This is a genomic window from Rathayibacter sp. AY1D5, from assembly GCF_002932515.1.
Taxonomy (GTDB): domain Bacteria; phylum Actinomycetota; class Actinomycetes; order Actinomycetales; family Microbacteriaceae; genus Rathayibacter.
The window spans coordinates 1-51,950 of the sequence record NZ_PSVU01000025.1 but is presented as its reverse complement, the minus strand read 5'-3'; the positions used below and the strand labels follow the sequence as shown (position 1 = coordinate 51,950).

Genomic DNA, 51,950 nt, shown 5'->3' with positions numbered 1-51,950 from the left:
CCCCGAGAAGGACGAATGACCACCGAGAGACCGACCCCGCGCGACGTCGACCAGGACGCGCCCGCCGTGCAGCTGCGGCAGTCGCTCCGGCTGCTCGAGAACGCGCAGCGGCACCTCCGCGCGAGCATCGCCGCGGGCGTGGGCGTGGGCATCTCGGAGCTCACCGCGCTCGAGGTGCTCGGCGAGTCGCCCGACCTCACGCCGAAGTGGCTGGGTCTCGAGCTCTCCCTCTCGACGGGCGCCGTGACCGCGCTCCTCGACCGGCTGGCGACCGCCGGCCACGTCGACCGGCTCGCCAACCCGCAGGACCGCCGCAGCGTCCTGCTGCGCCTCACCGCCTCCGGGGAGCAGCTGCTCGCGCAGGTGGACGAGCGCTACGACGAGGTCAGCGCGGAGGTGCTGAAGGCCTCCCCCGGGCTGAACGGCATGGCGGACGACCTGGCGCGTGCCGCCGCGGTCATCACCGCGCACACGATCCGCTGATCCGCGCCAGTCGCTAGGAGTCCAGCGCCCGGGTCAGGGTCCAGACGTTGCGCCCCTCGGAGCGCTCGTGCTCGAACGTGGTCGTCAGTGCCTGGATGAGGGCGAGCCCGCGGCCCGACTCGGCGAAGACGTCCGGCATCTCCCGCGGCCCCGTGCCGATGTCCGGCGGATCGGCCGTGTCGACCAGCTCCGCGTGGATCGCGTCTCCCTCGACGCGCACGACGAGGCGGCAGACGATCGTCGTCGTCGACGTCGCGTGCTGGATGACGTTGTCGACCAGCTCGACCAGCGCCGTCTCGACGGCCATGCGGTCGCGGGCCGGCAGGTCCGGGCGCTCGCCCCAGAGCCCGGCGAGCATCTCGTGGACGACCTCGGTGTCGTCCGGGGGCGTGCGGAACCCGACGTTGCGCTCAGTCACGGTACGCGTCGCCGGCCGTGTCGAAGAGGGTGAGCACCCGGTCCAGATTGGACAGCTGCAGCACCATCACGACCTGCTCGCTGGGCGCCGCGATCCGCAGGTCGCCGCCCGCCTGCCGCGCGGTCTTGAGAGCGCCGACCAGGGCGCCGAGGCCGGAGGAGTCCATGAACGTCACCGCGCTGAGCTCGACGACGATGCGGGGGCTGCCCTCGTCGATCGCCCGGCGGACGGCCGAGCGCAGCTCCGGAGCCGAGGCCGCGTTGAGCCGCCCCTCCCCCCGCAGCACGGCGATGTCGGGGGCGGTCGTCTCGGTCGTGAACGTCATGCGGGGTCCTTCTCGGCGGAGCGGTCGGCGCCCGTGCGGGTCAGCACGAGGGCGGTGATGTCGTCGGACGCGGAGCCGGAGGCGGCGAGCGCCCTCAGCGCCTGCAGGAACGCGGCGGTGTCGGCGGAGTCGCGGGCGAGGTCGACCGCGCGCGCCAGGGACTGCAGCGTCCCGTCGTAGAGGTCGAGGACGCCGTCGGTGAAGGCCAGGAGCGAGTCGCCGACCGCGAGCTCCACGGTCTGGGTGATCCAGCCGCCGTCCTCCGCGATGCCCAGCGGGAGGCCCAGTGCCGCGAGCCGCTGGAACGAGCCATCGGCGCGGAGGAGGACGGTGAGCCCGTGGCCCGCGTCGACGAAGTCGATCCGGCCGGACGCGGTGTCGAGGCGCCCGTGGAAGAGGGTCGCGAAGGTCTCCGTGGCCGTGAAGTCGTCGTGCAGCTGGGCGCTCACCGCGCTGACGACCGCGTCGGGGTCGCCGCCCAGGCGCGCCCGGAACGCGGAGCGGATCGAGGCGGCCACGATCGCCGCTGCCGTCCCCTTGCCCATCACGTCCACGAGGGTCAGGTCGACCGTCTCGTCGTCGCCGCGCCAGCTGTAGAAGTCGCCGGTGATCGTCCACCGCGGCAGCGAGAGCCCCGAGAGCTCGTAGCCGGCGGGGTGGTGGAGGGAGGAGGGAGCCATCTGCGTCTGCATGTCGGCGGCGCGGTCGCGCTCCGCCGTGTCGCGCAGCTCCCGCTCGACCCACTCGCCGAACTCCTCGAGCAGCTGCCGCTCGTCCGGGGTGAGGCTCCGGGGCACGAAGTCGATGAGGCAGAGGGTGCCCAGCTGCAGGTCGCCCTCGACCGACAGCGGCCGCCCGGCGTAGAAGCGGACGTGCGGGTACCCCGCGACGTGCTCGTGCCCGGCCCACGCCTCGTCGGCACCGAGGTCCGGCACGACGAAGGTGGTGCGCTTCTCGAGCGTCGCGTCGCAGAAAGTGCCGGCGCGCGGGTAGGCGAGCACGGCGTCCGGACGCTGCGGGGACTTCGTGAACAGCGTGGTGTCGTCGAGGAAGTGGATCTCGGCCACGGGCACGCGGAACAGCTCCTCGGCCATCCGTGTGATCCGGTCGAAGCGCTCCTCCGGAGCCGACCCCATCATCTCGAGCGCCTCGAGCGCCACCAGCCGCGGATCCTGCTCGGCCTCGATCATCCGTGCCCCCTTCCCCCTGCGCGCCGCGCCGGGACTCCCCGGAGCGCACACGCACCTCCGACCGTATCGCCCCGCCTGACGGGTGGGGGACCTTCGGCGCCTCTGTACCCCTCACGGGGTACGGCTGTCGCAGATCGCGCGGTCGGGAGCGTCGGCGGTGGCCGATCCCGGCCGTCCTCGCCTCCGTCTCTTGCCGCCGGACGGAGCGGACCCCTACTCTTCACCCGACGCTCCCCCGGCGACCCGCGAGCACCCGAAGCCCGCAGGCTCGTGGGCGTCGCCTCAGGAGCGCCCGTGCCCACCCAGCCGCGTCCCCTCCGCCGAACGCGCGCGGAGACGAACCGACCCTCTCGATCCGACGCGCCCCGGCGCGGGAGCCCGCTCGCTGCGGCGCTCCTGCTGGTGACCGCCCTGATCCTCCCGCTCGCCGCCGCGCCGACCGCGTCCGCCGTCGACTCGGCGGGCGACGAGTACGACGCGATGCGCCTCGGCCTCGTCGCCGACCTGACGGGCACGATCCCGGGCAGCGCGAGCGTCGGCGGCCTCGCCGCGGCGAAGGGCCGCCTCGTCGCCGAGGCCGAGGGCTACTGGTCGACGCTCGAGACCGACGGCGGCGAGCCCTGGCCCGACCTGGTCACGGGCACCTCGGCGGTGGAGGTGTGGGCCGCCTACAAGCGGGTCACCGTCCTCGCGACCGCGCTGAAGACCCCCGGGACCGCCCTCACCGGCGACCCGGCGCTCCTCCGCGACGTCGTCACGACCGCCGACTGGCTCTCGGCGAACCGCTACAACCGCTCCACCACCGGCACCTCCCGCTGGTGGGAGCAGCAGATCGGCATCCCGCTCGAGCTGAACAGCATCACCGCCCTCCTCTACCCCGACCTCTCGGCGGCGCAGGTGCAGGCCTACCTGTCGGCCTCGACGCGCTTCGCCGACACCGTCACCCGGACCGGCGCCAACCGCGTCTGGACGGCGGCGGTCATCGCCGGGCGGGCAGTGCTTCTGAAGCAGCCGGCGAAGATCGCGGAGGCGGCCGCCGGCATCGACCCGGCGCTGCGGACGGTGGCGTCCGGCGACGGCTTCCACGCCGACGGCTCCTTCGTGCAGCACAGCGTCTTCGCCTACAGCGGCGGGTACGGGCTCTCGATGCTCGACACCCTCGACGACCTGTACGCGCTGCTCGACGGCTCCCGCTGGGAGATCACGAGCCCGGAGGGGCTCGGCGTGTACGACCGGCTCGCCTCCTCCTTCGCCCCCGTCACCTGGTGCGGCGCCGTGATGTCGACGGTCCGCGGCCGCGAGACCGCGCGGGCGGAGTCGGAGGACGGCGACGTCGGCGTCCAGCTGCAGGCGGCGGTGCTGCGCCTCGCCGACAGCGCCCCGCCCGCGGCCCGGACCCGGACGAACGCGCTGGCGAAGAGCTGGCTGGCCTGCAACGCCGGCAGCCCCGTGAGCATCGAGACGGCCGGATCCGTCAGCGACGTCGTGCGCGCGCGGCTCGTCCTCGCCGACACGGGCCTGACCGCGACCCCGATCGGCTCGGGCGTCCGGGCCTTCGCCGGCATGGACCGCTTCACGCGGACCACGGCGACCTCGGGCTTCGCCGTCGGCCTGTCGAGCACGCGGATCGCGCGCTACGAGTCGCTCAACGGCGAGAACCGCAGCGGCTGGTACACCGGCGACGGCGCGACCTCGCTCCACCTGGGCAGCGGGCGCCAGTACGACGACGGCTACTGGGCCACGGCGAACCCGTACCGGATGCCCGGCACCACCGAGGACACGATCGTCCGGAGCGCGGGCGAGGGCGCGTCGTCCCGCCCGACGACGACCTTCACCGGGAGCCTCGAGAGCCCGTCGCGGCGGACGGGGATCGCGGCGCTCGACTTCGACGCGGCGTCGGTGAGCCTGGTCGCGAAGAAGGCCTGGTTCACCTTCGACGACGAGATCCTCGCGCTCGGCTCCGGGATCACGGCGACCGACATGTCCGGGACCGGCTGGGACGGGGCGCGCCGGCGCGCGGAGACGGTGATCGACGACCGCCGCGACGTCGCTCCCGATGCGAGGCTCCGCGTCGACGGCGTCCTCCGCGGTGCGGAGGCGACCGCCACGAGCACCGCCCGCTGGGCCTCGATCACCGGCTCCGCGGAGTCGGTGGGCTACGTCTTCCCGTCGCCGGTCGCCCTGACCGCGCAGGGACGGACCCGCACCGGAGCCTGGAGCGCCGTGAGCACCGCCGGTCCGACGGCGCCGGTGACCGGCCACTACTACTCCCTCACGACGAGCCACGGCACGAACCCGACCGGCGCCTCGTACGCGTACACGGTCCTCCCCGGCGCCTCCGAGGCGGCGACCGCCGCGTACGCGGCGGACCCGGACGTGACCGTGCTCAGCAACACACCCCAGCTGAGCGCCGCCCGCGACCGCTCGACCGGCACCGTGAGCGCCGTGTCGTGGAAGGCCGGGACCACGAGCCCCGTCCTCGTCGGAGGCACCCGGGTCGCGAGCATCACCGGCGCCGGACTGGTCTCGATCCGGGAGGACGCGGACACGGTGACCGTCTCGACCGTCGACCCGACGCAGGTCTCGACGAGCGCGCTCACCGTGACGCTCGCGCGGCCGACCGCGGGCACGGTGTCCTCGAGCGCCGCCCTGAGCGTGACGAGCAGGACGAGCACCGCGACGACGATCACGTTCCGGCCGAGCGGGCTGAAGGGAGCGACGGCGTCCATCGTGCTCGCGAAGAGGGCCGCCACTCCGGCGCCGACGGCCACGCCCACGCCGACCGCGACCCCCGCGCCGACCTCGACGCCGACCGCCACCGCGACTCCGCTCGCCGCCGTCGGGGCCGGCACCCACCAGAACGGCTCGCCGGCCGTCGCCGTCACGGGCACCTGGTCCACGACCTCCTCCTCCGCGGACAGCGGCGGCGGCGTCTCCTTCTCGTCGACGGGGGGCGCCTCCGCCACCCTCCGCTTCACCGGCACCGGAGTCTCGTGGGTGAGCCGCCGGTCCAGCACGTCCGGGATCGACGAGGTCCGCCTCGATGGCGTCCTCGTGGCCTCGGTCGACCGCTACAGCGCCACCACCCGCTCCGCCCAGACCGTCTGGACCAGCGGGACCCTGCCCGCCGGCATCCACACCGTCACGATCACCCGCGGCAGCACGCGGAATCCGGCGGCGACCGGGGGCAACCTGATCCACGACGCCTTCGTCGTGAGGGGCTGACGGCCCGGCTATCACCGGCCGCGGTGCCTGGCCAGGCCCTCGCCCGGTGGCGGGCGGGCCCGTAGCGTCGCCCGGACCGATCGACCCGCCGGGGTCACGACGAGAGGACGCGCCATGAGCAGCACGAGCGACATGATCCGGAGCCACCCCGAGGAGCTGCGAGGCGTCGATCCGGAGGTCCTGGCCGAGTGCATCGACGCGTGCGGCGCCTGCGCGCTCACCTGCACCGCCTGCGCCGACGCGTGCCTCGGCGAGGAGTCGGTCGCCGAGCTGGTTCACTGCATCCGCACCGACCTCGCCTGCGCCGACGTGTGCGCCGCGACCGGCGCCGTGCTCTCGCGCCGCGGCGTCGTCGGATCCGCGGCCGTCCGCGCCCTCGTCGAGGCCTGCCTCCTGGCCTGCCGCGCCTGCGCCGACGACTGCGAGCAGCACGCCGGGATGCACGAGCACTGCCGGATCTGCGCCGAGGCCTGCCGCCGCTGCGAGCAGGCGTGCGAGAGGCTGCTCGCGCAGCTCTGAGCGCGGGCGCCACCGCGGGACACCACCCCCACCGGACTCGACGGGCGGCTGTCAACCGTCCTGCCCTGAGCGTCCGGCGCTCCGCGGAGGTCATCGCCCACATCGAGCTCGAGACGCGCCGCATGCAGCCGGCCCGTCCCTCGGGGAGCGAGGAGATGACGGACATCCCTCCGCTGGACTTCCTCGAGTACACGGACATCGCCGACCTCGAGGACGCCCGGCGCGACCCGATGGACTAGGCCGCCGCCGGCTCCTCGGTGGAGCGGGAGTCGCTGAGGGACAGCGAGCCGATCGTCGCGATCACGCCGACGAGGACCGCCACGACCAGGAAAGCGACCCGCTCACCCGCGAAGAAGCTCCGGACGAGGTCCGCGCTCCACGCGCCCGCCGGGAGGGTGGTCGCCACCAGTGCGGCGATCAGCGTGCCGACGACGGCCGTGCCGATGCTGGTGCCGATCTCCTGGGCCGTGTCGTTGAGCGCCGCACCGATCGAGGTGCGGTTCGCGGGCATCGCCTCGACGAGGGCGACGGCGCAGATGGTCATGATCGTCCGCAGGCCCACCGTCATCACGACCATCATCACGGCGATCGCGAGGTAGCCCCGGTCCACCGCCCAGGACATCCCGAGCAGCGCGCCGACCAGGAGCCCGGTGCCGATCAGGCAGGCCGCGCGGTGCCCCAGCTTCGCGGCGAGGCGCTCGGTGACCGGAGTGGCGGCGAGCATCGTGACGATGACGGGCAGGTTCGCGAGGCCGGCGCGCACCGGGCTCCAGCCGTAGGCGTACTGGAAGTGCAGGATCAGGCCGAACAGGACGCTCGCGAAGGCGACCGAGGCGCCGAGCTGCGTGAGCGCCGCTCCCCGCGCGGGGCCGGCGCGGAAGATCGCGAGGTCGATCATGGGCGAGACGGCGCGGCGCTCGCGGACGACGAATCCCGCGACGGCGGCGACGGTGCCCGCGGCGCAGGCGATCGTGAGGAGCGACAGCCAGCCGTTCTCGACTCCGCTGGTGAGTGTGTAGCAGCCGAGCCCCACCGCGGCGACGGTGAGGGCGGTCCCCGGCAGGTCGAGCCGACCGGAGGTGAGGTCGGCGCGCTGGTCCGCGGGGACTCCGAGGCGCACGCCGATCCAGACCAGCAGCGCGATCGGGGCGTTGACGACGAGCAGCCACTGCCAGCTGACGGTGCTGAGGATCGAGCCGCCGAGGAGGGGGCCGAGGACCATGCCGGACATCCCGACGATCATCACGATCGCGATCGACCGCATGCGGAGCCTCTCGTCGTCGAAGAGCCGGAACACCAGCGACATCGTGACGGGCGCCATGGCGGCCGCGGCGCAGCCGAGCGCCGCGCGGAGGGCGATCAGCTGGCCGATGTCGGTGACGAGGACGACGGCGAGGCTGATCAGCCCGAACGCGGCGAGGCCGGTGAGGAGCACGCGGCGGCGGCCGAACCGGTCGGCGGCGGACCCGGCTGTCAGCAGCAGCCCGCCGAAGGTCAGGGAGTAGGCACCGGTCACCCACTGCAGTCCGGCGGTCGACCCGTCGAGTGAGCGTCCGATCGTCGGGAGGGCGATCGAGAGCAGCGTGTTGTCGACCATCTCGACGAAGAACGCGAGGCAGAGAGCGGCGAGCGGGAGTGCCGCGGAGCGGAGGGAGGTGTGAGCGCGGGACTCGGCGGAGGTGGTCGTCGGAGCGGACATCGAGGCGCCTTCCTATCGAACGCCGTTCGACTATCGTACGGCGTTCGATAGTATGGAACGCCGTTCGGTAAGATGCAAGCCATGCCTGCAGATCGCCCGACGGAGACCGCTGCCGCGCCCTCCCCCGCCCGGGGCCGCCGCCGAGCGTCGCACTCGCTCGACACCGTGCTGGCCGAGGCGATCGCGATCCTCGACGAGTCCGGGGAGTCGGCCCTCACGTTCCGCGCGCTCGCGGCCCGACTCGGCGGCGGTGTGGCGAGCATCTACTGGTACGTCGGCAGCCGCGACGAGCTGCTGGAGCGGGCGACCGACGAGGTCATGGGTCGGGTCCTCGCAGACAGCGAGCCGCTCACCCACGGGCCGGACCCGATCGACAACGTCCGCGCCGTCGCACTGGCCCTCTTCGACGAGTGCGTCCGCCGACCCTGGTTCGGCCTCTACATGCTCCGCACGACCGGGGTGCAGCCCAACTCGATGGCGATGTACGAGCGCCTCGGGCAGCAGCTCATGGCTCTCGACCTGACGCCCCGGCAGCGGTTCCACGCCGTGTCGTCCATCGTCAGCTACGTCGTCGGAGTCGCGGCCGACCTGGCGCAGCCGCCGCCCCGCGAGTTCCTCGAGAGCGGGATGGAGAGGGGCGAGTTCCTCGAGCACCTGGCCGACCGCTGGCGCGCCCTCGATCCGGAGGAGTTCCCCTTCGGCCACCACGCGGCCGACGTCATGGCGACGCACGACGACCTCGACGTGTTCCGCTCCGGCCTCGACCTGCTGCTGGCCGGGCTCCGGCTGCAGGCGGGGCGGGGCTGAGGCCGGGTCAGCTCCCCGAGGTCCGCCGGATCGCCACCACGGTCACGTCGTCCGCCAGCAGCCCCTCGGCCGCCAGGCCGGTGACGCCGGCGACCGCGGCGGCGGCGGTCGCCGGGGCGGCGACGGCCGCGTCGGCCACCCGGTCGAGGGCGGCGAGGGAGCCGTCGAAGAGGTCCAGCACGCCGTCGCTGCAGATCAGCAGCAGGTCGCCGGGGTGGAGCCGGAGGCCGGTCGGCTCCCACTCCTGCGTGCCGAGGAGGCCGAGCGGCAGATGGGCGGAGGGGATGCGCTCGCGCGAGCCGTCGGCGCGGCAGACGATCCCGAGTCCGTGCCCGGCGTCGACGAGCACGATGTCGCCGGTCGAGGCGCTGAGCCGCAGGTGGAGGAGCGTGACGAACGCGTCGTTCGCCGACAGATCCGGCTCGACGACCCGGTCGATGAGCGCCATCGTCGCCGCGGGGCCGAGGGCGGGAGGAGTGACGCGCAGGGCGGCGCGGACCGTGGCGGCGATCATCGCGGCGCCGACCCCCTTGCCCATCACGTCGGCGACGGTGACGGCGAGCCCGTCGGGCGTGCAGCGCCAGTCGAAGAAGTCGCCGCTCACCGTCCCGCTGGGCACGCAGGCGCCGGCGACGTCGTAGCCCGGGAGGTCCGGGACCGAGCGGGGCTCGAGCCGCCGCTGCACCCTCTCGCCGTCGGCGAGCTCCTGCCGCGAGCGGGCGGCGCCGGCGGTGAGCATCTGCGCGACCTGCTCGCCGCTGAGCGACGCCATGCTGAACGACACCACGACCAGCAGCACCAGCGTGATCAGCGTGGTGGTCGGGGTCCCGAACCAGGTCGCGAACAGCTCGCTGCGCAGCCCCGCGGCCAGGAACACGGCGAACCGGAGCGCGTAGTAGAGGGAGAGGGCGCCGGAGCTCAGCAGCAGCGGCCAGCGCGTGCGCGAGCGCCCGGCGCCGAGCAGCGCGATCTCACGGGTCGACAGGCCGATGAGGAGCGCCATCGAGGCGAGGTAGAGCGGCCCTCCCGACCAGTCGTTGACGGCGGGCGAGTCGAGGCTGGACACGCCCGTCACCACCACGGTCGGAGCGACCACCAGCCACCACGGCGTCGGCCTGCCGCGGAGGGAGCGGCTCGCCGCCCAGACCGCGGCGGCGCCGGCCACGATGAGCCCGTTGCCGAGCGGATTCGCCCACACCTGGTCGGCCGTGCCGTCGCGGAGGTAGGCGAGCGAGCCGCCCATGAACAGCGCGAGCGCCGTGCACCACCAGAAGCTGAAGGACGAGCGCGTCGACCGGTAGGTGACCAGCGCGAACAGCAGGAAGAGGGTGAGGGCGGTGACCCCGAAGGCGACGCGGAGGGTCGTGGCATCGAGCAAGGCGGGTCCGTGGCCCTTCCAGGAGACCGAGCGGCGGAGCGGCGGACGGGCGCCGTGATCAAGGGGATCCTGGCACGGCGCGCGGGCCGCTCGGGGCGCGCCGTGGAGGCCGGCCCCGGGGATCCGCGGCAGTGCGGCCCGTCCGCCCACCCGACGGGGGGAGCAGGAGGGGAGCTCACCCGTTCGAGGAGAGACGACCGCCCTCGCGCTCGATACAGCATCGCGTGTACCGTCGCTCCCGTGCCCGCCACCGCGACCCTCACCCACTCCGCTGCTCTCGCGCGCCTCGGATCCGCCCTGGCGGACGAGACCCGGTCCCGGATCCTGCTCGCCCTGCGCGAGGCTCCGGTCGTCCCCTCCGACCTCGCGGACGCGCTCGGGGTCTCGCGGCAGGTGATGTCGAACCAGCTCGCGTGCCTCCGCGGATGCGGGCTGGTGGAGGCCGTGAAGGACGGCCGGTACACCTGGTACCGGCTGGCCGAGACCCGGATCGCCGGGGCGCTCGACCATCTGCTCCGCCTGGCCCTCGTCGTCGATCCGGACTGCTGCTCCGGCGACGACTGCCGTTGCGCATGACCGCCCTGCGCGCTCCGCTCCTCCCCGCCCGCCGCCGCGTGCTGCAGAGGCGGATCCGCTGGATCGTCGGCGCGACCATCGCCTACAACGTGGTGGAGGCGATCGTGGCACTCGCCGCCGGGACGGTCGCCTCGTCCACCGCACTCGTCGCCTTCGGCCTCGACTCCGTGGTGGAGGTGCTCTCCGCCGCGGCCGTCGCCTGGCAGTTCTCGGGCCGCGATCCGGAGGCGCGCGAGCGCACCGCGCTGCGGGTGATCGCCGTCTCGTTCCTCGGCCTGGCCGCGTTCGTCGCCGTCGACTCGGTCCGGGCGCTGCTCGGATTCTCGGAGGCCCAGCACTCCCCCGTCGGCATCGTGCTGGCCGCCGTCAGCCTGCTGGTGATGCCCGCGTTCTCCCTGCTCGAGCGCCGGACCGGCCGCGAGCTCGGCTCGGCCTCAGCCGTCGCGGACTCGAAGCAGACGCTCCTCTGCTCGTACCTCTCCGCCGCCGTCCTGGTGGGCCTGCTGCTGAACAGCACGCTCGGATGGACGTGGGCCGACCCCGTCGCCGGCCTCGTGATCGCCGCGGTCGCCGTCCGCGAGGGCCTGGAGGCCTGGCGCGGCGAGTCCTGCACGACGCCGATCTCCGCGCTCACGAGCGAGGACTCCGAGGCCTGTAGCTGCTGCTGACGGGGGCGGGACGGCGCGGCGCACATCGGCGGTGACCGACCTCCGTCAGGACTTCGACGCGAGGCCGGCGGCCGATGGGACCCGCTCCGGAGCTACCGACGGCCTGCCCGCGCCTCGACGACGTGCCGGCACCCGACCCCGCCGCGCTCCAGCTCCTCGCGCTCGCGGCGGAGCCCGACGCGGACCCGCCGCGCCTCGGCCAGCGGCAGCACCGCATCCGGATCGACGGTCGCCAGCAGGAGCGCCGCCCGCGACCTCGCCGCCACCCGCACGTCCAGGCACGGCGTCTCCTCGGCGAGCCCGAGCAGCGCGTCCACCAGCAGCTCCAGCTCGACCGCGGTCGCGTGAAGCACCAGCACCCGCGAGGCCGTGCTCGACGGGCGGCGGACGAGGAGCGTCGCTCCGGTCATCATCGCCGCCCTCCGCTGCTCGGGACCGGTCCGGGACGTCCGCCCCGCCTCGACCCTCGGCGACCGACCGCGCGACGTCGGCGTGCACGCATGGGGTTCCTTCTCTCGTCCTGCTGCGGCGCGATCTGCACCGCACCTCCATCCGACGACTCGGGCACCCGGCCGGGGAGAGGGTCGCCACGCGCGCGTCGGCGGGTCAGGAGGCGCCGGGGCCGCCGGGGATGAGAGGGTTGCGCGATGTCCACTGCGAGCGTGCCGTCGCCGCGCGCCGGAGTCCGGACCCGGCGCTTCCGGCGCCTCGCCCGCACGGGCTTCGCCGTCAACGGACTGATCCACCTCCTGATCGGCGGCCTCGCCCTGCGCGTCGCGGTCAGCGACGAGACCTCGCGGGAGGCGGACGCGTCCGGAGCGATCGGGCGCATGGCCGACTCCCCCGTCGGGCTCGTGGTGGTCTGGGCCGCGCTGATCGGGCTGGTCGCGCTCGGCCTCTGGCAGCTCTCCCTCGGCGGGCGCTCCTCCGCGCCGGGGCTCCCCGCCCGCCTGGGCCGCCGGATCGTCGAGTCGGGCAAGGGCTTCGCCTCCCTCACGCTCGCGGGCACCACGCTCGTCTTCGCCCTCGGCGGCTCGACGAGCTCCTCGGCCACGATCCGCCGCATCAACACCGAGCTGCTGACGAGCACGGTCGGCGTCGTGATCCTCGTGATCGTCGGCGGGATCGTGCTGGGCAGCGGGATCGGCTTCGTCGCGATCGGGATCCGGCGCGGCTTCCGCAAGCTCGTCCGCATCCCTGAGGGCCCGACGGGGACCGCCGTGCTGATCCTCGGCGCGACCGGCTACATCACGAAGGGGCTCGCTCTGGGCCTCGCCGGCGGGATCTTCGTGGTCGCGGCGCTGACCGGCGACGCCCGCCAGGCGACCGGGCTCGACGGGGCGATCCGCTTCCTCGACGTCCCTCCGTACGGCACGATCGCCCTGACCCTCGTCAGCGCAGGACTGGTCATGTACGGGCTGTTCCTCGTCGCCCGGGCGAAGCTCGCGAAGCTCTGAGCCGACGCGGCAGTCGTTCACAGTCGCCACCCATATCGCTGAGTATCGTTCGGAGAAACAGGAGGTCATCATGAACGGATCGTCATCGACCGGCGCGTTCGGCACCGGCACGCCCATCGAGAGCATCTGGCGCGCGATGGAGCAGGCCCGCTCCCGCATGGAGAAGCGCGTCGGCTCCCGGGTCGGCCGCGGGGACGTGCGCACCGCGGTGCTCGCGCTCCTCGCCGAGCAGCCCATGCACGGCTATCAGATCATCCGCGAGATCGAGGAGCGCAGCGGAGGCGACTGGAAGCCGAGCCCCGGCTCCGTCTACCCGACCCTCCAGCTCCTCGCGGACGAGGGCCTCATCACGGCCGACGAGCAGAACGGCCGCAAGACCTACACGCTGACCGACGCCGGCCGCGCGACGGTCGCCGAGCACGGCACCTCGACCCCGTGGAACGACTCCGACCACGTCGACTTCGGCGCCCTGCCCAAGGCGGGCCTCGAGCTCGCCCAGGCCGCGGCCCAGGTCGGACGCTCGGGCACCCCCGAGCAGATCCGCAAGGCCGTCGCCGAACTCGAGGACGTGCGCCGCCGCCTGTACGCGATCCTCGCGCAGGACTGACCCGGGTGGCCTCGGTCAGCCCGGGTCCTGCCGCCCCGGGCCACCGAGAGCGGGAGGACCGGCGGCGCTACCGCCGGATCCTCCGCTTCGCCGCGTGGCATCTCGCGGTCACCTGGTTCTTCGACCTGCTCCTGCCGCGGGTGGGGCTCACGCGCGTCGCGCTCCGCACCCGACCCGGCCGGATGCGCCGCTTCGCCCGCAGCTTCCACGTGCTCGCGGTCGACCTCGGCGGCCTGATGATCAAGGTCGGCCAGTTCATGTCGTCGCGCCTGGACGTGCTGCCGCCCGAGATCACCCGCGAGCTGGAGGGGCTGCAGGACGAGGTCCCGCCCGTCCCGTTCCCGCGGATCCGGGCGCTGGCCGAGTCCGAGCTCGGGCTGCCGCTCGAGCGCGCGTACGCCGGAGTCGACGAGTCGCCCGTCGCCGCCGCCTCCCTCGGGCAGGCCCACCGCGCCCGGCTCTCCCCCGTCGACGCCGAGGACACCGGCTACTCCGCCGCCATCATGAAGGTGCAGCGGCCGGGGATCGACCAGATCGTCGAGGTCGACCTCGCGGCTCTGCGCCGCGTCGGCGGCTGGCTCAGCCACGTGCGCCTCGTCTCGGACCGCGTCGACGCCCCGGCCCTCGTCGAGGAGTTCGCGGTCACCAGCCTCGAGGAGATCGACTACCTGCAGGAGGCGGCCAACTCCGTCCGCTTCGCCGCCGACTTCGCGGGCGACGCCCGGGTGGCCGTCCCGGACGTGGTCTGGGAGCGCTCGACCCGCAAGGTCCTCACGCTCGAGGACGTCACCGCGATCAAGATCACCGACCACGCCGCGCTGCTGGCCGCCGGGATCGACCCGCGGGAGGTCGCTCCGGTCTTCGCGGCCGTGATGTTCGAGCAGCTCTTCACCAACGGCTACTTCCACGCGGATCCGCACCCCGGCAACGTCTTCGTCACGCCGACCCCCGGGGGCGAGCTGCCCTGGCGCCTCACCTTCATCGACTTCGGGATGATGGGCGAGGTGCCGCCGAGCACCCGCGCGGGCCTGCGCCGGATGCTGATCGCCGCCGCCTCCCGCGACGGCAAGGGGCTCGTCGACGCGGCCCGAGCGGTCGGCGTCCTCCTCCCCTCGGCCGACTCCCGCGAGCTGGAGCGGGCGCTCACGCAGCTCTTCGCCCGCTTCGGCGGCATGGGCTTCGCCGAGCTGCGGGAGGTGGATCCGCGCGAGTTCCGCGACTTCGCCGTGCAGTTCGGCGACGTCGTGCGCGCGCTGCCGTTCCAGCTCCCCGAGAACTTCCTGCTCGTCATCCGCGCGATGTCGCTGACCTCGGGCGTCTGCAGCGCGCTCGACCCGGCCTTCAACCTGTGGGACTCGGTCGAGCCCTACGCGCAGCAGCTGATCCGCGAGGAGCGCGGCTCCGTCGTGCAGGACGTCGGCAAGCAGGCCGTCGACACGCTCGGCCTGATCTGGCGCCTGCCGCGCCGACTCGACGAGCTCGTCACGACCCTCGACGACGGTGAGCTCGCGGTCACCGTCCCCACGATCGAGCGCCGGCTGAACCGGCTCGAGGGCACCGTCCGCCGCGTGATCTCGGCCGTGCTGTTCGCGGGCCTGCTGATCGCGGGCGCCGTCGTGCGCCCGGACGACAGCGGCTTCGGGACCGTGCTGATGATCGCGTCGGCGCTGCCGCTGCTGCACGCCCTGCTGGCCCGCGGCCCGCGCGGCTGACGGCCGCCGTCGGGCCGCGGCCGCCGCGTCGCATCCGTCACCTCCTCCGCCCACCTCACCGGCGGCGCGGTCGACATCGGCTACACGGACGCGGACAGCTGGCTCGCGCAGCACGGCACCGACTACGGGCTCTGCCAGATCTACGCGAACGAGATCTGGCACTTCGAGCTCGCTACCGAGCCGGGCGGCGACTGCCCGGAGCAGCTGCCCGACGCGAGCGCGACCTGAGCGGCTCTCCCGCGCTCCCGGGATCCGATGCGTCGCGAAGGGTCGTCATCGGAGGCGAAGGGGAGCCGTTCGCGACGCATCGATCGCGCAGGCGGCCGGGCGGCGGGGCTCGGCGGCCGGGCTCAGCGGCTGGTGAGCAGCTCGACGAACTCGTCCGCCATCGCGAGCTGGGCGCTCAGCGCCTCGCGGCGCTCGCGGGCCTGCGCGACGAAGGCGTCGAGCTGCGCGCGGACCTCGGCCGGCGCGTCGTCGCCCTCGGCCTCGAGCGTGTCGATCACGCGGAGCAGCGCGGCCATCTCCTCCAGCGAGAAGCCGAGCGGCTTCATGCGGCGGATGAGGATCAGGCGGTCGTAGTCGGTGGACGTGTAGAGGCGGAAGCCGCCCTCTGTGCGGCCGGACGCCTTCACGAGGCCGATCTCGTCGTAGTGGCGCAGGGTCCGGAGCGAGAGGCCGGTCCGCTCGGCGAGCTCGCCGATGTGCATGGTGCCGATCCTGCTCACCCCTTCAGATCTACCCTTACGTGAGGGTAGGGTTGCCCGTGCTGCTGACACGCCTCTGCAAGCTTGGCATCCCCGCCCGCTTCCGCCGACCCGATGCCGCAGCCCTCCGCGCTCCTCGTCGAGCACCCCTCCCACTCCCTGGAGCCGCCGCGATGGCCCTCGCCTCGAAGACCCCTGCCCGCCCGCACGCCGAGCCCACCGTGATGACGGCGCTGCGCACCCCCCGCATCCTGACCCGCGAGGTCCTCGCCGGCCTCGTGGTCGCGCTCGCGCTCATCCCCGAGGCGATCTCGTTCTCGATCATCGCGGGCGTGGATCCGCGGGTCGGCCTCTTCTCGTCGTTCGTGATGGCCGTGTCGATCGCGTTCCTCGGCGGACGTCCCGCGATGATCACCGCCGCCACGGGCGCCGTCGCCCTGGTGATCGCCCCCGTCGCCCGCGACTACGGGATGGACTACTTCATCGCGACGGTGATCCTCGCGGGCGTGTTCCAGATCGTGCTCGGGCTGCTCGGAGTGGCGAAGCTCATGCGCTTCATCCCCCGCAGCGTGATGGTCGGATTCGTGAACGCGCTGGCGATCCTGATCTTCTCGGCGCAGATCCCCAACCTGATCGGCGTGCCCTGGCTGGTCTACCCGCTGGTCGCCGTCGGCATCGTGATCATGGTCGTGATGCCGCGCCTGACGAAGGCCGTTCCGGCGCCTCTCGTCGCCATCGTCCTCATCACCGCGGCGGTCGTCGTGACGGCGGTCGCCGTCCCCACCGTGGGCGATCAGGGCGAGCTGCCCCGCAGCCTCCCCGAGCTGTTCCTGCCGAACGTACCGCTGACCTGGGAGACCTTCACGACCATCGCGCCGTACGCCGTCGCGATGGCGCTCGTCGGACTCCTCGAGTCGCTGATGACCGCGAAGCTCGTCGACGACATCACCGACACCCCCTCCCGCAAGACCCGCGAGTCGCTCGGGCAGGGCGCCGCGAACGTGCTCTCCGGCCTGTTCGGCGGCATGGGCGGCTGCGCGATGATCGGCCAGACGATGATCAACGTGAAGGCGTCCGGCGCCCGCACCCGCATCTCGACCTTCCTCGCCGGCGTGTTCCTCCTGATCCTCGTCGTCGCGCTCGGCGACCTCGTCGCGATCATCCCGATGGCCGCGCTGGTCGCGGTGATGGTGATGGTCTCGGTGGCGACGTTCGACTGGCACAGCATCCGCCCGTCGACTCTGAAGCGGATGCCCGTGGGCGAGACGGTCGTCATGATCGCCACGGTCGTCGTGGTCGTCCTCACCCACAACCTGGCGATCGGAGTCGTCGTCGGCGTCCTCGCCGCCATGGTCGTCTTCGCCCGCCGGGTCGCCCACTTCGCCACCGTCGAGCGCACCCTCTCGGCCGACGGATCGACGGCCCACTACACGGTCACCGGCGAGCTGTTCTTCGCCTCCAGCAACGACCTCACCACGCAGTTCTCCTACGCGGAGGACCCTGCGCACGTCGTGATCGACCTCTCCGGCTCCCACATCTGGGACGCCTCGACCGTCGCCGCGCTGGACGCCGTCACGACCAAGTACGAGCGCCACGGCACCCGCGCCGTGATCGCGGGCATGAACGACGCCTCCACCCGGATGCACGGCCGCCTCGCCGGGAACCTCGGCGCGGGGCACTGAGGGTCGGGGCTGCGGGACCGCGGCGCACGCCGGGGTCGATGCGTCACGAACGGTCGTCACGGGCGCGGGAGAGGGGCCGTTCGTGACGCATCGATCCCGAGGGGGCGGGGCGGGAGGGCGAGCGGGCGGCGCTAGACGCGCACGGGTGCGACGGAGGCGCGGCGGATCAGCCGCGTCTCCAGCTCCATGCGGGTGGCCGAGGCTCCCGAGGCGAGCGGGGTCGCCGACCGGTGCGCCTGGTGCAGCATCCGGAAGGCGATGGCGCCCATCTCGCCGATGGGCTGCTGGATCGTGGTCATCGGCGGGGTCGCCCAGGCCGACTCCTCGACGTCGTCGAAGCCGATGACGCTGAGGTCTCGCGGGATGCGGAGGCCGGCGTCGTCGGCGGCCTCGTAGACGCCGAGCGCCATCACGTCGGAGCAGGCGAAGAAGGCGGTCGGCGCGTCCGGCTCGGCGAGCATCAGCCCGGCGGCCTCGCGGGCCAGCTCGCGGTCCCAGTCGCAGTAGGCGACGCGCGGATCCTCGACTCCGGCGGCGCGGAGCGCGGTGGTGAAGCCGTCGATCCGGGCGCTGCTGTAGAGCTGGGTGCGGGTGCCGCCGAGGACGCCGAAGCGGGTGTGGCCGGCGTCGAGCAGGTGCTCGGCGGCCATGCGGCCCCCGTCCCAGTTGGTCGCGCCGACGCTCGCGACGTCGGCCGGCGGCCGCGTGCTGGGGTCGACGACGACGACGGGCAGCTCGGCGGTGGTCAGCAGGTGCAGCTGCGCGGCCGAGACGTTGACCAGCACCACGATGGCGCCGAGTGAGGGGCGGCGGAGGAGGCGGCTGATCCAGGCCCCGTCGTCGCGGGCGCGGGTGAGCACCAGGTCGGCCCCGGCGGCGGAGGCCTCGGCCTCGATCCCCTCGAGGACCGGTCCGATCCAGGTGCCGCCGATGTGGCCGACGACGACGTCGACGATCTGGGCGGAGTGCGGATCCTCGACCGGCGGGCGCAGGCGCGGTCGGCGGCGGTAGCCGAGCGCGTGCGCCGCCTCCATCACGCGCAGACGGGTCGCCTCCGAGACGTCGGTGCCGCCGTTGAGCACCTTCGAGACGGTGGGGACGCTCGTCCCGGCGCGCTCGGCGATGAGCGCCATGGTCGGGCGGGTGGTCGCTCCGGAGACGTCGTCGTGGTCGGGCATGTGCTCACCGTAGCGGATGCCGACTTTCGCAACTAGCTCTGCGGCAGGACGGCTTGCTCCCGCCGGGAACCGCGGTGCATGATGGTCGGACGCCGGGGCTCCCGCGCAGAAGTTGCGCAAGTCCTGTTCGATGACGAACCGCGGAGCGATCCGCCCGCACGTGAGGACGACGATGACCGACCACTCCCCGACCACTCCCGGCAAGACGGCCCTCGTCGTCCGAGGGGGCTGGGACGGCCACCAACCGGTCGAGGCGACCGAGCTGTTCCTGCCGTTCCTCCGCGACAACGGCTACGACGTGCGCGTCGAGGAGTCGACCGCCGTGTACGCCGACGAGGCCTACATGCGGACGGTCGACCTGATCGTGCAGTCGAACACGATGACCTCCATCCAGTGGGAGGAGTTCCTGGGCCTCCGCGCGGCGGTCGAGCGCGGCACGGGCCTCGCCGGCTGGCACGGCGGGATCGCCGACTCCTACCGCGACAACTCCGACTACCTGCAGCTGATCGGCGGCCAGTTCGCCTCGCACCCCGGCAAGCACCCGGACGAGCGCACCGGCGAGCAGTCGGACAACTACATGCCGCACACGATCGAGATGACGGCCCTCGCCGCCGACCACCCGATCACGCAGGGCATCTCCGACTTCGAGCTGGTCACGGAGCAGTACTGGGTGCTGCACGACGACTACAACGACGTGCTCGCCACGACCACGCAGGCCGTCCGCCCGTGGGACCCGTGGAAGCGCCCCATCACCTCCCCCGCGATCTGGACCCGCCTCTGGGGCGAGGGCCGCATCTTCGTCTCGACGCCGGGCCACCGCGTCGAGATCCTCCAGGACGACAACGTCCGCACGATCATCGAGAGGGGAATGCTGTGGGCGTCCCGCTGAGAGTCGGCATCATCGGCGTCGGGAAGATCAGCGAGCAGTACCTCGCGAACCTCCCGACCTTCCCCGGCCTCCGCCTCGTCGCGGTCGCCGACCTGAACCAGGAGCGGGCGCAGCAGGTCGCCGACGAACAGGGCGTCCGCGCCCTCACCGTCGACGCGCTGATCGACGACCCGGAGATCGACGCGGTGCTGAACCTCACGATCCCGGCGGCGCACGTCGAGATCGGCACCCGCGCCCTGAAGGCGGGCAAGCACGTCTTCGCCGAGAAGCCGCTCGGGCTGACCCCGGCCGAGGCCGCGCCGATGCTCGACCTCGCGGACGAGCTGGGCCTGCGCTTCGCGAGCGCTCCGGACACGGTGCTCGGGACCGGCGTGCAGACCGCGCGCCTCACCCTCGACTCCGGCGCGATCGGCACCCCGATCGCCGCGCAGGTGCACTGGGCCGCTCCCGGCCACGAGCGCTGGCACCCGGCGCCCGAGTTCTACTACCAGCCCGGCGGCGGCCCGCTGCTGGACATGGGCCCGTACTACCTGACGGCGCTCGTGCACTTCTTCGGGCCGGTCGTCCGCGTCACGGGCCTGGCCACCCGCTCCGACCGCCCGCGCACGATCGAGACCGGGCCGAAGGCGGGCACGCCGATCGAGGTGACGATCGACACGCACATCACCGCGCTGCTCGAGCACGCGAGCGGAGTCGCCACCACCGTCACCGTGAGCTTCGAGGTCTGGCGCAGCCGGGCCCCGAAGTTCGAGGTCTACGGCACCGAGGGCACCATCTCGGTCCCGGATCCGAACATGTTCTCGGACCCGGTCGAGGTCGCCGTCCGCGACGAGGACTGGCGGGTCGTCCCCGACTCCGCCGGCGTGATCGACACCGGTCGCGGAGTGGGACTGGCCGACCTCGCGGAGGCGATCGCGGAGGACCGCCCGCACCGCGCCTCCGGCCGCGTGGCCCTGCACGTGCTCGAGATCATGGACGCCGTGCTCCGCTCGAACGAGGAGAAGGCGGTCGTGACGATCGCGAGCACCGCCGAGAAGCCCGACGTGATGCCGCTGCGCACGGCGGGCTCGATCGGCGCCTGACAGCGCCGGGGGGCGACGACGGGAGGCGGGGGATCGCCGCCAGCGCGTCGCTCCCCGTTCGGGGGTGACGGCGGGGGGCGAAGCCGTAGACTCGGCGGATCGACGGTCCTCAGCCGCCGTCGCACGCGGAGGGGGATCGGCCGTGGCAGTCGGCTTCCGGCGGAGCGGAGAGCTCCGTGCCCTCACACGCCCCCGGCTCCGGGCGGCCGGGGACCCGCTCTCCCCCGAGGACCACCGCTCCCGGCTGTCCGGTTGGCTCAGCATGCCCGGCGGGCCGGGTCTCGTGCGCCCCTCCGCCCTCGCTCCGGCGTGGGAGGCGCCCCTGCTCCGGCTCGTGCGCGCCGGGGCGCCGGCGGAGGACCTGCACGAGGCGACCACCGGCTCCCCCGAGGGCTCGCGCCTCGCGGCCGTCGTCGAGCTCGTCCGCGACGCCCTGCACTCCGCGGACGACGATCGCGCTCTGCGGCTCACCGGCTGGCTGGTGCGCATCCGCTACGACCCGTCGGCCGACTCCTTCCTCCGCCGCTACGGGATCGCGCTGACCGTCCGCCTGCCGCTGAGCGGCGGCCTCGACGTGGAGGTGCCGCTCGACGCCCCGGCGCTGCGCCTGCTCTACGCCGAGCTGACGGCACCCACGGATCCGGCCGCGGCTGCCGTGGCGGTCGAGACCCTGGAGCCGTCGACCCTCGCGGCGTCGACGCTCGCCTCCCTCTACTCCGCCCGCCGACGCTGGAGCGACGTGGCCGAGTTCTCGGCGCCCGTCGAGAACGTGGACGCCGCCTCCGCCGCGGTGCTCATCCGCCGCGGCGTCGCTCTTCGCGAGCTCGGCGTGATCGAGGGCGCCCTCGAGGCGTTCGACCGGGTGGTGCGCCCGACCGTCACCAGTGCGCGGCCCGTGGAGCTGCGGGCGGAGGCGCTGCTCGAGCGCGCGAGCACGCTCCTCTCGGACGGGCGCACGGCTCCGGCTCGGCGCGATCTGGAGCGCGTGCTCTCCCGCTACCCGGACAGCGCCGCGGCGCACGAGCTGCTGGCGGTCACCGGGCGCTGACGCGACGGAGGGGCGCACCCTCTGCAGGATGCGCCCCTCCGGGGAGTGCGTCGGCTCAGTGCGTCGGCTCAGTGCGTCGGCTCAGTGCGTCGGCTCAGCCCTCGGCCTTCGAGGGCTTGCCCTCGGCGGGCAGGACCTCGTGCGGGGTGTCGCGCTCGTCCTCGCCCTCGGCCTGCGACGGCTTGTCGGACTGGTCGTCCGGGTCCTCGACGGGGCTCGGGGTCTGGTCGCTCATCGGAGTCCCTCCGGCTCGTCGGACGTGGCGGACGGCTCGGGGTGCGCCTCGAACTCCATCCAGGCGCGGTCCAGATCGGCCTGCGCCGACTCGGGCTCGCTGGCGAAGTAGCCGTCGTAGATCGCGCGGCCGCCGTGCTCGGGCAGGTCGTCGCGACCGCCGAAGGCCTGCGCGAAGCGGCCGACCTCGTCGTCCCTCTTCTGCTGATCCCGCAACCAGGCGGGGAAGGTCTGCGTCATGGTGACACCTCTCTCTCCTGCCCTCCAGCCAATCGCCCGCCGCGGATCCGGGCAAGCCCTTCCGCCGCGGGCCCCGAGGGGCCAGGCTCCGCCCTGGAGGGGACGAGCTCCGCCCTGGAGAAGCGGCGCTCCGCCCTCTAGAGGACATGTCCGCTACAGGGCGCCCCCGCCCCCGCCGCGGAGGAGAGCCGGCCCCTAGCGTGAGCCCGTGACCGACCCCGCTCCTCCGCGCCCCGCCCGCACCGCCGCGGGCCTGCGCCGCACTCTGCTCGCTCTGACCGCGACCGTCGCGCTGCTCGCCGGCACCGCGGCTCCCCTCGCCTCCGCCGAGCCGGACCCGGTGCCGGTCGGGAACGACCACCTCGCCAACGGCGTCGCCGCCTGGGGGCGCTACCTCAACGGGGAGTGGGACGTGCCGGCGGGCATGTCCGACCTCACGGACGTCGCGAGCAGCTACAGCCACACCCTCGCGCTCCACACCGACGGCACCGTCGAGGCCTGGGGAGCGGATCTGGAGGGCGAGCGGGACGTGCCGGCCGGGCTCCGCGAGGTGACCGCGATCTCGACCGGGTACCTCCACAGCATCGCCCTCACGATGGAGGGGACGGTCGTCGCGTGGGGCGACGACCGTCAGGGCCAGACCGACGTCCCGGCCGGACTCGGCGGCGTGACCGCCGTCGCCGCGGGCAGCTACCACACCCTCGCTCTGCGGGGCGACGGGACCGTGGCGGCCTGGGGCTCCGATCAGTTCGGAGCGACCGAGGTGCCGGCGGGTCTCTCCGGAGTGGTCGCGATCGCCGCGGGCGGCTGGAACAGCCTCGCGCTGCGCGCCGACGGGACGGTCGTGGCGTGGGGCGGCGACGACAGGGGCGCGTACACCGCCCCGGCAGGCCTCCGCGACGTCGTCGCCGTCTCGGTCAGCTACTCCCACAGCCTCGCCCTGAAGCGGGACGGCACCGTCGTCACCTGGGGCGACCCCGCCGACTCCGGCTTGCCGCGGGTCCCCGCCGATCTCGGCGGCATCACCGCGATCGCCGCCGGCATCGGCTTCAGCGTCCTGCTGACGTCCGACGGCACCGTCGTCTCCCTGCACCCCGACGGCGACACGGAGCTGGACGTCCCGGCCGGGATCACCGGCGCCACCGGCATCGCGGTCGGCTTCAACCACGCCTTCGCGATCGGCCCGCTGCCGACCCTCACCGCCGACACCGCCGGGACGCTCGTCACGACCGGGACCCGCTACTCCGCGACCTTCACGGCGTCCGGCCCGGCCGCGACCTTCGAGGTCTCGTCCGGCGCCCTTCCCGCGGGGGTGGCCCTCTCGCCGGAGGGCGTCGTCTCGGGCAGGCCGACCACCGCAGGCGACTCCACCTTCACGGTGAGCGCGCGGAACGCGTACGGCACCACGGCCGGCGTGCCGCACACGGTCACCGTGGTCCCCGCGAACACCCCGCCCGTCGTGACGGTCGCCTCCGCCACCGACGGCGCCTCCTACGAGAAGGGCTCAGAGCCGAGGGCCGCCTGCGCGATCACGGATGCGGAGAGCGGAACGTTCAGCGAGGAGGCCGTCGTCACCGGCACGCTCGTGAACGGCCTCGGCACCCGCACGGCGACCTGCACCTGGACCGACCCCGGAGGACTGACCACGACCGCCACCGCGACCTACCGGATCATCGACACCGGCGTCCCCACCATCGCCGCGACGACCACGCCGACGGCTCCGAACGCCGCGGGCTGGTTCCGCTCCCCCGTCTCCGTCGGCTTCTCCTGCGCCGACGGCAGCGGCTCCGGGATCCGCAGCTGCACCCCCGCGCGGATCCTGCGCGAGGGCCCCGGCCAGAGCGTCACCGGCACCGCCGTCGACAACGCGGGCAACCGCGCCACGACGACCCGCAGCGGCATCGCCATCGACACCACGAAGCCGCAGCTCTCGTTCACGTCGAGGCCCGAGGGGTCCTACCCCTTCGGCACCGTGCTCCCGGAGGCGCGCTGCCTCGCGGACGACGCGCTCTCGGGCCTCACCGGCGACTGCGTGATCACGGGCGGCGGCCGCTCCGTCGGACCGCACGTGTACCGGGCGACCGGGACCGACCGGGCGGGCAACGTCTCGACCCTCACCGCGTCCTACACCGTGACCCCGTGGGCGATCGGCGGGCTCAGCACCTCGGTGAAGAGCGTGACCGCCGGAGCCGCGACCGGCATGACGTTCCAGGTGACGTCCACGTCGTCCGCGGGCACGTTCCGCCACTCCGCCCTCGCCGACGTGCGCAGCGTCACGCAGAGGCAGACCTCCTGCACCGCCGGCGCCGTCCTCACCGGAGCGCCGACGACCATCCTGACCGGACGCCTCCGCTACGACACCGCGACGAACCGCTATGTGAAGGCGTGGACGGTGCCCGCGAAGCGGGGCACCTGCTGGACGCTGACGGTCACGACGGCGGACGGCAGCACGGGGAGCGCCCGGTACTCGGTGAAGTAGCGGCGCCGGACGGCCGACGCGGTCCGATCAGGCTCCCGCCGCGGCGTACCGCTCCGCGAGCACGCGGAACGCGGCGGCCAGCTCGGGCGGCTCGGCCCCGGCCATCGGAGCGTCGAACCGGCCGAACGACGCGGCGAGCGCCTCCCACGACCAGGCGCCGAGGGCGAGTCGGCAGCCCGCGTCGCCGAGGTCCTCCACCTCCCCGTCGCTCGCGTAGGGCAAGACCTCGGCGGCGGGCGCCTCGAGCACCACCGAGCCGCGGCACGGCCACCCCTCCCCGGGCGCTCCGCCGCGGAACCGCGCCTCCAGGAACTCGGCGGGACTCCCGCCCGGCAGCACCCGGCGGCGGAAGCGAGCCCCGCGGGGCGAGCGCGGCTCGAGCCGGTCGACGCGGAACACCCGCCAGTCGTCGCGGTCGAGGTCGAAGCCGATGAGGTACCAGCGGCCCTGACGCGCGACCAGGTGGTGGGGCTCGACGCGGCGCACCGCCTCCGCGTACGCGAAGCGGAGCACCTCCGAGGCCCGGACGGCCGCCGCGACCGCGACCAGCCGCTCCGGAGGGACTGCAGGGGCAGGCGCCGCCGCGACCGTGAAGCGCAGCGCATCCGCTCGGGGCCGGAGCCGGGCGGGCAGGACCTGCCGCACCGTCGCCAGCGCACGGGCCGACGCCTCCTCGAGCCCCGCGATCGGCGCGCGCAGGGCGGCGGTGAGGGCGAGCACCTGCTCGTCGTCGAAGAGCAGCGGCGGGAGCTCGGCGCCGGCCTCGAGCCGGTACCCGCCGTCGGGGCCCTTCGCCGCGTCGATCCGGTAGCCCATCGTGCGGAGCCGGTCGACGTCGCGACGCACCGTGCGCGGCGCGATCCCCAGGCGCTCGGCGAGCACTCCGCCCGGCCAGTCGCGGCGGGTCTGCAGGAGGGAGAGGAGCAGGAGGAGCCGCTCGGTCGTCGTGGGCACGTCCCGAGGGTATTCCGAGAAGAGGACCGTTACCGTCCTCTTCTCCTGGGAGCGTCGGGGCGCCGGGTGATCGACCCGGCACGACTGCGAGGAGCGCACCATGAGCATCACCACGACGACCCACCTCAACTTCCGCGGACAGGCCCGCGAGGCACTGGAGTTCTACGCCTCGGTCACGGGAGGCCGGGTCGACGCGATGTCCTACGCGGACGCGAACGCTGTCACCGCGCCGGACGAGGCCGACCAGCTGATGTGGGGCCAGGTCGTCTCCGAGGCCGGCTTCCGCGTCATGGCGTACGACGTCCCCGCGCACACGGCTTACGACCCGGGCACGATCCCGGTGTTCGTGTCGCTGCGCGGCTCCGACGCCGACGAGCTGCACCGCCTCTGGGACGGCCTCTCGGAGGGGGCGGCGGTCGTCGTGCCCCTGGCCCCGGCGGCCTGGTCGCCCCTCTACGGGATGCTGCGCGACCGCTTCGGAGTGACGTTCGTCGTCGACCTCGAGGTCGCCTGGGGCTGAGGCCCGCGGGCTCGGCGGCGGGGCGCGTCCCGCTGCGGACGCGCCGGCCGCCGACTCGGTACGCTCAGCACCGGATCCGGTCGGAGGGACGCTGCATGCTGGAGACGATCTCCGAGGCCCTCTCGCTGGTCACCCTTCCCCTCGGCGTGCTGTTCCTGCTCGCCGCGTTCGTCGCGGCGCTGATCGACGGACGCTGGCTGACGACGACCGCCTACCTCGAGGAGGGTCCGCCCCTCGCGCTGCACTGGGTGACCCGGGCCGGCGAGGTGCGATCGCGTCCGCTGTCCGCCGGGGACCCGCTGACGCCGACACGGTCGGACCAGCGGGAGGTGCACTACCGCGAGGAGGATCCGCACCGCATCCGCCTGCACCGGTGGAGCGACGCGGTGCGGGCGCTGCGCCTGACCGGCCTGATCCTGCTCGGGGCGGGCGTCGTCCTCGGGATCCTGTCGACGGCACTGGCGGTCCTCGCCTAGGCGACGCTCCGTGCGCGAGGATCGGACCCGTGGATGCGGAACGGGTTCTCGGAGACGGTCGGGCCGACGGGGTGTGGTGCCGGCTCGGGGAGCCGCTGACCGTCGCGCAGATCGCGCGCGGCGGGCCGGCGTGGCTGTGCCTGGACGCGCAGCACGGCGCGTTCGACGACGCCGCGGTCCTCGCCTCCCTGCGCGCGCTCGGCGCCGTGAGCGGGAGGCCGCCCGTCGGCGTCCGGGTCGCCGGGCTCTCCGACGCGCTGATCGGCAGGGCGCTCGACGCCGGAGCGGACGTCGTGGTCGTCCCGATGATCGAGACGGTCGAGGAGGCGCTCGCGGCCGTCCGCGCCGCGCACTACCCGCCGCTCGGCCGCCGCAGCTGGGGGCCGATGTCCGATCTCTGGGGCGCCGCTCCCCCGTCGGCCGCCGAGGCGCGCACCGCGCTCTGGGTCATGATCGAGACGCAGGCCGGTCTCGACGCCGTCGATCGGATTCTCGCGGTGCCGGGCGTGAGCGGAGTCTTCGTCGGCCCGTTCGACCTCGCGATCGGCCTCGGACGGGACCTGTCCGACCTGCTCGCCGCCGACGGACCGGACGACCCGCTGCCGAGGATCGCCGCGGCGGCCCGGCGCGCGGGCAAGGGTGCCGGGGCCTACGCCGGCGACCGCGAGCGCGCCGGGCTGCTGCGAGCGCTCGGCTTCCCGAGGGTCGCGGTCGCGACGGATCAGTCGCTGATCGCGCTCGGCACCGCGGCGACGCTCGACGCGGACGCCGCCGACTCCGGCTGCTGAGCCCGAGGCCGGGAACGGGGCCGGACGCCGGTCACCGGCGAGCGCTCCCGCCGGGGGGACGCACGGGCTCCGGCGGCTCGGGGACGAAGCGGAGGCCGCCGGCGGAGTTCGCGAGATCGGTGAGCGCCGAGATCCAGGCGGGGTTGATGCGGGGCATGCGGCCGCCGACGTAGGTGTAGCGGAGCGTGTGCGAGGGGTGCAGCCAGATCGCGCTGCGGCCGTCGCTCATCCCGTTCTCGTCGCGCCAGGTGAGCAGGCACGACTCCCCCCGGCGCAGCTTCGCGGTGAGGACGATCTGCAGGTGGGCGAGCACCCGGTCCTCGACGTCGATCTCGACCGATCCGTCGTAGTGCAGCTTCCCCATCGGCGTCTCCCGGCCTCGTCCTCGGAGGACGGGCGCGCCTCCTGCCCACCACCCTCGGGTGTCGTCCAGTGACCAGTTCGGGGCGGCGACAACCGGCGGAACAGCTGGTATCGGCGGATCCGCTGGTCTCGACGGGGCGGGGCTCAGGCCGGCGGGTTCGCCGCCATGAAGTCGCGCATCGGCAGCAGGTTCTGGAGAGGCGCGAAGTACCCGAAGCGGGGCAGGTCGAAGACCACTCCCGCGACTCCGGAGGACCCCATCGTCGCGATCCACTCGAGCGCGGCCGGCATCGGCACCTTCAGCACGCGCGACGCGTCCTCGTCGGAGAGGCCGGCGTGCAGCGCCCCGGCGCGGGCGCGCTCCCCCGTGGTGAAGGCGAAGACCATCGGCCCCGACTCCAGGCCGCCGACGAAGGGGGTGGGCGCGTCGTCCGGCCCCCGCGCGATGAAGCACCACATCGGCAGGGCGTAGACGCTGCGCCAGAGCGCGTCCATCGCCGCGAAGCTCTCGGGGTCGGCGCGCAGGGCCTCCGCCCGGGCGTCGATCTCGACGGTCTGATCCATGGGGCTCCCCTCGGCGCCGGCGATCGGCGCGGACCTCCACGCTAACGATGCTCCCGCTGGGCCGCACCCGCGATCGATCCGTCAGCAGCGGCCCGTCCCGGCGGAGGGCACGGGCCGCGGACGACGGATGGGTGCGGTGGTGGCTGTGCGAGCCGTCCGCTGATCCGCTCGGCCACTGGCCCCGTCCAGGCGGTTAGGTTAGGTTAACCTTCGCAACCCCACCACCCCCTTCGAAGGATCGCCGTGCCCGCCACTCGCACCCCCCTCCGCCTGACCGCCGTCGCCTCGCTCGGCCTCGCCGCCCTGCTGCTCACCGCCTGCTCGGGAGGAGCCGACGCCGGCTCCGAGGGCACGTCCGAGAGCAGCGCCGCCGAGAGCAGCGAGGGCTTCCCCGTCACCGTCGACCACGCCTTCGGCAGCACCACCGTCGAGTCGGCCGACCGCGTCGTCGCGACGAGCTGGACCAACCAGGACGTGGCGCTCGCGCTGGGTGTGACCCCGGTCGGCTTCACCCGCGCCTCCTACGGCGACGAGGACGGCGACGGCCTGCTGGTGTGGACGAAGGAGGCGCTCGACGCCTCCGGCGCCGAGACCCCGACCCTGTTCGACGAGACCGACGGCGTGCCCTTCGAGGCGATCTCGGACCTCAGCCCGACCGTGATCCTCTCGGCCTACTCCGGCATCACCCGGCAGGACTACGACACCCTCAGCCAGATCGCCCCCACCGTCGCCTACCCGGGCCTGCCCTGGGGCACGACCTGGCAGGACTCCGCGAAGCTCGACGGCGCCGCGCTGGGCCTCGAGGACGAGGCCGTCGCGAAGGTCGGCGAGATCGAGAGCGACATCACGCAGACCACCGCGTCCTACCCGCAGCTCGCGGGCACCACGTTCATGTACGGCTGGTACGACCCGACCGACGCGAGCACCTTCACCTACTACACGCCGAACGACGCGCGCGTGAAGTTCGTCGAGGACCTCGGACTCGACGTCGCCCCGAGCGTCGCCGAGCTCTCCGGCGACTCGGAGGCGTTCAGCGGCACGATCAGCTCCGAGAACGCCGACCAGCTCGACGCCGACGTGCTCGTCGTCTACGGCGACGACACGACCCTCGCCGCACTGCAGGCCGACCCGCTGCTCTCCAAGATCCCGGCCGTCGAGCGCGGCTCCGTCTACGTGCTGGAGGACGGCTCCTCCGCCGCCATGGCCACCTCGTCGCCGAACCTGCTCAGCATCCCGTGGGTGCTCGACGAGTACACCGCCGGCCTCGCCGCGGCCGCCGACAAGGTGTCGTGACCCGCACCGCACCCACCCGGAAGACGAGGGCGACCGCGCTGGCGGTCGCCCTCGTCGCGCTGGCCGTCGCGTCGGTCCTCTCGCTCGTGTACGGCTCCCGCGAGATCCCGCTCGGCGAGGTCTGGCCGGCGCTGACCTCGCCCGATCCGGCGTCCATCGTCGACGCAGCGGTGCAGGGGCGGGTGCCGCGGACGGTCCTCGCGATCCTGGTCGGCGCCGCGCTCGGGCTCGCCGGAGCCGTGATGCAGGGCCTGACCCGCAACCCGCTCGCCGATCCGGGCATCCTCGGCCTCAACTCCGGCGCCTCGCTCGCGGTCGTGCTCGGGATCGCCGGGGTCGGCGCGACGAGCCTGCCGCAGTTCATCTGGCTCGCGTTCCTCGGAGCCGCCGCCGCCGGGGCGTTCGTCTACGCGGTCGCGTCGCTCGGCCGCGAGGGCGCCACTCCGCTGAAGCTCGCCCTCGCCGGAGCCGCCACCGCCGCCGCGCTCACCTCCCTCATCAGCGCGGTCCTGCTCACGCAGGAGACCACGCTGAACCGCTTCCGCTTCTGGCAGGTCGGCGGAGTCGGCGGCGCCGAGACCGCGAGCATCCTGCAGGTCCTCCCGTTCCTCGCGGTCGGCGCGGTGCTGGCCCTCTCCAGCGCGCGGGGGCTCGACGCACTGGCGCTCGGCGACGACCTGGCGACCGGCCTCGGCCGGCGCGTGGGGCGGATCCGCCTGGTCGCGGGGCTCGCGGCCGTGCTGCTCTGCGGCGCCGCGACCGCGATCGCCGGACCGATCGGATTCATCGGCCTGGTCGTCCCGCACCTCGCCCGCCGCGTCACCGGCCCCGCGCACGCCTGGCTGCTGCCCTCCTCCGCTCTGCTCGGCGCCCTGCTGCTGCTCGTCGCCGACGTGGTCGGCCGCGTGGTCGCCCGGCCGAGCGACGTCGAGGTGGGCATCGTGACCGCGCTGATCGGCGCCCCGGTGCTCATCGCGATCGTGCGCCGCTCGAAGGTGCGGGCGCTGTGAGGACCGCGGAGGCGCCCGCCGCGGTCGGCATCGCGGCCGGCCGCACGCTGCGCCGTCGGCGCACGGTCATCGGCTGCGCGGTCCTCGCGGTGCTCGTGCTGGCGCTCGTCGTCGTCTCGCTCACGGTCGGCAGCACGGTCTACTCGGTGCCGGAGGTCGTCCGCGTGATCCTCGGCGAGACCGTGCCGGGCGCCTCCTTCACCGTGGGCACGCTGCGGCTGCCGCGCACGATCACCGCCGTCCTGGTGGGCGTGGGCTTCGGGATGGGCGGCGTGATCTTCCAGACGATGCTGCGCAACGCCCTCGCCAGCCCCGACATCATCGGCATCACCTCGGGGGCGAGCGCGGCGGCCGTCGTCGCGATCGCGTTCTTCGGGCTCTCGGGCGGCGCGGTCTCGGTGATCGCGGTCGCGGCCGGGCTCGCGACGGCCCTGATCATCGCCGGGCTGGCCGAGGGCGGCGGAGTGATCGGGGCGCGGCTGATCCTCATCGGCATCGGCGTCGCGGCGATGTTCCAGAGCGTGATCGCCTACGTGCAGACCCGCGCCGACTTCGAGGACGTCCAGGAGTCGCTGCGCTGGCTGACCGGCAGCCTCAACTCGGCCGCCTGGCCCTCCGTCCCGCCGCTCGCGCTGACGATGCTCGTGCTGGTGCCGCTGGCCCTGCTGCTCTCGGGCCGGCTCGGCGTGCTGCAGCTCGGCGACGAGTCGGCGACCGCGCTCGGGCTCGACGTGCGGCGCAGCCGGCTGGCCCTGCTCGCGGTCGGAGTCGGCCTCGTGGCCGTCGCGACCGCCGCCACCGGCCCGATCGCGTTCGTCGCCTTCGTCTCGGGGCCGATCGCGCGGCGGATCCTGCCGAGCGCGCGCACGCTGCTGATCCCCTCCGCCCTGGTCGGCGCGGTCGTGGTGCTCGCCGCCGACCTGCTCGCCCAGTACGTCGTCGGCGCGCTGTTCTCGGGCGCGCGCTTCCCGGTCGGCGTCGTCACCGGCGCCCTCGGCGCGCCCTTCCTGCTCTGGCTCCTCGCCCGCCGCAACCGCTCCGGAGGCTCCCTGTGACCGACGCCCCGCCCACCCTCGCCGCCGACGCGGTCACCCTCGCCTACGACGAGCGCGTCGTGGTCGACGGGCTCTCGCTCGCCGTGCCGCCCGGCCGGATCACGGTGATCGTCGGCGCGAACGCCTGCGGCAAGTCGACGCTCCTGCGCGCGATGGCGCGGCTGATCACCCCGCGCTCGGGGAGCGTCCTGCTCGACGGGCGCGCGATCCACCGGCTCCCGACGCGCCAGGTCGCGCAGCAGGTGGGGCTGCTGCCGCAGACCCCGATCGCGCCGGAGGGGATCGCCGTCTCGGACCTGGTCGCCCGGGGCCGCTACCCGCACCGGGGCCTCTTCGGCCGCGGCTCCGGATCGGACGACGACGCGATCGTCGAGGAGGCGCTGCGCGACACCGGCACGCTCGAGCTCGCCGACCGCCCCGTGGACGAGCTCTCGGGCGGGCAGCGCCAGCGGGTGTGGATCGCGATGGCCCTCGCCCAGCGGACCGACGTGCTCCTCCTGGACGAGCCGACGACCTACCTCGACGTGTCGCACCAGGTCGAGGTGCTCGACCTGCTCACCGACCTCAACCGCTCGCGCGGGACGACCATCGTGATCGTGCTGCACGACCTCAACCTCGCCGCCCGCTACGCCGACCACCTCGTCGCCGTGCGCGACGGCGCCCTGTACGCCTCGGGCACGCCCGCCGAGGTGGTGACGCCGGAGACGGTGCGCGCGGTGTTCGGGATGGAGTCGCGCGTGATCGAGGACCCGGTCTCGCGTACGCCGCTGGTGCTGCCGATCGGGCGCCACCACTCGGGCTGAGCCCGGCCGTTCAGACTGAGCGGTCAGGCCGGAGCCGCGGCCAGGGAGGCGCCGTCGACGAGCGTGCAGCGGAGGAGCTGCTGCTCCCGTCGCGCGGGGTCGCCCTCGATGAGGATCTGCACCGCGCGGCGGCCCATGTCGCGCCGGGGCAGCTCGAAGCCGGCCTGCCAGCCGGTGCGGTCGGCCGATCCGGATAGCGACACCAGCGACAGGTCGCCCGGCACCGCCACCCCCTCGGCCTCGGCGGCCTCCTGCAGGAGGACGAACTGCTCCTCCTGCTCGGCGAGGACGACCGTGACGCCCTCGGCGGCGATCCGGCGGATCCACTCCCGCGGCGACGCCTCCGGCCCCGGGACGAGGTGGAGGAAGCCGTCGCCGAGCTCGGCCCGCGCGCCGGCCATGCGGTCGGTGTACGACTCGACGCCCTCGCCGTGGCCGGCGTAGGCGAAGCGGGTGTGGCCGAGGGCGCGCGCGCAGGAGATCAGCTCGCGGACGATCGACGCGTAGTCGGCGGCCACGTAGGGCACGGGCCCGCCGGCGTCGTCGCGGCGGCCGATGCTGACGAAGGAGAAGCCGCTCGCGTTGAGGAACTCGAGCTCCTCGCGGGGCATGCGCTGCCCGAGGAGGATGCAGGAGTCGGCCAGGCGCAGCCGGGTGGTGCCGCCGCTGAGGCCGCCGCGACGGCCGCCGACGCGACCGCTGGTCAGCAGGAGGAGGTCGATGTCGCGGTTCTGCGCCTCCTCCTCGATGCCGGCGAGGAACGGATGGAAGAAGTCCTCGCGATCGAGCGGGAACAGGCTCTCGTAGGTGTAGACGCCGATCATGCCGGTGCCGACCTGCTTGAGGCGGCGCGCGATGGGGTCGGCGACGTACCCCGTCTCCTGGATCGCCTTGAGGATCCGCGCCCGCGTCGCCTCCGGGACCCGGGCGAGCTGCTCGCCCTTGTCGTTGAGCACGAACGACACCGTCGTCTGGCTGACTCCCGCGAGACGCGCGATGTCCTTCTGCGTGATCCGCGGCACCCGGACACCCCCGCTTCATCCTGGTAATAGGTATTACTTCTTGACCTCAGGCTACCGATGACGAAGGATCGCCGTACGCCCATCCGGGGCGAGAGAGGGCGGAACGTCGACGATGATGAATCCCGCAGACCCAGACAACCAGACCACGGCCTCCCCGAGGCCCGATCGGCAGCACAAGCCCGATCAGCAGCCCGAGCACGATCCGCAGCGCAGGCCCGACAACTCGCGCCGCCTCTTCCTCGCCGGGGGCGCCGCCGCCCTCGCCGGCGCGGCAGGAGCCGTCGGCGCCGCCACTCCGGCCGCCGCCGCGCCCCCGGCCGACGCTCCCGGGCAGAAGAAGCGCCTGAGCGTCACCGAGGGGCCGATCTCGCCGCTCGACAAGGAGTTCCGCTGGGACGACCGCGCCGGCGCCGACAACACCCGCGCGGTGCAGGCGGCCATCGACAAGGCGATGACCGCTCCGGGCGGCGAGGTGTCGCTGCCCGCCGGCGAGATCCGGGTGACGGGCCTCGCGGTCGACTACCGCGGCTACCCGGTGCAGCCCGAGAACGGGCCGCCCTACGGCTACGCCGGGCCGAAGATCGTCGGCGCCGGCATGCGCCAGACGAGGATCGTCCAGATCGAGGGCTCGACCCGCGACATCTTCACCGTCTCCGGCCAGACGGGCGACGCGGCCGGTCCCGCCAACAACAACAAGGCCACCGGCGTCGTCCTCGCCGACTTCGAGATGACGGGCACGCCCTCCGGCGGCCACGGGATGTCGCTGCGCTCGCTGGTCAACTGCGAGTTCCGCAACCTGTGGATCCAGAAGACCGGCAAGTCGGGCATCTTCCGCGAGCGCGCCACCTTCGTGTCGGGCGTCGACGACGAGTACTCGTACGCCAACTCCTGGAACAAGATCAAGATCGTCGCCCCCGCCGGCTGGGGCGTGGAGGACTCGGGCAAGGCCTCCATCGGCGGCTCGATGACCAACGTCGAGGCGATCAGCCCCGGCCTCGGCGGCTTCCTCCTCGCGCCGACGAACATGACGCTGCTCGACTGCCAGGCCATCGGCGGCACGGTCGGCCTCCGGTCGATCCGCAACGAGAACCGGCGCTCGGTCAACTCCGGCCTGACCCTGATCAACTTCCGCTCGGAGGGCTCCCGCGACGGCTGGGAGGTGCTGATCGAGGCCGGCACGAGCCACATGATCGTGAACCCGAACTTCTTCCCGACCTCGGGCGCGAACTGCCTCGGCGTCGGCCTGACGAACGGCGGAGCGGACTTCGAGGTGCGCAACCTCACCGTCCTCGGCGGCTTCTACGGGCTCAGCCTCGGCCGCTTCCCGCAGCAGAAGGCGATCGTGCTGGGCAGCGACTCCTCGCAGACGCGCCTCGTGAACCCGTTCATCGAGCGCGGCGCCGCGGGAGTGGACGAGGGCTCGCTGATCGTCGACGACGGACGCCTGACCTCGTTCGAGCTCGGCCGCGGCCGGGTGGAGCGCGCGGCCGGCTACACCACGGTCGCCCGCGCCCCCGAGACCATCCCGACCCCTCCGGCCGGACAGGTCAACGAGGGCTGGGAGCGCTCCGGCGACACCTGGCGGAAGGTGGCCGTCTTCCCCGACGGGCACCGCGTCGTCATCGCCTCCTGACCCCGGGCGGCGGCGCCCTCCGCGCCGCCGCCCTCCCCCACTGCACACGGAACGAGCACCAGAACGCATGCATGACGACAGCACCCGCATCGAAGCCCGCATCGCCCGCTTCCGCGCCGAGAGCCTCCGGCCGGCGATCCACCGGGCGGTCGAGCCGCTCGGGATCGAGTCGTGGACCGCTCCGGGCGAGCCGGTCCCCTTCGACCAGGCGCGGGCCGCGTCCTACGCGCCCGCCCGCATCGGGGAGCCGTGGGGCGCCCCCTGGGGCACCGTGTGGTTCCACGTGCGCGGCGAGATCCCCGCCTCCTGGGTCGGCGTCGACGGCTGCGAGCCCGAGCTCGTCGTCGACCTCGGCTACACCGGCGCCCAGTCCGGCTTCGAGGCGGAGGGGCTCGTCTTCACCGCGACCGGCACGGTCGTGAAGGCCGTCGAGCCGTTCAACCAGTCGGTCCCGCTCGACCGGCTGCCCGGCCGCGAGGCGGGCGACCGCACGGTCGAGCTCTACATCGAGGCCGCCGCCAACCCGAACATCACCGGCGACTGGTCCTTCACCCCCACGGCGCTCGGCGGCCGCCCCGCCGACGGCGCCCTGCCGTCCGACCCGCTCTACCGCCTCCGCCGTCTCGAGCTCGGACTGCTCGACCGGGAGGTCTGGGAGCTGGAGCAGGACATGGCCGTGCTCGTCGGGCTGATCGGGCAGCTGCCCGAGTCCTCCCAGCGCCGCGCCGAGATCGTGCGCGCCCTCGACCGCGCCGTCGACGTCCTCGATCCGGACGACGTGTCCGGCACCGCCGCCGCCGGCCGGGAGGCGCTGCGGACCGTCCTCGAGCGCCCCGCCTCGGCCAGCGCGCACCACCTGCACGCCGTCGGCCACGCCCACATCGACTCCGCCTGGCTCTGGCCCGCCCGCGAGACCGCCCGTAAGGTGGCCCGCACCTTCTCCAACGTCTGCGACCTGATCGAGCGCGAGGAGGGCTTCTTCTTCGCCGCCTCCTCCGCGCAGCAGTACGCGTGGCTGAAGCGCGACCACCCGGAGCTGTTCGAGCGCGTCCGCGGCCACGTGCTCGCGGGCCGCTTCGTGCCGGTCGGCGGCATGTGGGTCGAGTCGGACACGAACATGCCCGGCGGCGAGGCGCTCGTGCGCCAGCTGCTCGAGGGCAAGCGCTTCTTCCTCGACGAGTTCGGGATCGACACCGAGGAGGTCTGGCTCCCGGACTCCTTCGGCTACTCCGCCGCGCTGCCGCAGATCATCGCCGGAGCGGGCGGGCGCTGGTTCCTCACGCAGAAGATCTCGTGGAACGAGACCAACACGATGCCCCACCACACCTTCTGGTGGGAGGGCATCGACGGCACCCGCGTGTTCACGCACTTCCCGCCCGTCGACCTCTACAACTCCGACCTCTCCGGCGAGGACCTCGCCCGCGCCGAGCGCCAGTACGCCGAGAAGGGCAGCGGCACCATGTCGCTCGTGCCCTTCGGCTACGGCGACGGCGGAGGAGGCCCCAACCGCGAGATGATCGCGGCCGCCCGCCGCACGCGCAGCCTCGAGGGCTCGCCGACCGTCGAGCTGTCCACACCCCGCCGCTTCTTCGAGGAGGCGCAGGCCGAGTACCCGGACGCGCCCACCTGGTCGGGCGAGCTCTACCTCGAGTTCCACCGCGGCACTTACACGTCGCAGGCGCGCACCAAGCAGGGCAACCGCCGCAGCGAGCACCTGCTCCGCGAGATCGAGCTGTGGGCGACCACGGCCCTCGTCCGCGCCGGGGTCCCGTACCCGGCCGACGAGCTGCGTGAGATGTGGCGGACGGTCCTCCTGCAGCAGTTCCACGACATCCTGCCCGGCACCTCCATCGCCTGGGTGCACCGCGAGGCGGAGGAGAACTACGCCCGCATCGCGCAGCGGATCGAGGAGATGATCGCCGAGACCGTCCGGGCCCTCGCCGGCGAGGGCTCCGCGGAGCTGCTGGTGAACTCCTCCCCCTTCGCCGTCGGGGGCGTGCCGGCGCTCGGCGCGGCCGCGGCCGACCCCGCCGCGGAGCACTCGGCCCCGACGCTCCGCTCCGACGGCGACGCCCACGTCCTCGACAACGGGCTCGTCCGGGTGCGGATCGGCGCCTCCGGGCTCCTCGAGTCGGTCGTGGACCTCGCGAGCGGCCGGGAGGTCGTGCCCGCCGGCGCCGCCGCGGGGCTCCTCCAGCTCCACCGCGACACCCCGAACAAGTGGGACGCCTGGGACCTCGACGACAACTACCGCCGCACGGTGGAGGACCTCGTCGGCGTCGACTCGGTCCGCGCCGGCACCGTGAGCGACCCGCTCGGCCGCGAGGTGCCGGCGGTCGTGATCACCCGCTCGTTCGGCGGCTCCACGGTCGTGCAGACCGTCTCGCTGCAGATCGGCCGGGCGGCCGTCGACCTCGACCTCGACATCGACTGGCACGAGCGCCGCAAGCTGCTCAAGCTCGCCTTCCCGCTCGACCTGCTCTCGGACCGGGCGACGTCAGAGATCCAGTTCGGCCACGTGCACCGCCCGACCCACGTGAACACGACGTGGGACGCCGCCCGCTTCGAGACCGTCGCGCACCGCTGGGTGCACGTCGGCGAGCCGGGCTTCGGCGTCGCGGTCGTCAACGACTCCACCTACGGGCACGACATCACCCGCGACCGCGCCGCGGCCGGCACCCCGACGACCACGGTCCGGCTCTCGCTCCTGCGCGCGCCGCTGTTCCCCGACCCGGACGCCGACCAGGGCCGCCACCGCCTCGCCGTCTCGCTCGTGGTCGGCGCCGAGCTGCCCGACGCCGTCGAGGCCGGCTACGCGCTGAACACCCCGGTCCGCAGGCTCACCGGCGCCGCGCCCGTCGCTCCCCTGGTGTCGATCGACGACCCCTCGGTGATCGTCGAGGCCGTGAAGGCGGCGGACGACGGGAGCGGCGACGTGATCGTGCGGCTCTACGAGTCGCTCGGCCGCCGCGCCACAGCGACCCTCCGCGCCGCTTTCGCCGTCCGGGCGGTCACCCGCACCGACCTGATGGAGCGCCCGACCGAGCAGGTCCGCATCGAGAGCTCCGTCGAGGCGGATTCGGCCGACGTGCGCCTCGAGCTGCGTCCGTTCGAGATCGCGACGGTGCGCCTGGCGCGCTGAGCGCGAGGGGACGAGGGGCGGGAGCAGGCCGGGTCGGCTTGCTCCTGCCCCTGCGTCATGTGGTCTGCTCGATGCACACCGTCCCGATCGGAGAGGCCCCCCATGCAGTCGTTCCCCGCCCCGCCCCGCCAGGTGCAGATCGGCGACGCCGCCGCGTTCGCCGGCGTCACTCCGCGGGCGATCCGCCACTACCACCGGCTCGGCCTGCTCCCCGAGCGCGAGCGGGGCGGAGACGGCCGCAGGCGCTACGGCTACGACGACATCATCCGGCTGCTCTGGATCCGCCGCCTGGCCGACGCCGGGGTCGCGCTCGAGGACATCCGGGACGCCTTCGCCGTCGCAGCCCCGGCCGGCGCCGAGGACAGCGCCGACCGCGAGGACGAGGTCGCGGGCGTCCTCGCGCGACTGGACGCCGCGCTCGCCGCGCAGGAGGAGGAGCTGCAGCGGAAGCGGGCCTCGGTCCGGCGCATGCGGACCCTCGGCGGCCGGCTGGGGCTGCTCGACGACATCGTCTCGCGCCGCCTCGAGGGCGCACCCGAGGGCTCGCTGCGCCAGGCCGACCTCGACACCCTGCTGGTCACCGAGCGGATGTTCGGCCCGCTGGGCGCCGTCTCCCAGGCCGGCCGCTTCGTCGTCCTCGCCGCCGATCCGGCGCTGCGGGCGGAGGCCGACCGCGTCGACGCCGCCGAGGAGGCCCTCGACGACACGGTCGCCGAGGACGACCCCCGGGTGGAGCAGGTGGCGCAGGAGCGGCACGCCTTCGAGGCCCGGCTGATGCGCGTCGTCGAGGAGTCCGGTCAGCTCGAGGAGGACGAGGCGATCTTCGACGCGTGGGACGAGGCGCACCCGCCCGAGGACCCCGCGCCGGCCCCCGATCCCGCACAGGGCTCCCGCGCCCGGAGCGCCGGCGAGATCATCCGGAGCCTGCCCTACGACGTCTCGCCGGCCCGCCTGCGCGCCATGGACCTGGCGATGCGGCTCGGGATGGAGGAGGCGCCGACGTCCTGAGACGCGGGGTCACGCCCGTCCGGTCACAGGACCTCTCGCAGCACCTCCAGCGCCCGCTCGCGGTCGCCGACCCCGCCGCCCTCGTGCCCGCTGTACGGCCACACGTCGATCGACGTCTCGCCGCCGGAGACGTTGTGGGAGGCGAAGACCGTCGAGGGCGGGCAGATCGGGTCCATCAGGCCGACCGAGCGGTGCACCCGGCAGCCCAGGCGCCGGGAGAAGTGGACGCCGTCGACGTAGGAGAGGGTCCGCTCGACGGCGTCGAGGTCCTCGGGGCGGGTCGCCAGGTAGCGGGCGATCTCCACGTAGGGCGCCTCGTTCGTGATGGTCGTCGCGCGCAGGACGTCGGAGAGGAAGGGCACCAGGGCGATCGCCGCGCGCACCCGGGGGCGCAGCGCCGCCGCGGCGGTCGCGAGCGCTCCGCCCTGGCTGCCGCCGAAGACCGACACGCGGTCCGGGTCCAGCCCGGGGAGCACCTCCACGGCGTCGACGGCGAGCGCCGCGTCCGCGATCATGCGCCGGTAGTAGTACGTCTCGGGCGACTCGATGCCGCGGGTCGTGACCCCGGGGTACGCGGGTCCGCTGCCGTGGGGGTCGGGGGTGGCTCCGGAGCGGGCGAGGCGTCCGGCTCCCTGGCCTCGCGCGTCGACGACCAGGTGCGCGTACCCGGCGGCGGCGATCCAGAGGTGCTCGATCGGACGGCCCCGTCCGCTGCCGTACCCGGGGTACTCGATCACCACGGGGAGCGGGGCGCCCGGGTCCGCTGCGGGGGTCACCAGCCAGGCGGCGATCGGCTCGCCCGCGAAGCCGGGGAACCGCACGTCCCGCACCCGCACCAGCGGGAGGCCCGCGTCGACCGGCACGGCGCTGACGCCGGGGCCGCCCTCCCGCCCGAGCGCGAGGGTGGCCCGCCAGAAGGCGTCGAAGTCGTCGGGCTCCGCGACCTCCGCACGGAACTCGCCGAGGGCGGCGAGGGGGCGATCCGTGAACACCGGGTCAGCCTTTCAGACCGGAGTGCGCGAGCCCTTCCACGAACTGCCGCTGAGCGAGGAGGAACACGGCCAGCACGGGCACGACCGTCATCGTCGCCGCGGCGAGCTGCACGTCCCACATCTCCCCGCCGTAGGCGTCGGTGAAGCGGGTGAGCGCCTGGGGCAGGGTGAAGAGCTCGGGTGAGGTCAGGTAGACCGTCGGCTCGAGGTACATGTTCCAGGACCCGAGGAAGGTCAGGATCGCGACGGCCGACAGCGCGGGCTTGGACAGCGGCAGGAAGATGCGCCGCCAGATCCCGAAGCGGCCGAGGCCGTCCAGGCGCGCGGCCTCCTCGAGCTCGCCGGGCATCGCGATGAAGTACTGCCGCATGATGAACGTGCCCAGCACCGCCGGCGCTCCGACCATCGGCACCAGCAGCAGCGGCACGTGGGTGTCGATGAAGCCGAGCTGCCGGAAGATCTGGAACAGCGGGATGATCGTCACCTCCGTCGGCACCAGCAGGCCGGTCAGGACGACGAGGAACACCGCGTTGCGTCCCGGGAACGGGATCCGGGCGAAGGCGTAGCCGGCCAGGCTCGAGACCAGCAGCGTCACCACGGTGACCGTGACCGCGATGTAGAGGCTGTTCCAGTACTGGAGCGCGAACGGCTGGAACCGGAACGCCTCGGCGTAGCCCGCCAGGCTCGGCGAGTCCGGCAGCAGGGTCGGCGGGTTCGAGAAGATCTCGTTCACCGGCTTGAACGACGAGGCGATCATCCAGAACGTCGGCACCGCGAACGGCAGCACGAGCAGGATCAGCGTCACGACGAGCAGGGCGGTCATGAGCGGGCTGCGGCCGCGGCGGCGCTTGACGGGCGGCTCCGGGACGGCTTCGAGGCGTGGCGTGAGCGGGGTCCCCTGCTCGACGACGGCGTCAGTTCTCATAGAAGACCCATTTCCTGCGCAGCTGCCACTGCACGACCGTGAGGATCAGGACGAAGAGGAGCAGCATCAGCGAGAGCGTCGCGCCGTAGCCGATGTCGCTGAACTCGAAGGCCTGTTGGAACACGTAGTAGACGAGCACTGTCGTCGACAGCTCCGGCCCGCCCTCGGTCAGGACGGCGACCTGCGCGAACGCCTGCAGCGAGCCGACGATCGTGAGGATGGCGGTGAGGAGCAGGGTGGGCGAGATGAGCGGGAGCGTGATCCGGAAGAAGATCGCGCGGGGGCTCGCGCCGTCCAGGCGGGCCGCCTCGTAGAGGTCGCCCGGCACTCCCTGCAGCGCGGCGAGGAAGAGCACCATGTTGACGCCGACGCTGCGGATGACCTGCGTGACGATGACGCTCGCCATCGCGGTGGGTCCCTCCTGGAGCCAGTTCGGCCCGTCGAGGCCGACCAGCGAGAGCAGGCCGTTGATCGCGCCGTTGTCCTGGAGGAGGAAGCCCCAGACGAGGGTCCAGGCGACCACCGAGATGACGACGGGCGAGAAGAAGAGCGTGCGGAACAGGGCGCCGCCCGGGATCCTCCGGTTGAGCAGCACGGCCAGGCCCAGCCCGAGGGCGAGGTTCAGGACGACCACTCCCCCGGAGAAGACCGCGGTCGTGCCGAGCACCGCGCCGATGCTCGGGTCGTTGATCGCCCGCTCGTAGTTCTCGCCGCCCACGAAGGTCATGGAGCCGGTGAAGACGTTCCACTCGTTGAGGCTGAACCAGACCGCGAGCCCGACGGGCAGCAGCACGAACACGATCACACCGAGCAGCTGGGGCGCGATGAAGAGCCAGCCGGCGAGCGCGTCGCGGCGCCGGAGGTTCCAGTAGGCGCCGGCGGGAGCGGATCGGCGGCTGTCCGTCGAGGTCGCGGTCACGGGATCACTTCCCCTGGAGGACGGGCGCGATGGCGTCGCAGACGCCTCCGAGCACCTCGGCGACGTCGGCGTCGGCCGACCACATGCGGTCCAGCGCCGTCTTGCCGACCGAGGTGATCTCGGCGGGGCTCGTCACCGGAGGGGTGGCGGACACGTCGGCGAGCTCGTCGACCACGACGCGGTCGAGCTGCTCGGCGCTGAGGCGGGTGTTGACCTTCGCCAGCTCCTCACCGGACAGCAGCGACTCGCGGGGCGGCGGGAAGAACTGCGCGAGCTTGGCGGAGTTCTCCGGGTTGGTCATGAACGAGAGGAAGCCGGTCGCCTCCTCCACGTGGTCGCCGCCTGCGAGCGCGGCCATGCCGGCCTGGCCGATGTTGCCGTACTCGCCGGCGGGGCCGACGGGCAGCGGGTAGATCTCGAACGGGAACGAGCCGTCGAGCAGGCTCGCGCGCGAGACCTGCGCGGTCGTGAACGCGGCGTCGCCGGCGAAGAAGTCCGCCGTCACGCCGGGTCCGGGGGTCGCGCCGCTGACGTAGACCGAGTCGTGGAAGAACTGGAACGCCTCCACCATCTCGGGCGAGTCCATCGTGCACTGGGTCCCGTCGTCGCTCCACGGCTGGGCTCCCCAGCCCGCCCACAGGTTCGCGAGGCTCAGCCAGCCCGAGAAGTCGAAGTCGCGGATGATGTATCCGGCCTTGCCGGTCGACTCGTTGACGGCCGCGCCGATGCGGTCGACGTCCTCCCAGCTGAGCGTCGCGGGGTCGACGGTCTGCCCGGCCTGCGCGATGAGGTCCTGGTTCACGTACAGCGCGAACGGCGAGTTGGAGAACGGGTACGCGTAGAGCTCGCCGTCCTGGCTGAACGACTGCGCCACGCTGGGCAGGATGTCGTCGTACTCGTAGCCCTCGGTCCCCTCGAAGGTCTCGGTCAGTGGAGCGAGCGCTCCGGCGTCGATCAGGTCCTTCGCGATGTCGCCCACCCAGGCGAGGTCGGGGGCGTTGCCGCCCGCGGCCTGCGTGGTCAGGGTCGAGTTGTAGTCCGCGAACGGGAGGGACTCGAAGGTCACGGACTCGATCTCGGGGTGGTCGGCGATGTACTCGTCGGCCATCGAGTCGAACAGGGCGAGCTGCTTCTCGTCGGAGGTCCAGACGGACATCCTCAGAGCGACGGGTGCTGAGTCGTCCCCGCCGCCGGCGGCGCCGCAGCCCGAGAGGGCGGCGATCACTCCGACTGCGGCGAGCGAGGCCATCAGCTTCTTCGCTGGTCTCATCGTCTCTCTTTCTCCAATGGTCTTCTCGGTGTTCCCGGTCAGTACCCGACGACGTCGGGCCAGTGGGTCTCTACGCCGCGCGACTCGAGCCTCGCCTGCAGGCGGGCGACGAGGGCGGGGTCGGCGGCGATCTCGTGGGGCGACAGGTCCTCGGCGAGGGCGAGGGCCGCCAGCTCGCCGACGGCCTCGCCGATGTTCCACTCCACGGGGTGGAGGCGGTACGCGCCGTTGGTGATGTGCGTCGTCCCGATGTTCTTGCCCCCGGGCAGCAGGTTCGTCGGGGTGCGCGGCACGAGGGCGCCGAGCGGGATCTCGAACGGCGAGCACTCCACGTCGAGGTAGTTGTCGCCTCCGGTGGTCGGGTGCAGGTCGATCCGGTACATGCCCACGCCGACGGAGTCGTCGAAGCGCGCGGGGCTCCCCGTCCCGCGGGCGGCGACGGAGACGTCCTGCTCGCGCACCGTGGTGAGCGCGCGGATCCGGCGGGACTCGCGGATGTAGGGGGCCTGCGCGAGGCCGTCGGCGGTGCCCATCACGTCGCCGCGGAGCCGGAGCCCGGGCCAGCCGCGGCCGCCGTCGGGCCGGGGCGCCTCGGTCTGGAGCCAGTAGAAGTACGACAGCGAGAGCGCGCGGGCGCCGGCGAGGTGCTTCTCCGGCTCCGGCACGTCGAGGATCGAGCTGTCGAGGTAGTCGAGCATCGGCCAGTTCGCGAGCACGATGTCGCTGTCGAGCGCGCCCGGTCGGAGGGTCTCGGTCGCGAGGATCCGGCGGAACATCCAGAGGTCGGTGTCCCCGCCCTGCGCGCGCTGGTCCGCGGTGCGGGTGTCGCCCACGGCGTTCACGTGCATCGTGCGGGTCTCGGGGCGCAGCGTCCTCGGGTTCGGCGCGGTGAAGGAGAGGAGCTTCCCGCCCCAGAACGGCACCTCGTACTCGTGCCAGTAGTCGTAGTCGGCCGGGCGCTCGATGGTGTGGTCGCCGTCCGCGCTGTCGAAGCCGAAGCACCAGGTGACGGCCTGCACGTTCATCGGGTCGGCGACGGCGGGAGCGCTGGGCTCGCCGTGCTCGTCGCGCGACTCGGAGCCCGTGACGTAGTCGACCTCCGCGAGGGGGAGCAGCTCCCCCGTCTCGGTCGCGTCGACCACGTAGCGTCCGGAGACGGCGAGCTCCTCGCCCGAGACCGCGTCGCGCAGCAGGACGCGCTCGATCCGGCCCGGGCCGCCGTCGACGGCGAAGGGGACGACGCCGGTGACGACGCGGATCGCTCCGCTCGAGCGGTAGGGGGCGAGCATCTCGTCGAGCACGGCGACGGCGACGCGGGGCTCGGCGCAGAGCCTGCTCACGAGTCCGCGACCGGGGTTCAGGCGGTCGTCGCGCATCGCCTCGGCGGTGAGGGGGTAGTTGCGGCGGTAGTAGCCGCGGATGCCGTCCCGGAGGCGCCGGTAGTCGGCGGTGACGCCGAACTGCTCGACCCAGGTGTGCTCGTCCGGCGGGACGCCCTGCGAGGTGAGCTGGCCGCCCAGCCACGGGTACTGCTCGGTCAGCACGACCGTGAGGCCGTTGCGGGCGAGGGCGATCGCCGCCGCTACTCCTCCGAGGCCGCCGCCGATCACGGCGACATCTGCTTGCATCGGGGTCACGCGTCCGCCTCGTCCTCGTCGACAGTCTGGGTTATCGGCCTACTACCCGTGGGTAATACGTATTGCCGATTGATTAGACCGTAACGCACGAGTGTCCGGTTGGCAACGGTCTCCGCCGTTCCGAGCGACGCCGCGGCGACCCGCGGGCGTCCTCAGCCGGGAGTGGGCCGGATGTCAGGGCTCGGTGGCATGCTCGACCCCGAGCGCGGCCGGCGGGCGGCGGCGCGGAGCGGAGCAGCATGATCGGGTTGGATCTCACCGGGCGCACGGCCCTCGTCACGGGGTCGGGGCAGGGCATCGGGCTGGCCATCGCGACGACGCTCGCGGAGGCGGGCGCCGAGGTGATCGTGAACGCCCGCTCCGAGCGGTCGATCCGCCGGGCGATCGAGGCGGTCGGCGCGGCGGTGCCGGAGGCGCGGGTGCGCGGAGTCGCGGCCGACGTGTCGACGGAGAAGGGCACGGCCTCCCTCCTGCGCGCGGCCGCCGACGTGGACGTGCTCGTCAACAACCTCGGGATCTTCGGCTCCGCCGATGCGCTCTCCATCGACGACGACGAGTGGCGCCGCTACTTCGAGGTCAACGTGCTCACCGGCGTGCGCCTCACCCGTGCCTACCTCCCCGGGATGATGGAGCGCGAGTGGGGTCGCGTCCTCTACATCGGCAGCGACTCCGCCGTCGTCACGCCCGCCGAGATGATCCACTACGGAGTGTCGAAGACCGCGCTGCTGGGCGTCTCGCGAGGCTTCGCCAAGGCCGCCGCCGGCACCGGGGTGACGGTGAACAGCGTGCTCGCCGGGCCGACCCACACGGGCGGCGTCGAGGACTTCGTCTACGAGCTGGTCGACCGCGAGCTCCCGTGGGAGGAGGCGCAGCGCGAGTTCATGCGCCTGCACCGGCCGCAGTCGCTGCTGAAGCGCCTCATCGAGCCGGAGGAGATCGCCCACATGGTGGCGTACCTCGCCTCCCCGCTCGCCTCGGCCACCACGGGCGCCGCCGTGCGCGTCGACGGCGGCTACATCGACTCGATCGTGCCGTAGCGCGCGCTCCCGGGGCTTCCCGGGGCGCCGGCCGTCAGCGCGGAGGGGCGACCGAGCCGCCGGGGCGCCACGGGCCGCCGATGCGCTCCTGGAGGAGCGGTGCCGCGGGGTCGGCGAGGCGGGCGAGCAGCGCTTCCACTCCGCGGCGGCCGAGCTCGCGGCCGGGCGCGACGAGCAGGTCGAGCGCCGGGTCGGCCAGGTCGGCGACGTCGGGGTCGGAGGCGAGCAGGACGATCGAGAGGTCCTCGGGCACGCGCAGCCCGCGGTGCCGCACCTCGTGCGCGAACCCGACGGCGGCGCCCCCGTTGACGATCACCACGGCGGTCGCGGAGGCGGGGTCGAACGAGCGGGCGAGGGTGCGGCCGCCGGCGGGCGACTCCTCGCAGCGCAGCAGCACGCCCTCGACGCCGCGGGCCGCGCAGGCGAGTGCGAACGCCTCCTGGGTGCGCGCGTAGGGGCCGAAGTCGGCCGCGGCGTCGCGGTCCGGGCCGAGCACGAGCGCCACCCGCGCGTGCCCCAGGCCGGCGAGCCGGCCGAGCGCCTCCTCGACCATCCCCTCGAAGTCGATGTCGACCCAGTCGAGGGCGGACGGGTCGCGGGTGCGCCCGATGAGGGCGAAGGGCGTGCCGGAGTCCCGAAGGACCGGCACGCGCTCGTCCTCGCTGGTGACCTGCATCAGCACGACGCCGTCGATCAGGCCGTCGGCGCGCAGGTCGGCGAGGCGGTCGGAGCCGCCGACCGTCGGCCACAGGACGATCGAGTGGTCCTGCTCCGCCGCGGCCTCGGCGGCTCCGAGCAGGAACGAGGTGGCGGTGTTGAGCGGCCGGCTCGACACGAGCGGATAGACGACCGCGACGATCCCGGAGCGGCGCCGCGCGAGAGCGCGGGCCAGGGCGTGCGGCCGGAAGCCGAGCTCGCGCATCGCCGCCCGCACCCGCTCGCGGGTCTCGGGCGAGACGGGCTTGGTGTCGTTGACCACGAACGAGACCGTCGCGATCGAGACCCCCGCGAGGCGCGCGACGTCCCTCATCGTGGCCACCGCGCCTCCTCCGCTCGCGCCGCCCGGCCGTGGTTGACGTGGGGCGGACGTCTCCCGCATCCTAGGAGACGCGGCCGGTAAAGCGGTTAACCCCGTGTCGGGCCGCCCACTGCCGCACCGTCTCCACCGTCGAAGAAGGAACACCGTGACCACACCCTCCTCCCCCGTCCGCGTCCTCGTCTGGGGCGAGAACCGCCATGAGCAGATCGAGGAGAAGGTCCGCGCGATCTACCCCGACGGCATGCACAGCACGATCGCCGACGGCATCCGCGAGAACCTCGGCGAGCGCGCCACCGTCTCCACCACCACGCTCGACGAGCCCGAGCACGGCCTCACCGAGGACGTCCTCGACGCCACCGACGTGCTCGTCTGGTGGGGCCACATGGCCCACGGCGACGTCTCCGACGAGATCGTCGAGCGCGTCCAGCGCCACGTCCTCTCGGGCATGGGCCTCGTCGTCCTGCACTCCGGGCACTGGTCGAAGATCTTCGGCAAGCTCATGGGCACCACCTGCACGCTGCGCTGGCGCTCGGAGCAGGACCGCGAGCTGGTCTGGACCGTCGACCCCACGCACCCCATCGCCCAGGGGATCCCGCACCCCTTCCTGATCCCGCAGCAGGAGATGTACGGCGAGTTCTTCGACGTGCCGGCGCCCGACGAGCTCGTGTTCCTCTCGACCTTCACGGGCGGCGAGGTCTTCCGCTCCGGCATGACCTGGAAGCGCGGCCACGGGCGCATCTTCTTCTTCTCCCCCGGCGACCAGGACTACCCCGTCTACCACCAGGCCGAGGTGCGCCGCGTGATCGCGAACGGCGTCGAGTGGGTGCGCTCCTCGCGCCCCGAGCGCCGCCTCCCGGTGCTGCAGCGCTACGAGACCGAGGACTTCCACAACGGCCAGGACTACGAGGGAGCGCTCGTCCGATGACGGTCCGCCTCGTCCAGGTCGGCGCCGGCGCGATGGGCCGCGCCTGGATCCGCACCATCCGCGACTCCTCGGACGCCGAGCTCGTCGGCCTGGTCGACCTCGACGTCGACCTCGCCACGGCTGCCGCGGACGAGGAGGGGGTCGGCCCGGTCGCGGTCGGCACCTCCGTCGCCGAGGTCGCCGCGCGCTCCGGCGCCGACGCCGTGGTCAACGTGACCGTGCCGCGGGCGCACCTGCCCGTCAGCTCGGAGGCGTTGTTCGCCGGGCTGCCCGTGCTCTCCGAGAAGCCGATCGCGCCGACCATCGCCGAGGCGCTGGTGCTCGCGGCGACGGCCGAGGCCTCGGGCCGGCTCCTGATGACCAGCCAGTCGCGCCGCTACTACGCGGCGATCACCGCCTTCCGCGAGCAGATCGCCGGGCTCGGGCAGCTGGGCACCGCCTCCGTGCACTTCGCGAAGGCGCCCCGCTTCGGCGGCTTCCGCGACGAGATGGACCACGTGCTCCTGGTCGACATGGCGATCCACGCCTTCGACGCGGCGCGGTACCTGCTCGACAGCGACCCGGTCGCGGTCTACTGCGAGGAGTACAACCCGGGCTGGAGCTGGTACGCCGACGGAGCCGCGGCGAGCGCCGTGTTCGAGTTCGCCGGCGGAGTGCGCTTCAGCTACACCGGCAGCTGGTGCGCCGACGGCCTCGAGACCTCGTGGAACGGCGACTGGCGCGTGAACGGGGCCGGCGGCACCGCGCACTGGGACGGCGACGGCGCTCCGGAGTGGCAGTCGCGCGAGTCGGAGCCGGTGCGGACCGCCGCGCTCGAGCCCGTGCCCGAGGAGATCGCGGGCTCGCTCGCGGAGTTCGTGCGAGTGCTGGGCTCGGGGGCGGTCCCCTCGGGCGAGGTGCACTCGAACGTGCGGAGCCTCGCGATGGTGGAGGCGGCGGTCCGCTCCTCCGAGACGGGCGCGCGGGTGCGGCTCGACGACGTGCTGGAGGAGGGGTACGCGGAGGCGCTGACGCTCGCGCGCGACGAGCGCGTCCGCGCGGCCCTCGGCTCCTGGGGCTCGGCCGCGGAGGGCCTCGCGCGCTGACCACGCCGCCTGGCGGATCTCGAGGCGTCCGTGCGGCGGACTGCGGCACGCGGCGTCTCGAGCCCCCCGCCCGGTCGCGGCTCCGCCACCGCGCGTTCGCCGGGCGGACACCTGCGGGCGGCGGGGCGTTCACCGGGGGCGGCCAGCGTGGGCGGGTTCCTTCGAAGCCGCTCAGGAGACCCGTGTCCTCTCGTCACACCCGCACCCGCACCCGCACCGCCGCCCTCGCCCTCGCCGTCACCCTCGCCGGCTGCACCCTCGGAGCCGCGGCCCTGCCCGCCTCCGCCGCGGGCGACTCCTTCTTCACCCGCATCGCCACGGCGCCGGCCTACCTCAACGCGGCCGACCCGTCCGCCGACTCCGCCGTCGCCGAGATCTCGAGCGCGTCGCCCGACGGCCGCCTGGTCTACTCGACGGACTCCGCCGGGCAGCGCATCGACGTCCTCGACATCTCGGACCCCGACGCCCCCGAGCCGCGCGGCGGCGTCGGCGTGGGCGGCGAGCCGACGTCGGTCTACGCGACCGGCGAGTACCTCCTCGCGGTGGTCGACACGAGCGACGGCGACTTCGCGAACCCCTCCGGCCACGTCAGCGTGCTGCACGCCGACGACCTCGCGCCCGTCGCGAGCATCGAGCTCGGCGGCCAGCCCGACTCCATCGACGTCACCACCGACGGCTCGACCGCGGTCATCGCGATCGAGAACCAGCGCGACGAGGACCTCGCCCCCGAGGGCGGCGAGGAGGGCGACCTCCCGCAGGCGCCCGCCGGGGAGCTCGTGGTGATGGACCTCGCGGGCGACCCCTCCGCCTGGGTGCCGGAGCACGTCGACCTCACCGGTCTCGCCGGCCTCGACACCCCGTCGGACCCGGAGCCCGAGTACGTCTCGATCAACCCCGCCGACACGGCCGTCGCCGTGACGCTGCAGGAGAACAACGCCGTCGCGATCGTCGACCTGGCCACCCGCTCCGTCACCGTCTCGTACACCGCGGGCACCGCCTCCGTCAGCGGCATCGACACGCTCGACGACGACTCGATCTCGCTGACCGGCTCGATCACCGATGTCCCGCGCGAGCCCGACGCGATCGGCTGGGTCGGCGACGACCACGTCGCGATCGCGAACGAGGGCGACTGGAAGGGCGGCACGCGCGGCTGGTCGATCCTCGACGCCGCGACCGGTGCCGTGCAGTGGGACGCCGGGAACTCGTTCGACCACCTCGCGGTGCGCCTCGGGCTCTACCCGGACAAGCGCTCCGACGCGAAGGGCTCCGAGCCCGAGGGCCTGCTCTCGGCCACCTTCGACGGCGTCCCCTACGTGTTCGTCGGCGCCGAGCGGGCCAACTTCGTGGCCGTCTACGACGTGTCGGAGCCGACCGCACCGCGCTTCGTGCAGGCGCTGCCGTCGACGCCCGGCCCGGAGGGGCTGCTCGCCCTGCCCGAGCGCGACCTGCTGGTCGTCTCGAGCGAGACCGACGACGCCGAGGCCGCCGTCCGCGCGAGCGTGCAGCTCTACGCGCTCGGCGCCTCCGCCCCTGCATTCCCGACCGTGCTGTCGGCCGACGTCGGCGGATCGCCGCTGCCCTGGGGCGCGCTCTCGGGCCTCTCGACCGATCCGGCGGCGCCCGACCGCCTGTACGCGGTGAGCGACAGCGCCTACGCGCCGAGCACCCTCCACTCGATCGACACCTCCGTCTCGCCGGCGCTGCTCGACACGACGCTCACGGTGACCGAGGGCGGCGAGCCCGCCGCTCTGGATCTGGAGGGGATCGCCGCCCGCGTCGACGGCGGCTTCTGGGCCGTGACGGAGGGCGGGACAGGCGACGGCAACGCGCTCCTGCGGCTCGACGCGCACGCCGCGGTGACCGAGCGGATCGCCCTGCCCGCGGAGCTCGCCTCAGCGCTGGGCAAGCAGGGCTTCGAGGGCGTGACCGTCGAGGACGGCGCCGCCGGTGAGATCGTCTGGACGGCGCTGCAGCGCGAGGCCTCGATCGACGCCGACGGAGTGGTCCGGATCGGGCGCTACGACGTCGCCGCCGACAGCTGGAGCTTCTTCGGCTACCCGCTGGAGGCCGTGTCCGGGGCGGACGGCGACTGGAACGGGCTCTCGGAGATCACGCTGACCCCCGCGGGCACGCTCGCGGTGATCGAGCGCGACAAGCTCAACGGGCCGGACGCCGCGCTGAAGGCCGTGTACACGGTGCCGCTGCCGACGGAGGCGGGCGCGGCGGTCGGCGAGACGCTGCCGATGCTCGAGAAGACCCTCGCGGTCGACGTGCTGCCCGCGCTGCAGGCCGGGAACGGCTGGACCCAGGAGAAGCTCGAGGGCCTCGGGATCACCGGCTCCGGCGAGGTGCTCGCGGTGACCGACAACGACGGCGTGGACGACGCGAACGGCGAGACGGTGCTCGCGTCGCTCGGCTCCGCGGAGTCCGTGTTCGGGACGGGGACGGTACCGACTCCGGGACCGACTGTCGAGCCGACGGTGGCGCCGACGGCTGAGCCGACCACGGCGCCGACCGCGCAGCCCACGGTCGCGCCGACGGCTGAGCCGACCGCGCAGCCCACCGCACAGCCCACGGCCGAGCCGACCCGCACGCCGGCTCCTGCTCCGGCCGGCGCCGTTCCTCCGCGGACCGGCTCGGGACTCGCGAGCACCGGCGTCGAGACGGGCTGGACCGCCGCGGCGGCTCTCGCCCTGCTCGCCGGTGGAGCGCTCGCGCTCGGAGTGACGCGCCGCCGCCGCGACGCGCGCTGACGGACGCCGACGGCCCGGGGGACAGTGTCCTCCGGGCCGTCGGCGTTCCCGCCGCGAGCGGGGCGGGTGGGGCGAGTGGTCGGCTCAGCCGTCGGCGCGACCGTGGGCTGCGCGGTCGGCGCCGTGGTCGGCTC

48 protein-coding genes are annotated in these 51,950 nt (G+C 73.7%); 28 read left to right on the top strand and 20 right to left on the bottom strand.

Annotation, left to right across the window (positions count from 1 at the left end):
• Nucleotides 1–483: MarR family transcriptional regulator (locus C5C82_RS09450; RefSeq protein ID WP_258066057.1), on the top strand; the 483-nt coding region annotated here is incomplete at its 5' end.
• 13 nt (nt 484–496) lie between these two features.
• Here the strand turns inward: C5C82_RS09450 and C5C82_RS09445 are convergent.
• The 3 genes from C5C82_RS09445 to C5C82_RS09435 are packed head-to-tail and all read right to left on the bottom strand — an operon-like array spanning nt 497 to nt 2,416.
• A complete protein-coding gene (locus C5C82_RS09445; RefSeq protein WP_104354962.1) occupies nt 497–901 on the bottom strand; it encodes an ATP-binding protein in 405 nt (134 codons plus the stop codon).
• Nucleotides 894–1,226 carry an STAS domain-containing protein gene (locus C5C82_RS09440; RefSeq protein WP_104227127.1) on the bottom strand — a complete coding sequence of 111 codons (333 nt, stop codon included), beginning with the start codon at nt 1,224–1,226 and terminating at the stop codon, nt 894–896. Before C5C82_RS09440 ends, C5C82_RS09445 begins: the two co-directional genes overlap by 8 nt.
• Entirely contained in the window at nt 1,223–2,416 is a 1,194-nt protein-coding gene (locus tag C5C82_RS09435) for a PP2C family protein-serine/threonine phosphatase (RefSeq protein ID WP_104256699.1), read from the bottom strand. Before C5C82_RS09435 ends, C5C82_RS09440 begins: the two co-directional genes overlap by 4 nt.
• 402 nt (nt 2,417–2,818) lie before the next feature.
• Between C5C82_RS09435 and C5C82_RS09430 the strand changes: the two genes are divergently transcribed.
• Nucleotides 2,819–5,641, top strand: coding sequence for a polysaccharide lyase 8 family protein (locus C5C82_RS09430; protein ID WP_104354961.1), 2,823 nt, complete (start codon nt 2,819–2,821; stop codon nt 5,639–5,641).
• Nucleotides 5,642–5,755: 114 nt separating this feature from the next.
• Nucleotides 5,756–6,160, top strand: coding sequence for a four-helix bundle copper-binding protein (locus C5C82_RS09425; RefSeq protein ID WP_104255963.1), 405 nt, complete (start codon nt 5,756–5,758; stop codon nt 6,158–6,160).
• A 235-nt stretch (nt 6,161–6,395) separates the two neighbouring features.
• Here the strand turns inward: C5C82_RS09425 and C5C82_RS09420 are convergent, their stop codons facing one another.
• Nucleotides 6,396–7,859: an MFS transporter gene (locus C5C82_RS09420; RefSeq protein ID WP_104295807.1), complete on the bottom strand. Its 1,464-nt coding sequence runs from the start codon at nt 7,857–7,859 to the stop codon at nt 6,396–6,398.
• Nucleotides 7,860–7,940: 81 nt separating this feature from the next.
• Between C5C82_RS09420 and C5C82_RS09415 the strand changes: the two genes are divergently transcribed.
• On the top strand, nt 7,941–8,666 hold the full coding sequence (locus tag C5C82_RS09415; protein WP_219812210.1) for a TetR/AcrR family transcriptional regulator: 726 nt from the start codon (nt 7,941–7,943) through the stop codon (nt 8,664–8,666).
• 7 nt (nt 8,667–8,673) lie between these two features.
• Here C5C82_RS09415 and C5C82_RS09410 read toward each other — a convergent pair whose 3' ends face one another.
• The gene (locus C5C82_RS09410; protein WP_104295808.1) at nt 8,674–10,044 is read right to left on the bottom strand and encodes a PP2C family protein-serine/threonine phosphatase; all 1,371 of its coding nucleotides are present in this window, start codon (nt 10,042–10,044) and stop codon (nt 8,674–8,676) included.
• A gap of 240 nt (nt 10,045–10,284) precedes the next feature.
• Between C5C82_RS09410 and C5C82_RS09405 the strand changes: the two genes are divergently transcribed.
• Nucleotides 10,285–10,620: a helix-turn-helix transcriptional regulator gene (locus C5C82_RS09405; RefSeq protein WP_104354960.1), complete on the top strand. Its 336-nt coding sequence runs from the start codon at nt 10,285–10,287 to the stop codon at nt 10,618–10,620.
• A complete protein-coding gene (locus C5C82_RS09400; RefSeq protein WP_104354959.1) occupies nt 10,617–11,288 on the top strand; it encodes a cation diffusion facilitator family transporter in 672 nt (223 codons plus the stop codon). The genes C5C82_RS09405 and C5C82_RS09400 overlap by 4 nt, the downstream gene beginning before the upstream one ends.
• Before the next feature lie 92 nt (nt 11,289–11,380).
• On the opposite strand, the gene C5C82_RS09395 is transcribed toward C5C82_RS09400, so the two are convergent.
• A complete protein-coding gene (locus C5C82_RS09395) occupies nt 11,381–11,698 on the bottom strand; it encodes a hypothetical protein (protein WP_181134428.1) in 318 nt (105 codons plus the stop codon).
• Between the two features lie 237 nt (nt 11,699–11,935).
• On the opposite strand from C5C82_RS09395, the gene C5C82_RS09390 reads away from it, so the two are divergent.
• The 3 genes from C5C82_RS09390 to C5C82_RS09380 all read left to right on the top strand — a co-directional run bounded on the left by C5C82_RS09390 (nt 11,936) and on the right by C5C82_RS09380 (nt 15,064).
• The gene (locus C5C82_RS09390) at nt 11,936–12,745 is read left to right on the top strand and encodes a DUF1206 domain-containing protein (RefSeq protein WP_104317449.1); all 810 of its coding nucleotides are present in this window, start codon (nt 11,936–11,938) and stop codon (nt 12,743–12,745) included.
• 70 nt (nt 12,746–12,815) lie between these two features.
• A complete protein-coding gene (locus tag C5C82_RS09385) occupies nt 12,816–13,352 on the top strand; it encodes a PadR family transcriptional regulator (protein ID WP_104224292.1) in 537 nt (178 codons plus the stop codon).
• A 5-nt stretch (nt 13,353–13,357) separates the two neighbouring features.
• Nucleotides 13,358–15,064 (top strand): AarF/ABC1/UbiB kinase family protein, encoded by a 1,707-nt coding sequence (locus C5C82_RS09380; protein ID WP_104354957.1) that lies wholly within the window; start codon nt 13,358–13,360, stop codon nt 15,062–15,064.
• Between the two features lie 350 nt (nt 15,065–15,414).
• Here the strand turns inward: C5C82_RS09380 and C5C82_RS09370 are convergent, their stop codons facing one another.
• On the bottom strand, nt 15,415–15,774 hold the full coding sequence (locus tag C5C82_RS09370) for a MerR family DNA-binding transcriptional regulator (protein WP_104227142.1): 360 nt from the start codon (nt 15,772–15,774) through the stop codon (nt 15,415–15,417).
• Between the two features lie 170 nt (nt 15,775–15,944).
• On the opposite strand from C5C82_RS09370, the gene C5C82_RS09365 reads away from it, so the two are divergent.
• Complete coding sequence (locus tag C5C82_RS09365; protein ID WP_104295811.1) at nt 15,945–17,453, top strand: SulP family inorganic anion transporter; 1,509 nt, start codon at nt 15,945–15,947, stop codon at nt 17,451–17,453.
• A gap of 131 nt (nt 17,454–17,584) precedes the next feature.
• Here the strand turns inward: C5C82_RS09365 and C5C82_RS09360 are convergent, their stop codons facing one another.
• Entirely contained in the window at nt 17,585–18,631 is a 1,047-nt protein-coding gene (locus C5C82_RS09360) for a LacI family DNA-binding transcriptional regulator (protein WP_104295812.1), read from the bottom strand.
• Nucleotides 18,632–18,803: 172 nt separating this feature from the next.
• On the opposite strand from C5C82_RS09360, the gene C5C82_RS09355 reads away from it, so the two are divergent.
• The 3 genes from C5C82_RS09355 (at nt 18,804) to C5C82_RS09345 (ending at nt 21,650) form a co-directional block, all read left to right on the top strand.
• Nucleotides 18,804–19,520, top strand: a complete 717-nt coding sequence (locus tag C5C82_RS09355; RefSeq protein WP_104224320.1) for a ThuA domain-containing protein — start codon at nt 18,804–18,806, stop codon at nt 19,518–19,520.
• Nucleotides 19,505–20,602 (top strand): Gfo/Idh/MocA family protein, encoded by a 1,098-nt coding sequence (locus tag C5C82_RS09350; protein ID WP_104295813.1) that lies wholly within the window; start codon nt 19,505–19,507, stop codon nt 20,600–20,602. The genes C5C82_RS09355 and C5C82_RS09350 overlap by 16 nt, the downstream gene beginning before the upstream one ends.
• Nucleotides 20,603–20,864: 262 nt before the next feature.
• Nucleotides 20,865–21,650: a tol-pal system YbgF family protein gene (locus C5C82_RS09345; protein ID WP_104354956.1), complete on the top strand. Its 786-nt coding sequence runs from the start codon at nt 20,865–20,867 to the stop codon at nt 21,648–21,650.
• A 94-nt stretch (nt 21,651–21,744) separates the two neighbouring features.
• Here the strand turns inward: C5C82_RS09345 and C5C82_RS17535 are convergent, their stop codons facing one another.
• Together C5C82_RS17535 and C5C82_RS09340 are read right to left on the bottom strand one after the other, a co-directional pair.
• Nucleotides 21,745–21,885 carry a hypothetical protein gene (locus C5C82_RS17535; RefSeq protein WP_159940045.1) on the bottom strand — a complete coding sequence of 47 codons (141 nt, stop codon included), beginning with the start codon at nt 21,883–21,885 and terminating at the stop codon, nt 21,745–21,747.
• The gene (locus C5C82_RS09340; protein WP_104227148.1) at nt 21,882–22,124 is read right to left on the bottom strand and encodes a hypothetical protein; all 243 of its coding nucleotides are present in this window, start codon (nt 22,122–22,124) and stop codon (nt 21,882–21,884) included. Before C5C82_RS09340 ends, C5C82_RS17535 begins: the two co-directional genes overlap by 4 nt.
• Nucleotides 22,125–22,332: 208 nt before the next feature.
• Between C5C82_RS09340 and C5C82_RS09335 the strand changes: the two genes are divergently transcribed.
• Nucleotides 22,333–24,603: a PxKF domain-containing protein gene (locus C5C82_RS09335; RefSeq protein WP_104354955.1), complete on the top strand. Its 2,271-nt coding sequence runs from the start codon at nt 22,333–22,335 to the stop codon at nt 24,601–24,603.
• Nucleotides 24,604–24,630: 27 nt separating this feature from the next.
• On the opposite strand, the gene C5C82_RS09330 is transcribed toward C5C82_RS09335, so the two are convergent.
• A complete protein-coding gene (locus C5C82_RS09330; protein ID WP_258066052.1) occupies nt 24,631–25,557 on the bottom strand; it encodes a YafY family protein in 927 nt (308 codons plus the stop codon).
• 100 nt (nt 25,558–25,657) lie between these two features.
• On the opposite strand from C5C82_RS09330, the gene C5C82_RS09325 reads away from it, so the two are divergent.
• The 3 genes from C5C82_RS09325 (at nt 25,658) to C5C82_RS17525 (ending at nt 27,341) form a co-directional block, all read left to right on the top strand.
• Nucleotides 25,658–26,077, top strand: a complete 420-nt coding sequence (locus tag C5C82_RS09325) for a VOC family protein (RefSeq protein WP_104224302.1) — start codon at nt 25,658–25,660, stop codon at nt 26,075–26,077.
• Between the two features lie 95 nt (nt 26,078–26,172).
• Nucleotides 26,173–26,553, top strand: coding sequence for a hypothetical protein (locus C5C82_RS17530; protein WP_104267914.1), 381 nt, complete (start codon nt 26,173–26,175; stop codon nt 26,551–26,553).
• Between the two features lie 29 nt (nt 26,554–26,582).
• The gene (locus tag C5C82_RS17525; RefSeq protein WP_181134427.1) at nt 26,583–27,341 is read left to right on the top strand and encodes an HpcH/HpaI aldolase/citrate lyase family protein; all 759 of its coding nucleotides are present in this window, start codon (nt 26,583–26,585) and stop codon (nt 27,339–27,341) included.
• A gap of 31 nt (nt 27,342–27,372) precedes the next feature.
• Here the strand turns inward: C5C82_RS17525 and C5C82_RS09315 are convergent, their stop codons facing one another.
• Both C5C82_RS09315 and C5C82_RS09310 read right to left on the bottom strand, forming a co-directional pair.
• Nucleotides 27,373–27,705: an ATP-dependent DNA ligase gene (locus C5C82_RS09315; protein WP_104354953.1), complete on the bottom strand. Its 333-nt coding sequence runs from the start codon at nt 27,703–27,705 to the stop codon at nt 27,373–27,375.
• 143 nt (nt 27,706–27,848) lie between these two features.
• A complete protein-coding gene (locus tag C5C82_RS09310; protein ID WP_104354952.1) occupies nt 27,849–28,268 on the bottom strand; it encodes a hypothetical protein in 420 nt (139 codons plus the stop codon).
• A gap of 243 nt (nt 28,269–28,511) precedes the next feature.
• Between C5C82_RS09310 and C5C82_RS09305 the strand changes: the two genes are divergently transcribed.
• Genes C5C82_RS09305 through C5C82_RS09290 form a run of 4 tightly spaced genes read left to right on the top strand, consistent with a single transcriptional unit; the run spans nt 28,512 to nt 32,429 of the window.
• On the top strand, nt 28,512–29,561 hold the full coding sequence (locus C5C82_RS09305) for an iron-siderophore ABC transporter substrate-binding protein (RefSeq protein ID WP_181027213.1): 1,050 nt from the start codon (nt 28,512–28,514) through the stop codon (nt 29,559–29,561).
• Nucleotides 29,558–30,571, top strand: a complete 1,014-nt coding sequence (locus tag C5C82_RS09300; RefSeq protein WP_104224306.1) for an iron ABC transporter permease — start codon at nt 29,558–29,560, stop codon at nt 30,569–30,571. Before C5C82_RS09305 ends, C5C82_RS09300 begins: the two co-directional genes overlap by 4 nt.
• Nucleotides 30,568–31,626 carry an iron chelate uptake ABC transporter family permease subunit gene (locus tag C5C82_RS09295; RefSeq protein WP_104261585.1) on the top strand — a complete coding sequence of 353 codons (1,059 nt, stop codon included), beginning with the start codon at nt 30,568–30,570 and terminating at the stop codon, nt 31,624–31,626. The genes C5C82_RS09300 and C5C82_RS09295 overlap by 4 nt, the downstream gene beginning before the upstream one ends.
• Entirely contained in the window at nt 31,623–32,429 is an 807-nt protein-coding gene (locus C5C82_RS09290) for an ABC transporter ATP-binding protein (RefSeq protein ID WP_104224308.1), read from the top strand. Before C5C82_RS09295 ends, C5C82_RS09290 begins: the two co-directional genes overlap by 4 nt.
• Nucleotides 32,430–32,452: 23 nt before the next feature.
• On the opposite strand, the gene C5C82_RS09285 is transcribed toward C5C82_RS09290, so the two are convergent.
• Complete coding sequence (locus C5C82_RS09285) at nt 32,453–33,451, bottom strand: LacI family DNA-binding transcriptional regulator (RefSeq protein WP_104227154.1); 999 nt, start codon at nt 33,449–33,451, stop codon at nt 32,453–32,455.
• A 112-nt stretch (nt 33,452–33,563) separates the two neighbouring features.
• On the opposite strand from C5C82_RS09285, the gene C5C82_RS09280 reads away from it, so the two are divergent.
• From C5C82_RS09280 to C5C82_RS09270, 3 genes are all read left to right on the top strand, one after another.
• Entirely contained in the window at nt 33,564–35,084 is a 1,521-nt protein-coding gene (locus tag C5C82_RS09280) for a hypothetical protein (protein ID WP_104234018.1), read from the top strand.
• 67 nt (nt 35,085–35,151) lie between these two features.
• Nucleotides 35,152–38,226 carry a glycoside hydrolase family 38 C-terminal domain-containing protein gene (locus C5C82_RS09275; protein WP_104354951.1) on the top strand — a complete coding sequence of 1,025 codons (3,075 nt, stop codon included), beginning with the start codon at nt 35,152–35,154 and terminating at the stop codon, nt 38,224–38,226.
• Between the two features lie 102 nt (nt 38,227–38,328).
• Nucleotides 38,329–39,234 (top strand): MerR family transcriptional regulator, encoded by a 906-nt coding sequence (locus C5C82_RS09270; RefSeq protein WP_219814831.1) that lies wholly within the window; start codon nt 38,329–38,331, stop codon nt 39,232–39,234.
• Nucleotides 39,235–39,257: 23 nt separating this feature from the next.
• Here C5C82_RS09270 and C5C82_RS09265 read toward each other — a convergent pair whose 3' ends face one another.
• The 5 genes from C5C82_RS09265 to C5C82_RS09245 are packed head-to-tail and all read right to left on the bottom strand — an operon-like array spanning nt 39,258 to nt 44,968.
• Nucleotides 39,258–40,226, bottom strand: coding sequence for an acetylxylan esterase (locus C5C82_RS09265; RefSeq protein ID WP_104354949.1), 969 nt, complete (start codon nt 40,224–40,226; stop codon nt 39,258–39,260).
• A gap of 4 nt (nt 40,227–40,230) precedes the next feature.
• Nucleotides 40,231–41,151, bottom strand: coding sequence for a carbohydrate ABC transporter permease (locus C5C82_RS09260; RefSeq protein ID WP_244229554.1), 921 nt, complete (start codon nt 41,149–41,151; stop codon nt 40,231–40,233).
• Nucleotides 41,141–42,070, bottom strand: coding sequence for a carbohydrate ABC transporter permease (locus C5C82_RS09255; RefSeq protein WP_104234014.1), 930 nt, complete (start codon nt 42,068–42,070; stop codon nt 41,141–41,143). The genes C5C82_RS09260 and C5C82_RS09255 overlap by 11 nt, the downstream gene beginning before the upstream one ends.
• Before the next feature lie 4 nt (nt 42,071–42,074).
• Complete coding sequence (locus C5C82_RS09250) at nt 42,075–43,340, bottom strand: sugar ABC transporter substrate-binding protein (RefSeq protein WP_104224315.1); 1,266 nt, start codon at nt 43,338–43,340, stop codon at nt 42,075–42,077.
• Nucleotides 43,341–43,378: 38 nt separating this feature from the next.
• The gene (locus tag C5C82_RS09245; RefSeq protein WP_104258031.1) at nt 43,379–44,968 is read right to left on the bottom strand and encodes an FAD-dependent oxidoreductase; all 1,590 of its coding nucleotides are present in this window, start codon (nt 44,966–44,968) and stop codon (nt 43,379–43,381) included.
• Between the two features lie 251 nt (nt 44,969–45,219).
• Between C5C82_RS09245 and C5C82_RS09240 the strand changes: the two genes are divergently transcribed.
• Nucleotides 45,220–46,014 carry an SDR family NAD(P)-dependent oxidoreductase gene (locus tag C5C82_RS09240; protein ID WP_104238803.1) on the top strand — a complete coding sequence of 265 codons (795 nt, stop codon included), beginning with the start codon at nt 45,220–45,222 and terminating at the stop codon, nt 46,012–46,014.
• Between the two features lie 34 nt (nt 46,015–46,048).
• On the opposite strand, the gene C5C82_RS09235 is transcribed toward C5C82_RS09240, so the two are convergent.
• On the bottom strand, nt 46,049–47,044 hold the full coding sequence (locus tag C5C82_RS09235) for a LacI family DNA-binding transcriptional regulator (RefSeq protein ID WP_258059511.1): 996 nt from the start codon (nt 47,042–47,044) through the stop codon (nt 46,049–46,051).
• A gap of 154 nt (nt 47,045–47,198) precedes the next feature.
• Between C5C82_RS09235 and C5C82_RS09230 the strand changes: the two genes are divergently transcribed.
• The 3 genes from C5C82_RS09230 to C5C82_RS18185 all read left to right on the top strand — a co-directional run bounded on the left by C5C82_RS09230 (nt 47,199) and on the right by C5C82_RS18185 (nt 51,816).
• Complete coding sequence (locus C5C82_RS09230; protein WP_104224317.1) at nt 47,199–47,978, top strand: ThuA domain-containing protein; 780 nt, start codon at nt 47,199–47,201, stop codon at nt 47,976–47,978.
• Nucleotides 47,975–49,063, top strand: a complete 1,089-nt coding sequence (locus C5C82_RS09225) for a Gfo/Idh/MocA family protein (protein WP_104354948.1) — start codon at nt 47,975–47,977, stop codon at nt 49,061–49,063. Before C5C82_RS09230 ends, C5C82_RS09225 begins: the two co-directional genes overlap by 4 nt.
• Nucleotides 49,064–49,245: 182 nt before the next feature.
• A complete protein-coding gene (locus tag C5C82_RS18185; protein WP_308471855.1) occupies nt 49,246–51,816 on the top strand; it encodes an esterase-like activity of phytase family protein in 2,571 nt (856 codons plus the stop codon).
• Nucleotides 51,817–51,950 lie beyond the last annotated feature (134 nt).

What these genes read in the sequence shown, in the direction of transcription:
- C5C82_RS17530 (WP_104267914.1), top strand. Translation starts at nt 26,173, where the DNA reads ATGCTGGAGACGATCTCCGAGGCCCTCTCGCTGGTCACCCTTCCCCTC.
- C5C82_RS09325 (WP_104224302.1), top strand. Translation starts at nt 25,658, where the DNA reads ATGAGCATCACCACGACGACCCACCTCAACTTCCGCGGACAGGCCCGC.
- C5C82_RS09315 (WP_104354953.1), bottom strand. Translation starts at nt 27,705, where the DNA reads ATGGGGAAGCTGCACTACGACGGATCGGTCGAGATCGACGTCGAGGAC.
- C5C82_RS09400 (WP_104354959.1), top strand. Translation starts at nt 10,617, where the DNA reads ATGACCGCCCTGCGCGCTCCGCTCCTCCCCGCCCGCCGCCGCGTGCTG.
- C5C82_RS09250 (WP_104224315.1), bottom strand. Translation starts at nt 43,340, where the DNA reads ATGAGACCAGCGAAGAAGCTGATGGCCTCGCTCGCCGCAGTCGGAGTG.
- C5C82_RS09355 (WP_104224320.1), top strand. Translation starts at nt 18,804, where the DNA reads ATGACCGACCACTCCCCGACCACTCCCGGCAAGACGGCCCTCGTCGTC.
- C5C82_RS09260 (WP_244229554.1), bottom strand. Translation starts at nt 41,151, where the DNA reads ATGAGAACTGACGCCGTCGTCGAGCAGGGGACCCCGCTCACGCCACGC.
- C5C82_RS09385 (WP_104224292.1), top strand. Translation starts at nt 12,816, where the DNA reads ATGAACGGATCGTCATCGACCGGCGCGTTCGGCACCGGCACGCCCATC.
- C5C82_RS09395 (WP_181134428.1), bottom strand. Translation starts at nt 11,698, where the DNA reads ATGACCGGAGCGACGCTCCTCGTCCGCCGCCCGTCGAGCACGGCCTCG.
- C5C82_RS09310 (WP_104354952.1), bottom strand. Translation starts at nt 28,268, where the DNA reads ATGGATCAGACCGTCGAGATCGACGCCCGGGCGGAGGCCCTGCGCGCC.
- C5C82_RS09425 (WP_104255963.1), top strand. Translation starts at nt 5,756, where the DNA reads ATGAGCAGCACGAGCGACATGATCCGGAGCCACCCCGAGGAGCTGCGA.
- C5C82_RS09270 (WP_219814831.1), top strand. Translation starts at nt 38,329, where the DNA reads ATGCAGTCGTTCCCCGCCCCGCCCCGCCAGGTGCAGATCGGCGACGCC.
- C5C82_RS09340 (WP_104227148.1), bottom strand. Translation starts at nt 22,124, where the DNA reads ATGACGCAGACCTTCCCCGCCTGGTTGCGGGATCAGCAGAAGAGGGAC.
- C5C82_RS09390 (WP_104317449.1), top strand. Translation starts at nt 11,936, where the DNA reads ATGTCCACTGCGAGCGTGCCGTCGCCGCGCGCCGGAGTCCGGACCCGG.
- C5C82_RS09440 (WP_104227127.1), bottom strand. Translation starts at nt 1,226, where the DNA reads ATGACGTTCACGACCGAGACGACCGCCCCCGACATCGCCGTGCTGCGG.
- C5C82_RS09225 (WP_104354948.1), top strand. Translation starts at nt 47,975, where the DNA reads ATGACGGTCCGCCTCGTCCAGGTCGGCGCCGGCGCGATGGGCCGCGCC.
- C5C82_RS09370 (WP_104227142.1), bottom strand. Translation starts at nt 15,774, where the DNA reads ATGCACATCGGCGAGCTCGCCGAGCGGACCGGCCTCTCGCTCCGGACC.
- C5C82_RS09280 (WP_104234018.1), top strand. Translation starts at nt 33,564, where the DNA reads ATGATGAATCCCGCAGACCCAGACAACCAGACCACGGCCTCCCCGAGG.
- C5C82_RS09365 (WP_104295811.1), top strand. Translation starts at nt 15,945, where the DNA reads ATGGCCCTCGCCTCGAAGACCCCTGCCCGCCCGCACGCCGAGCCCACC.
- C5C82_RS09345 (WP_104354956.1), top strand. Translation starts at nt 20,865, where the DNA reads ATGCCCGGCGGGCCGGGTCTCGTGCGCCCCTCCGCCCTCGCTCCGGCG.
- C5C82_RS09415 (WP_219812210.1), top strand. Translation starts at nt 7,941, where the DNA reads ATGCCTGCAGATCGCCCGACGGAGACCGCTGCCGCGCCCTCCCCCGCC.
- C5C82_RS17535 (WP_159940045.1), bottom strand. Translation starts at nt 21,885, where the DNA reads ATGAGCGACCAGACCCCGAGCCCCGTCGAGGACCCGGACGACCAGTCC.
- C5C82_RS09235 (WP_258059511.1), bottom strand. Translation starts at nt 47,044, where the DNA reads ATGAGGGACGTCGCGCGCCTCGCGGGGGTCTCGATCGCGACGGTCTCG.
- C5C82_RS09245 (WP_104258031.1), bottom strand. Translation starts at nt 44,968, where the DNA reads ATGCAAGCAGATGTCGCCGTGATCGGCGGCGGCCTCGGAGGAGTAGCG.
- C5C82_RS09360 (WP_104295812.1), bottom strand. Translation starts at nt 18,631, where the DNA reads ATGCCCGACCACGACGACGTCTCCGGAGCGACCACCCGCCCGACCATG.
- C5C82_RS09275 (WP_104354951.1), top strand. Translation starts at nt 35,152, where the DNA reads ATGCATGACGACAGCACCCGCATCGAAGCCCGCATCGCCCGCTTCCGC.
- C5C82_RS09420 (WP_104295807.1), bottom strand. Translation starts at nt 7,859, where the DNA reads ATGTCCGCTCCGACGACCACCTCCGCCGAGTCCCGCGCTCACACCTCC.
- C5C82_RS09435 (WP_104256699.1), bottom strand. Translation starts at nt 2,416, where the DNA reads ATGATCGAGGCCGAGCAGGATCCGCGGCTGGTGGCGCTCGAGGCGCTC.